Origin of the sequence: Nonomuraea sp. NPDC050404, from assembly GCF_040655495.1 — a bacterium.
Lineage (GTDB): Bacteria > Actinomycetota > Actinomycetes > Streptosporangiales > Streptosporangiaceae > Nonomuraea.
In genome coordinates this window covers 1-56,116 of record NZ_JBFAKB010000052.1, presented here as the reverse complement: position 1 = coordinate 56,116, position 56,116 = coordinate 1, and the positions used below count along the sequence as shown (strand labels likewise).

The following is a 56,116-nucleotide window of genomic DNA, read 5'->3' as shown; positions in this document are numbered from 1 at the left end:
ATAACATTAAATCGTCGAACCTTGACATCGGCCCCGGCGGGTATCAACCCCGCATGGACTGGGTCACTTGCGCGTATTCGGCTGCCTGCACCGGAATCGCCGGCCGGCCGTCCGGCCACTGCCTGGCACATCTCACCCCGGACCAACTCGACACCGCGCTCGGCGAGCTCTCCCCCGGCCGCCTGCTCGACCTGCGCGGCATCACCGTCACCAGCGACCTGCTGACCAGAGCCCTGGAAGCGACCGGCGGCAGACCCGGCAGGACCCGGTTCGACCGGGCCAGGTTCACCGGCGACGTCCGGCTGTCGGGGGTGACCTTCGCCGGCGACGTGTCGCTCGACGGCGCCAAGTTCGACCGGCTGGCCTCCTTCTTCGGCGCCCGCTTCGACGGCAACGTGTCGCTGGCCGAGGTCAGGTTCAGCCGCGAGTTGTCCTTCCACGGCGTCACGGTGCGCGGGCACGCCTGCCTCGACCGGGCCGTGATGTCGCGTGACGCGCTGTTCAGCCAGGCCGTGTTCGGGCACGGGCTGTCGTGCGAGCGGGCCAGGTTCGACGGGTACGCCACCTTCGACGGCGCCCGGCTCGGCGACGGGGGCGCCTTCAGAGGGGCGCGCTTCGGCCGTACGCTGTCCTTCCGCAAGGTCAGCGGGCACGCCGGGTTCGAGACGGCGCACTTCGCCGCCGACGCGTACCTGTCTGCCACCGGCCGCCTGTCGGCCACCAGGGCGCGCGCCGACGGGCTGCTGGACGTGGCGGTGGCCCGGTGCGGCGTGGACCTGCGGCACGTGGAGGTCTCCGGGCCGACCACGGTGCGGCTGACGGACTCGCAGGCCGACCTGGAGGGCGCGGTGCTGCGCGGCCCCGCCGTCGTGACCGGGCGGGGCAGGTCCATGATCACCTCACTGCGCCAGGTTCAGGCGCCCGACCTGGGGTTGTTCGGGCTGGACCTGTCGGGCTGCAGGTTCGCGGGGCTGAGCCATCCGTCGGGGGTGCGGGTCAAGGACTGCACGTTCGCGATCACGCCGCGCGGGATGCGGATGAGCGTGCGCTGGCCGATGTTGCGCTGGTTCTCCCGCCGCCGAGCCCTGGCCGACGAGCACCGCCTGCACGGCCGGACCGGCCCGAGGGACCCCGGGGCCTCGCCCGACCGGCTGGCGGCCCTCTACTCGGGACTGCGCACCACCGACCGCGCCACCTCGGCCGACTTCGCCTTAGCGGCCCTGGAGATGCGCCGCCTGGCCCGTCACGGGTGGTGGGAGTCGGTGTCGTGGCTACTGCACCACCGCTGACCCGCGCCCGGGTTCAGCGGGTCGGGGCCGCCGCACCACCGCTGACCCGCGCCGGGTTCAGAGTTCGGCGGCGATGGTCTCGATGACGCCGAAGATGCGCGGCCAGCCGCCGCCCATGATCCGCCGCGACATTTGCTGCACCTCATCGTCCGGTACGAAGCCCTCGTGGTCGAGGAAGAGCCGCGTGCCCCTGCCTTCGGGCTCCAGCCGCCACGTCACCGTCCAGTCGGCCTGCTTGCCGTCGCTCCAGCTGATCCGCAGCAGCTTCTCCGGCTCGATCCGCAGCACCTCGCAGTGGACGATCCCATCGAACCCGACCTGTTTCTTGGGCTGGGTGGTGAAGGTGAAGCGGTGTCCGACCTCCGGCTTGAAATCGTTCGGCATGAGCCAGCGGGCGAGCAGTTCGGGCTCGGTGAGCGCCCGCCACACCTTGGCGGGCGGATGCGCGATGAACTGGTCGAGCCTGATCGCGCGCAGGTCGTCAGCCGACTTGTCCCGTGGCGTCTGGGGCGTCTGGGGCGTCTGGGGCGTCTGGCACATCGTCGTCGTCCATTTCGTCGAGAAGGGTGTTGAGTGAGGTGAGCCGCTCCCGCCAGAACCGTTCGTACGGGCTGAGCCAGTCGCGGATCTCCATGAGCGGCGAGGCCTCCAGCCGGTAGTGGCGCTCCCTGCCCTTGCGGGTCTCGGCCACCAGCCCCGCGTCCCTGAGCACCTTGAGGTGCTCGGAGACGCTGGGCCTGCTCATGTCGAACCGCTCGGCCAGCCGGCCGGCGGGCTGGGCGCCCTCGTCGAGCAGCAGGCGCAGCAGCTCGCGCCGGGCCGGGCTGGCCAGCGCGGTGAAGACGTGATCGGCCGTCACGTCTGGCTGACCACGAAACCGTTGCCGAACGGGTCGTGGAACAGCAGTTGCCTGCCCCACGCCTCCTCGCTCGGCCCCTCGAAGGCGACCTGGTTCGCCAGCAGCCGGGCGGCCAGCGCGTCGAGGTCGGGAGCGCCCACGACCAGGCCGCCGATCGGCGCCATGTCAGGGAACCAGGAGGCGAGCAGCAGCGTGGTCGCGGCGCCCTTGGGCGCGACGGTGAGCCAGCGGCCCATGGGGAACGGGTTGTCGGTGCGCACCTCGAAGTCGAGCACCCCGGTGTAGAAGCCGAGCGCGCGCGCCTGATCGGCGACCGGCACGGTCATGGTGAGAATGGAGGAGATTGGCATGTCAGCCACTATACGTAGGAAATTTCCTACGTGACAACCGCGAAGAAAATCAGGGTGTTCCCGGATGAACCCCCGAGATCGCCCTCCGTAGACTGTGGGCCATGCTCATCGACGACTACGTGGCGAAGCTCGACGGTGCCCTGAAGGGCCCCCGGAGACCCAAGCGCGATCTCGTCGTCGAGGCGCGGGACAGCCTGGTCGACACCGCCGACGCGCTGGAGGCGGACGGCCTGGAGCGGGCGGAGGCCGAGCGGCGGGCGGTGGCGGAGTTCGGGCGGATCTCCGAGATCGCGCCCGGCTACCAGACTGAGCTGACCGCCGTCGCGGGACGGCGGCTCGGGGTGCTGCTGTTCGTCAGCGTGCCGATCACCGTGGCCATGTGGTCGGCGCTGTGGCAGCTGTATCCGGGCACCGACCAGGCCTGGCTCAACCAGCCGTGGTGGTACTCCCCCGCCTCCAAGCTGCTGGACCTCATCCAGCTCGGCGTCGCCCTGTACGGCGGGCTCGCGCTGTTCGCCCTGAGCAGGGGCGCGCGCTGGATCCGCCGGCCGCGCCTGGTGACCAGGTCGCTGGCCGTGGCGGTGTTCGCCGGGCTGCCCGTCACGTTCGGGCTGTCGATGCTGATGACGTTCGGGATGGAGTCGCCCAACACCCTTGAGGCCACGCCCGCCCTGCTGGCCAACCTGGTGACCTCGGTCATGTGGGGCACGCAGATCTACTGCGCCACCCGGTGCGTGCGCATCACCCGCGAGCCCGCCACCACCGTCTCTACGTGGTGACCGCCTCGGCCCGCAGGACGCTGCCGATCACGTCGGAGAACTCGCGCCAGGCCGACCGCTCCCCCTGCAACTGCCTCCTGCCCGAGTCGGTCAGCCGGTAGGTGCGGCGCTTGCGCCCGCCCACCGTCGCCCACTCGCTCGACAGGTGGCCGATGCGCTCCAGCCTGCGCAGCGCCGGGTAGACGGTGCCCGTGGGCACGTTGAGCACGCCTCCGCTGCGCTGCTGCAGCGCTTCGATGATGGCGTAGCCGTGCAACGGCTCGCGCTCCAGCACTGAGAGCAGCAGCGCGTCCATGTGTCCCCGCAGCGCATCCGGATTCATGTCACCGATCCTAGACACCCGTGTGTCATGTAGCCAGTCTACATGTAGGCTGTCTATATGTAGATAGGCACAACAACGGGGTGACCATGGACGTACTCGACCTGGCCCGCACGCAGTTCGCGGTGACGGGCAGCCTGCACTTCTTGTTCGTGGTGCTCACGCTGGGGCTGGCGCCGCTGGTGGCGATCATGCACACCAGATGGGCACGGTCGGGCAAGGCACCGGATGAGGCCATGACGCGGTTCTGGGGGCAGATCTACGTCATCAACTACGCGCTGGGCATCGTGACCGGGCTGGTCATGGAGTTCCAGTTCGGCCTGGCGTGGAGCGGGCTGTCGCACTACGCGGGCGACGTGTTCGGCGCGCCGCTGGCCATGGAGACGCTGGTCGCCTTCTTCCTGGAGTCCACGTTCCTGGGCCTGTGGATCTTCGGCTGGGGGCGGCTGCCCAAGTGGGCGCACCTGGCGTGCATCTGGCTCGTGACGCTGACCGCGTACGCGAGCGCGTTCTACATCATGGTGGCCAACTCCTTCCTGCAGAACCCGGTGGGCTCGGTCGTCAGCGGCGATCGTCTGCACCTGACCGACTTCGGCGCGCTGCTCACCAACGGCGCACTGGTCTTCTCCTTCCCGCACGTGGTCGGGGCGGGGCTGTTCACCGGGGGCATGGTGCTGGTGGGCGCGAGCGCGTACCAGCTGCGGCGCAGGACCCGGGAGGTGGAGTTCTTCACCAGGTCGCTGCGGATGGGCGTGAAGACCGCGGCCATCGGCATCTTCGTGACCATGGCCTTCGGGTACGCCCAGTTCGCCGCCGTCCCCGAGAACAAGTTCGGCAGCCACAATCCGGCGGCCGGCATCGGGCTCGGGATCATGATCGAGTTCGGGCAGCTGCTGGCGCTCGTCGTGCTGCTCGTCATGCTGCCGATGATCTCGATCCTGCCGCGGCTGCGCTGGACGCACCCGGTCCTGATCGCGATGACGCCGATCCCGTTCGTCCTGTCGATCATGGGCTGGATGGCCAGGGAGATCGGCAGGCAGCCCTGGATGATCTGGGAGCGCCTCACCGTGGCCGACGCCATGTCGCCGGGGCTGACCTCGGGCATGGTCACGGCCTCGCTCATCGGGTTCGCGGCCGTGCTGGGGCTGCTGGCGGTCGCCGACTACGTCCTCATCGCCCGGGTGATCAGGCGCGGGCCGCGCGACCTGGACCTCGGGGCCACCTCCGGCGAGCCGCACACCCCCGCGATGAGCTACTGAGGAGTCTGCAATGGAAGTGATCTGGTTCGTCCTCTTCGCGGTGCTTCTGGCCGGATATTTCGCCCTGGAGGGATTCGACTTGGGAGTGGGGCTGCTGCTGCCGGTGCTCGGCAGGACGCGCGGGAACCGGGACCGGATGGTGGCGGCCATGGCCCCGTACGTGCTGGCCAACGAGGTGTGGCTGGTGGCGGTGGCGGGCACGCTGTTCGGCGTCTACCCGCTGCTGGAGCACGAGGTGCTGTTCGGGCTCTACCCGCTGGTGGTGGCCATGCTGCTGTGCTGGATCCTGCGGGACGCGGGGCTGTGGTTCCGCCGCAGGATTGACGGCTCCAGGTGGCGGGGGTTCTGGGACGCCTGCGTCGCGTTCGGCTCCCTGGGGCTGTCCGTGGGCTGGGGAATGGCCCTGTACGCGGCCGCCACCGGCTTCGAGTCCTCCCCCGTGCATCCCGTGGGGCTCATGCTGGGCCTGGTGATGACGCTGCTGCTCGCCTTCCACGGCTGGACGTTCCTGTGCTGGCGACTGCCCGGCGCGTTCGGGGCCACCAGGCCGGGCCGGATGCTTGCGCTGTCGGGATTACTGGCCGCACTCCCCGCGACGGGGGTACTGGCGGGCGCGATGCCGTACCTGCTGGAGCACAGCGCACCCCAGGCCACGCTCACCGTGCTCAGCTACATGGCACTCCCGTTCACACCCCTCATGGTGGGTGCGCAAATATGGGTATGGCGCACTTTCCGTCCCGGGAAGGACGCCCTCCGTCTCCCGTCGTTCTTCTGAGGGTCCGTGCATAAGGGTCTGACCTCGCTCATGCGGGCCGAGCTCTCGGTCCGCCGCCACCTCGGCGTCACCATGGCCGCCGCCATCCTGGCCGGGCTGCTCGTGCTGGTCCAGGCCGAACTGCTGGCCGGCGTGCTGTCCGGCCGCTTCACCGCCGCCGCCCTGATCGTGCTGGCGGCGGTGGTCGGCGTCCGGGCCCTGCTGGCCTGGACGCAGGGCGTCTTCGCCGGGCGGAGCGCCACGGGCGTGAAGTCCGCGCTGCGCCGCCGGCTGCTGGAACGGCTGCGCGAGCTGGGCCCCGGCAGGCTCACCGAGCACCGCTCCGGCGAACTGGTCACGCTGGCGGGGCGCGGCCTGGACGGGCTCGACAACTACCTGACCGGCTACCTGCCCGCCATCGCCGTGGCCGCCGTGGTGCCCCTGGCCGTGCTGGTCCGGCTGTTCGCCGCCGACCTGGCCAGCGCGATCATCGTGCTGGTCACCCTGCCGCTCATCCCCGTCTTCGGGGCGCTGGTCGGGATGACCACGAAGGCGGTCACCGAGCGCCAGTTCGTGGCGCTGTCGCGGCTGGGCGGGCACTTCCTGGACGTGGTGCGCGGCCTGCCCACGCTGCGGGCCTTCGGGCGGGCGCGCTACCAGGCCACCGTCATCAAGCAGGTCGCCGACTCCCACCGCAGCGCCACCATGCGGACGTTGCGGGTGGCGTTCCTGTCGTCGCTGGTGCTGGAGTTGTGCGCGTCGTTGTCGCTGGCGCTGGTGGCGGTGCCGGTCGGGCTGCGGCTGCTCGGGGGGTCGCTGGACCTGACTACGGCGCTGCTGGTGCTGCTGCTGGCGCCGGAGGCGTACCTGCCGCTGCGGGCCATGGGGACCCGTTTCCACGCCTCCATGGAGGGGGTGGCCGCCGCGGACGCGGCCTTCGCCGTACTGGATCGATCCGCGGACGAGCCCCGGCCGGAGCGCGGTGGCGCGCGCCCGGAAGCCGGTGGCGGGGCGCCGGAGATCCGCCTAGAGAACGTGACCGTACGCTATCCGGGACGCGACGACCTCGCCCTGGACGACGTCAGCCTCACCATCCGGCCGCGCGAGCGGGTCGCCCTGGTGGGCGAGAGCGGCGGGGGCAAGAGCACGCTGCTGCACCTCATACTCGGCTTCGTCGAGCCGTCGGCGGGGCGGGTCCTCATCGACGGCGCCGACCTGCGTGAGCTCGACCTGGCGGCCTGGCGGGCGCGGCTGGCGTTCGTGGCGCAGCGGCCGCACCTGTTCGCCACGTCGGTGGCCGGCAACATCCGGCTCGGGGCGCCGTCGGCCTCACTCGACGAGGTACGCGCCGCCGCGGCTGCGGCGCACGCGGACTTCGTGACGGCGCTGCCCCAGGGGTTCGACACCGTGATCGGTGAGCGCGGCGCCAACCTGTCGGCGGGGCAGCGGCAGCGGATCGCGCTGGCGCGTGCCTTCTGCCGTCCCGCGGCCTCGGTCCTGCTCCTGGACGAGCCCACGGCCCGCCTGGACGGGCGCAGCGAGGCGGCGGTGGTCTCGGGCACCTCGGACCTGGCCGAGGGCCGCACGGCCGTCATCGTCGCCCATCGGCCCGCCATGATCGACCTCGCCGACCGGGTCGTCCGCCTGCACGGTGGCCGCATCGTCTCGGACACGGCCGACACAGGTGACGTTGGTGGCAGGAGTGGCGTGGGTGAAGCGGATGGACGGGAGCGGGATCAGGTGACGGTGGTCCGGTCGGAAGAGGGCGGGCGATGAACCGGCGGATGGGCGTGCGGCTCCTGTGGGCCGTGCTGGCGGGGGCGGCGGCCGATCTGGCCGGGCTGGGGCTCATCGCCGCCGCGGCCTGGCTGATCACCCGGGCCGCCGAGCAACCACCCCTGGCCGCGCTGAGCGTGGCGATCGTGGCGACCAGGGCGTTCGCCACCAGTAAGGGCGTCTTCCGCTACGCCGAACGCCTGACCGGCCACGACGTGGCCCTGCGCGCCCAGGCAGGCACCCGCGAGGCCCTGTACGAGGCCCTCATCCCGCCCCAGCGGCCCCGTCACGGCGGCGCCGACCTGCTGAGCCGGATGGTGGACGACACCGAGGCCGTGCAGGACCTGCTCGTCCGCTGCTTCCTGCCGGCCGCCGCGGCGGCGATCGCGGGGCTGGCCGCCGTCGTCGTCGGGCTGACGATCCTGCCGGTGTCGGCGCTGGTGCTGGTGGCCGGGCTGGTGCTGGCCGGGGTGCTGCTGCCCGCGGGCACCGCCGCCGCGGCCCGCCGCTGGTCGGCCAGGATCGCCCCGGCGCGGGCGGCGCTGGCGGGCCGGGTGGCCGACCTGGTGCACGGCTCGGCGGACCTGGCCGCGTACGGCGCCGACGACGAGGCGCAGGCCAAGGCCCTGGCCGCCGACGAGGCCCTGGCGGATCTGGAGCGCCGCCAGGCCCGCGTGCACGCCGCCGCCCTGGCGGGTGGCACGCTGGTGCAGGGCCTGACCGTGGCGGGCGTCGTACTGATCGCCCAGAGCGCGGGCGCGGATTCGGTGGGCACGGCCGTGCTCGCACTGACCTCCCTGGTCGCCTTCGAGCCGGTGCTGCCGCTGGCGGCGGCGGGCGAACGGATGGCCGGCATCACGGCCGCGCTCAAGCGCCTGCGCGAGGTACGCTCGGCCGCCCCGGCGACCACCGAACCCGCCGCACCCGCGCCCCTCCCCCAGTCCCCGCTGACCATCGAGATCGACGACCTCGTGGTACGCCACGCCACCCCGGACACCGGCCCTCAGAGCCGGCCGGACACCGCAGGCCAGTCCCCGCAGGACGCCCGCGCCACTGTGCGGCCCGCGCTGGACGGGGTGTCGCTGCGGCTCACCCCCGGCAGGCGGGTCGCGATCGTCGGGCCCAGCAGCGCGGGCAAGAGCACGTTGCTGGCCGCGCTGATGCGCCTGGTCGAGCCCGAGTCCGGCGCCATCAGGATCAACGGCGCCGACATCGCGGACCTGGCGGGCGACGACGTACGTACGCTGATGACGGGCCTGACCCAGGACCCGTACATCTTCCGCGCCAGCCTCCGCGACAACCTGCGCCTGGCCGGCCCCGAGGCCGACGAGGACGGGCTGCGGCGCGCCGTGCGGGACGCGCGGCTGGAGGACTGGGTCGAGCGCACCGGATGGGACGCCGAACTGGGCGAGGACGGCAGGACCGTCTCCGGCGGGCAGTTGCAGCGCCTGTCCCTGGCCAGGGCCCTGCTGTACGACCCGCCCGTGCTGCTGCTCGACGAGCCCGCCGAGGCGCTCGACGAGGAGACGGCCGACCGCCTGATGAGCGACCTGCTCGACGTGACCCGCGACCGCACGACGCTGCTCGTGACCCACCGCCTCAAGGGCCTGGAGCTGGTCGACGAGGTCATCGTGCTGGAGGAGGGCCGCGTGACGCAGCGCGGGCACCACGACGAGCTGGTCGGCGTGCCGGGCTACTACCGCGACCTGTGGGAGTCCGAGGTACTCACCCGCCGCTGACCCCTCACCCCTCACCACGGGGTTGAGTTGGCGTCGCAATCCAGTTTAAGATGCAAACCAGTTTGAGTTACCGAGGAGTTTGCACAGTGGATGACGATCGCGCGCCGACCCCCGAGGAGATGCTCCGCGTCATGGAGGAGCAGCGGGCGGCCACGACGAAGTACCTCTACGGCGCCTCGCTGATGCTCTACCTCCCGTGGGGCGTGGCGTGGCTGCTGGGCTTCACCGCGCTGTTCCTGCACTACGGCCTCGACGGGCAGTCCTACGCGCCGATCTCCCAGATGCAGGCCGTGGGCGTGCTGATGGGGACACAGGTCGTGGCGGGGGCGATCGTCGCGCGCGGGATCGCGCGGATGAACCGGGGGGTTCGCGGCGAGACGTCCGACAGAAGCGCCATGTACGGCTACGCCTGGTTCGGCGGGATGGCGCTCATGGTCGTCCTCTGCGTCAGGATGAGCCCGCAACTGCCGCCCCAGGAGACCGGGCTGCTGTGGGCGGCCACCTCGATGCTGGTGGTGTCGGTGCTCTACATGGCGGGCGGCGCGATCTGGCTCAACTGGCCGATGTTCTTCCTCGGGGCCTGGGCCATCGCCGTCAACGTGCTGGGCGTGCTGCTCGGCGCCGGTTGGCACGCCCTGCTGACGGCCGTGCTGCTGGGCGGGGGCTCCATCGTCGCGGGGCTGTGGCTGAGGCGTTGTGCATGACGGCGGACAGCCCTCTGCCCGATCTCGACCCGGTGATCCACGCACAGGCCCGGCTGCGGGTGGTCGCCGCCCTGAACGTCCTCGGCGACGGGGACGAGATGGCCTTCAACGCATTGAAGGACCTGCTCGGCATGACCGCGGGGAACCTTTCCGTGCACCTGACCAAGCTGGAAGACGCCGGATACGTCCGGATCAACAAGACGCACAGGGGCCGCACGCCGGTCACGTACACGGCGCTCACTAAGCGGGGGCGGCTGGCGTTCGACGAATACACCAAGGCGATCCGCGCCTTGCTGGACAGTGCTGGAGGAGTTCAATGACGGTCCTCGCGCGGGCGATCGAGGTCACCCGCCGCTACGGCGACGTACTGGCGCTCGACCGCGTCTCGCTCGACATCCGGGCGGGCGAGCTGGTCGGCCTGCTCGGCCCCAACGGCGCGGGCAAGTCCACCCTGATCAACCTGTTCGCGGGTCTGCGCAGGCCGACGTCAGGCACGGTCGAGCTGCTCGGCGGCTCGCCGCAGGACCCGGTCACGCGGCGCGGGATCGGCGTGACACCGCAGGAGACCGGGCTGCCGGACGCGCTGCGGGTCGGGGAGATCGTCGACTTCGTCCGGGCGCACTTCGCCGAGCGGGCGGGCAAGGAGGAACTGCTGGACCGGTTCGGGCTGGGCGACCTGGTCCGCCGGCAGATCGGCGGCCTGTCGGGCGGGCAGAAGCGGCGGCTGGCCGTGGCGCTGGCCTTCGCCGGCAAGCCGCGGCTGGTCATCCTCGACGAGCCGACGACCGGCCTGGATGTCGAGGCGCGGCGCACGCTCTGGGACGGCATCAGGTCCTTCCACGAGGACGGCGGCACGGTGCTGCTGACCAGCCATTACCTGGAGGAGATCGAGGCGCTGGCGCAGCGGGTCGTGGTGGTCGGCCACGGCCGGGTGCTGGCCGACGACACGGTCAGGGCCGTACGCGACATCGTGGGCGTGCGACGCGTCTCACTGACCGCCGCCGACCTCCCCGAGCTGCCCGGCGTGCTCGGCACCGAGCGCGAGGACGACCGGATCAACCTCATGACGACCGATCCCGACCGGCTGGTCGTCGAGCTCGTACGCAGCGGCACGCCGTTCTCCGGCCTGGAGATCAGGCCGTCCACCCTGGAGGAGGCCTTCCTGGCCCTGACGTCGAAGGAGACCGCGAATGTCTAGCCTGGTGCTCGCGCACACCCGGTTCCTGCTGCTCGAACAGATCAGGATCCCCATCGGGCTGCTGGCCGGCGCGCTGTTTCCGGCCATTTCGATGCTGGCGTTCGTGGTGCCGTTCACGGCCGACGATCCGCGGGCCGCCACCATGTCCGCGGCCTCGCTGATGTTCTTCGGCGCGATGTCGGGTGCGCTCATCGGGCTGAGCATCACCGTGGCGCAGGACCGTGAGCAACCGTGGGACCCCTATGTGCGGACGCTGCCCGCGGGTCCCGTGCCCCGCTTCGTCGCCCGGATGCTGACGACGCTGGCCGTCATGCTGGTCTCGGTGGTGCCGGTGCTGCTGGTCGCGGTGCTGTTCACCTCGGCGACCACGACGCCACTGCGGCTGCTGCTCGGGCTGGTGACGCTGGTGGCGGGCGCCGTGCCGTTCATGCTGATGGGGTTGTTCGTCGGACATGTGCTGACGGCCAAGGCGGCGATCACGGTGTCGCAGCTCCTGTACTTCCCGATGGCGATCCTGGGCGGGCTGCTGCTGCCGCCCGCGATCCTGCCGGACTTCATCGAGGTCGTCTCCCCGTACGTGCCGACCAGGGGTGTGGCCGAACTGCTCTGGGCGATCACGGCGGGCACCACGCCTGACACGGTGGCACTGATCGCGCTGGCCGTCTGGACCGTGGTCGCGGCGGTCGCGGCCGGCTGGGCCTACCGGCGTGACGAGGGCCGTCGCTTCCGCTGAGGCGGAATTGGGGGGTGTGCCGCCGAGTCCGCAGCGATCTCAACGGCACACCCGTCCATGAGGGGGTCTTTGTTACTTGTTCTCCACGAGGGTGACGTTGACCTCGTGGGTCGCGCCGTCCCTCATGTATGTGATCTTGACCTCTTGGCCCGGTTTGAAACCTCTGACCTGCCCGACAACCGTATCGCCTCCGTCAACCGCCTTGTCGCCGATTTTGGTAATCACGTCCCCGCGTTCCAAACCCGCCTTCTCCGCCGGGCTTCCCGGGGTGATCTGGCTGACCAGGGCGCCCGGGACGTCGCCCGTCGCGGTGGTGACGCTGACGCCGAGGAAGGCGTGGGTGACCTTGCCGGTGCTGATGAGCTGGTCGGAGACCTGCTTGGCGGTGTTGACCGGGATGGCGAAGCCGACGCCGCCGCCCGCGGCCTCCGAGGCGATCGCGGTGTTGATGCCGACGAGCTGGCCCGCCGCGTTCACCAGCGCGCCGCCGGAGTTGCCCGGGTTGATCGCGGCGTCGGTCTGGATGGCACCGCCGATCGTGGTGGGCGCGCTCTGCTGTTGCTGCTCCGGCTGACCCCAGCCGGGCGGGACCTGCTGCCGCTGCTCGCCGCCGAGGTTGAGCGTGCGGTCCAGCGCGCTGATGATGCCCGCCGTGACGGATCCGTCCAGGCCGAGCGGGCTGCCGATGGCCAGCACGGCGTCGCCGACCTTGAGCTGGTCGCTGTTGCCGAGCGTGGCCTTGGTCAGCCCGGAGACGCCTTCCGCCCTGATCACGGCGAGGTCGGTGGCGGGGTCGGTGCCGACGACCTCGGCCTTGGCCGTCTTGCCGTCGCTGAACTTGACGCTCATCTGGCCGCCCTGTCCCGCGCCCACGGCCACGTGGTTGTTGGTCAGGATGAGGCCGTCCTCCGACAGCACCACGCCGGAGCCCTCGCCGGTCTGGCCCTGAATCATCACGACCGAGGGCTGCACCTTCGCCGCGACCTCGGCGACGGTGAGCTGGTCCGAGGCCGGCTTGAAGGTAGGACTGGGCGTGTTCTCGCTGCTGACGGCGACGGGCGTGGGCTGGAACGAGGTGGCGACGACGGCCCCCACGACGCCGCCGCCAACCGCCATGGCGGCCATCGCGAGCCCCGCGACCGCCTTCTGGGCGGCGCTGAAGCGCTGCCTGCCGGGCGGCGTCGGCGGTGTGGTGGGAGGAGGCGGCGGCTGGTGCATGATCTGGGTGTCCCGCCGGGGGAAGCCCCCGGAGGCCGGCGGGGTGGCGCCGAACTGGCTCCACCCACCGGTGCCCTGCTGCTCAGGGCCCTGCTCGTGAGGCTCGTTCGCGTTCATCTGTCATCTCCCTCAAATCCCGATGATCCAAGGGTGTCAAGAGCAGCGTAAGACCCGGCTAAACCGGAGGTCAGGGGGCTGGTGCCGCCCTGACGGCGGCCTTATCGAACGAGGTCGGACCAGGGCTCCCGACCGCGAAAATATTTTGAAGATTTTACTTCCGGGCGGGCCAGTACTCCTCCCGCAGCAGCCGTTTGTAAAGCTTGCCCGTCGGATGGCGGGGCAACTCGGCGCGGAAGTCGACCGACTTCGGGCACTTGTAGTGCGCGAGGTGCTCCCGGCAGTACGCGATCAGCTCCGCCTCAAGGCCCGGCCCCGACTCGTCCATGGACACCGGCTCGACCACGGCCTTGACCTGCTCGCCCATCTCCTCGTCCGGCACCCCGAACACCGCCACGTCGGCCACCTTGGGGTGCACCGACAACACGTTCTCGGCCTCCTGCGGGTAGATGTTCACGCCGCCGGAGATGATCATGTACGAGCGGCGGTCCGTGAGGTACAGGAACCCGTCCTCGTCCAGGTAGCCGATGTCGCCCAGCGTGGTCCAGCCCCGGCCGAGCGGGTCCTGGGCCGAGCGGGTCTTGCCGGGGTCGCCGTGGTACTCGAACCGGCCGCCGTTCTCGAAGTAGATCGTGCCGTGCTCGCCCGGCGGCAGGTCGTTGCCGTCCTCGTCGCAGATGTGCACGACGCCGAGCAGCGAGCGGCCGACCGTGCCCCGGTGCCGGAGCCAGTCCTGGGAGCCGACGTAGAGGAAGCCGTTGCCCTCGGTCCCCGCGTAGTACTCGTGGATGATCGGCCCCCACCAGTCGATCATCTGCTCCTTGACGGGGACGGGGCAGGGGGCGGCGGCGTGGATGGCGCAGCTGAGCGAGGAGATGTCGTACTTTTTCCGTGTTTCTGGGGGCAGTTTGAGCATCTTGATGAACATCGTCGGGACGAGTTGCGAGTGCGTCACCCCGTACCGCTCCACCAGCGCCAGGTACTGCTCGGGGTCGAAGCGCTCCATCACCACCACCGTGGCCCCGAGCCGCTGGAAGGTCAGGCTGTAGCGCAGCGGCGCGGCGTGGTAGAGCGGCGCCGGCGAGAGGTAGACGCTGTCGCCGGAGGGCGCGAACAGGCCCTGGATCAGCTTGAACAGCAGGCCGGGCTCCTCCAGCGAGCCGTGCGTGGCGGCCAGCTTGATGCCCTTGGGGCGGCCCGTGGTGCCCGAGGAGTAGAGCATGTCCGCGCCCTGGCACTCGTCCGCGATCGGCGTGTGCGGCTGCCCCGCCACGGCCTCCTCGTACGGCTCGAAGCCCTCGGCCACGCCGTCCATCATCAGCCGCAGCCGCACGCCGGGCGTGGCGGCGGTGATCGAGGTGGCGACGCCGGCCAGGTCCGCGCTGGAGATGAAGGCGCGGGCCTCGCAGTTGTTCACGATGTAGGCCAGCTCGTCGGTCTGCAGCCGGGAGCTGATCGGGGTGTAGTACAGGCCCGAGCGGTGCGCGGCCCAGGCGACGGCCAGGAATCGGGGGTGGTTGGCGAGCATGAAGGCGATGTGGTCGCCCGGCCTGAGGCCCGCGGCGCGGAACAGGTGGGCCAGCCGGTTCGACTCCTCGTCCAGCTCGCGGTAGGTGATGACCTGCCCGGAGCCCGCCATGATCACAGCGGGCTTGTCGGGGGTGACGGCTGCGATGGCTCCCGGATACATGAACCGAACAGTATTCGGTTGATCGCCCGCCACGCCAGAACCTCGCCGGAACACGGCTGAGCCGCGGCCTCGCTTTGAGGCCGCGGCTCGGCGCGCGGGAGGAGTGCTAGACGGCGGCGTGGTAGACGTCCTGCCAGCCGGAGTGGTGGCCGGTCGGACGGAACCGGTCGCCTCTGCTGACGTTCACGTAAATGTGGGCGGCGTTCTTACCGTGGAAGGCGAAGTGCCTGGCGTGCTTGCCACAGTTGCGGAAACTCTTGAAGTACGCGGAGCCGTCGTGGTTCACGACCTTGAACGTCTCCCACGCGCACTTCTTCTTGCCCCACCACTTGTGATTGGCGAGCGTGCTGTGCACGGTGTAGAAGTGGTCGAAGCGCCACTCCCACACCTTCTTCTTGACCTTCTCGAGCACGACCTTGCAGTGCCGGTCGCCCTTGTGGTCCTTGCGGCACTTCTCGACCTTGACGATCTCCGTCTTCCAGTACCAGTGCTTGAACGGCTTCTTGTCGACGGACACGTGCCCGTGGGCCCTGGCCTTGTGGTCACCGGAGAAATAGGGCCCCCAGGCCGCGCTCGCGGCCGATGTGACAGATGCGTTCGCCGCGACCGGAGCGCCAATCGCGACTAATGCGGCGGCCGTTACGCCGAGCAGGATTCGTGAGACGAATCGCATGTGAGGGTCTCCTCGGTTCGGGAGAGGTTTTGCTGACCCCGCATTCGTACGTCCGCCGCATTGCGCTCTGCTTACAATTTGCTTAACGCCATAAAGCCTTGGATAACGCGATTTTCCCGATCTTAACGGGAAATATCATTCCGCGGCGATGACGGAACCCGCGTACTTCTGCTTGATGAAGTCCTTGACCTTCTGGTCCCGCAGCAGCTTGCCGAGGGTGACGATGTTGGCGTCCTTCTCGTGGCCCGCCGGCACGACCAGGCCGTTGACGTACGGGTTGGCCTCGGTCTTCTCCAGCACCAGCGCCTGCGAGGCGGGCTTGAGACCGGCCTCGATGGCGTAGTTGCCGTTGATCACCGCGGCGTCCACGTCCTCCAGCGAGCGCGGCAGCTGGGCCGCCTCAAGCGGCTTGAACTGCAGGTTCTTCGGGTTCCCCGTCACGTCCCGCTCGGTGGCGGCGGTGCCCGCGCCCTCCTTGAGGGTGATCACGCCGTTGTCGGCGAGCAGCTTGAGCGAGCGGCCCAGGTTCGTGGCGTCGTTCGGCACGGCCACGGTGGCGCCGCTCGCCAGCGCCGTCACGCCGGTGATCTTCTTGGAGTACAGGCCGAGCGGCTCCAGGTGCACCGGCGTAACGAAGCTCAGCTTGGTGCCCTTGGTGGAGTTGAAGTCGTCGAGGTAGGGCTTGTGCTGGAAGTAGTTGGCCGTGAGCTGGCCCTCCTCCAGTTGCACGTTCGGCTGGACGTAGTCGGTGAACTCGACGACCTCCAGCTTGAGGCCGGCGGCCGGGGCCAGGTTGTCCTTGACGTAGTTCAGGATCTCGGCGTGCGGCACGGGGCTGACGCCCACCTTCAGCACCGTGTCGGCCGACTCGGCCGACTTCGTTTCCGTGGCGGGCTGCGACGTACCGCATGCGGCGAGCGACAGAGCCAGCGCGGCGGCACCCACAAGGCGGTGAATTTTCATGATTTTCCTTACTTATGCGTTAGGCGCCGGGCGACCCAGTCGCCCAGGCTCTGCAGGAGTTGCACGATCACGATCAGCAGCACGACCGTCAGGATCATGAGGAGCGTCTCGAACCGCTGGTAGCCGTACCGGACGGCCAGATCCCCCAGCCCGCCGCCGCCGAGCGTGCCGGCCATGGCGGAGTAGCCGATGAGCGCGACCACGGTCACGGTGAGCCCCGCCACCAGGCCGGGCAGCGCCTCGGGCAGCAGGACCTTGCGCACGATGGACGTACGGCTCGCGCCCATGGCCTGGGCGGCCTGCACGACGTCCGTGCCGACCTCCCTGAGCGCGGTCTCCACCAGCCGGGCGAAGAACGGCACCGCGCCGACGGTCAGCGGCACCACGAACGCGGCCGTACCGATCGTGGTCCCGGCTACGAGCCTGGTGAACGGGATGATCGCGATCATCAGCACGATGAACGGCAGCGACCGCCCGATGTTGACCACGAACCCGAGCACCGACTTCAGCGCGGGCAGCGGCAGCAGCCCGTCGCGGTCCAGCACCACCAGGGCCACGCCGAGCGGCAGGCCGAGCAGCGCGGTGAACAGCGTGGACCACCCGACCATCAGCGCCGTCTCCACCGTGGCCGGCCACAGCAACGGCAGCATCTCTTCCCAGGTCACGCGGCCTCCCCTGCCACCTCTACGATCAGCCCGGTCACGCCGTCTCCCCCGCGACCTCGACGATCAGCCCGGTCTCGCGCAGGTACGCCAGTGCCGCGCCGCTGTCCGCTCCGTCGAGCGCGACGCGCAGGCGCCCGACGGAGCCGCCCGCGAGGTCCTCGATCGAGCCGCCCAGGATGCTGAGGTCCACGTCGAACTTGCGCACCACCTCCGACACCACGGGCTGGCTCGGGTCGCCGGTGAACGTCAGCGTCACCGATCCGGCCGGCGCGGGCTCGGGCAGCGGGAAGATCTCCCTGGTCAGGCGGGACCCGGGGGTCCTGATGAGGTCGGCGATGCCGCCGGACTCCTCGATCCGACCGCGCGACATGATCGCGACGGAGTCGCAGACGCTCTTGACCACGTTCATCTCGTGGGTGATGAGCAGGATCGTCAGGCCCAGCTCGGTGTTCAGCCGCTTGAGCAGGGCGAGGATCGACTGCGTGGTGGCCGGGTCGAGGGCCGAGGTGGCCTCGTCGGACAGCAACACGGCCGGGTTTCCCGCCAGCGCCCTGGCGATGCCGACGCGCTGCTTCTGGCCACCGGAGAGCTGGTGCGGCCGGTCCTTGCCGCGCCCCTCCAGGCCGACGAGTTCGAGCAGTTCGCCGACGCGGCGCTCGCGCTCGCCCCTGGCCACGCCCATGACCTCCAGCGGGAAGGCCACGTTCCCCTCGACGGTGCGCGAGGAGAGCAGGGCGAAGTGCTGGTGGATCATGCCGATGCGCTGGCGGGCGCGGTTCAGCTCGCGTCCGCCGAGCGCGGTCAGGTCCTGGCCCGCGACGGTGACGGTGCCCGCGGTGGGGCGTTCGAGCAGGTTGACGCAGCGCAGGAGCGTGCTCTTGCCGGCGCCGCTCTGGCCGAGCACGCCATAGATCTCGCCTGCGCGTACGTGCAGGTCGACGCCGTCCAAGGCGACGGTGGCGCCGTACTGCTTGCGCAGGCCTGAAGCCTGGATCACGGAGAAACCCCACGACTGAGGGCGGCCATCAGCGGGCCGCGGGAACGTACATCACCGGGAGAAGAGGGCTGTGTCCCTCAATGGTTCAGCGGGTGCCCGGGTGGAACGGCAGGTGGCTCAGCCTGCGCAGCACGAAGCCAGGTGCGATCATGACGGCCTTCGAGGAGAACGGGCGGACGGTTTGCTCTAACGGGCCGGCATTCGCCCCATACGCATGCGGCGACACGCGGCGTCCATGGGGACGCTGCCGTCTGTCACGTATGCCTCGTTCACGCCGTTGCTAACGATCCCCGCGTATCCCCCTATTCCCAATCGGTTTCGTGATCTGTGTCACGTACGAGCAGGTCAGGGGGTGCGGACATGCGAACGCCCCGCCGGACCCGGTGACGGCGGGGCGTTCGCTGCCGGTTCAGGCCGCCACGGAGGAGGCGACCGTCGCCGGGGCCAGGGCGATGTCCAGGACCTCGCGCACGTCGCCGACCACGTGGATGGTCAGCTCGTCACGGACCTCCGCGGGCACGTCGTCCAGGTCCGGCTCGTTGCGGGCCGGGATGAGGACCGTCGTGATGCCCGCCCGGTGCGCGGCCAGCAGCTTCTGCTTGACGCCGCCGATCGGCAGCACCCGCCCGGTCAGCGAGATCTCGCCGGTCATGGCCACGTCACCGCGTACCAGCCGGCCGGACAGCAGCGAGGCCAGCGCCGTCGTCAGCGTCACGCCCGCCGACGGCCCGTCCTTCGGCACCGCGCCGGCCGGGAAGTGCACGTGCACCGAGCGGTCCTTCAGCGCGGTGACCGGCAGCTCCAGCTCCGCGCCGTGCGAGCGCAGGTAGGACAGCGCGATCCTGGCCGACTCCTTCATGACGTCGCCGAGCTGGCCGGTCAGGGTCAGGCCCGTCTCGCCGGTCTCGGGGTCGGCCAGGGACGCCTCCACGTACAGCACGTCGCCGCCGGCCCCGGTGACCGCCAGGCCCGTGGCCACGCCCGGCACCGAGGTGCGCTGCTTGGCCTCCGGCAGGGACGACTCCGGTACGAACCGCGGCCGGCCGATGTAGTCCACCAGGCCGTCCTCGCGTACCGTCACCGGCAGTTCGTCCCTGGCCGTCACCTTGCGCAGGATTCGCGCGACCGAGCGCTCCAGCGAGCGTACGCCGGCCTCGCGGGTGTACTCGGCGGCCAGCTTGCGCAGCGCCGCGTCCTCGACCGTGACCTCCTCGGCGGTCAGGCCCGCCAGTTCGAGCTGCCTGGGCAGCAGGTGGTCGCGGGCGATCGAGACCTTCTCGTCCTCGGTGTAGCCGTCGAGCGTGACGACCTCCATGCGGTCGAGCAGCGGCCCGGGGATGGCCTCCAGGACGTTGGCCGTGGCCAGGAACAGCACGTCCGACAGGTCCAGCTCGACCTCTAGGTAGTGGTCGCGGAACGTGTGGTTCTGCGCCGGGTCGAGCACCTCCAGCAGGGCGGCCGTGGGGTCGCCGCGGTAGTCGGCGCCGACCTTGTCTACCTCGTCGAGCAGGACGACCGGGTTCATCGAGCCGGCCTCGCGGATGGCGCGGACGATGCGGCCCGGCAGGGCTCCGACATAGGTGCGGCGGTGGCCGCGGATCTCGGCCTCGTCGCGTACGCCGCCGAGCGCGACGCGTACGAACTTGCGGCCCATCGCGCGGGCCACGGACTCGCCCAGAGAGGTCTTGCCGACTCCGGGAGGGCCCGCCAGGGCCAGCACGGCGCCGCTGCGACGGCCGCCCACCACGCCCAAACCCTTGTCCTGGCGGCGCTTGCGCACGGCCAGGTGCTCGATGATGCGGTCCTTCACGTCGTTCAGGCCGGTGTGGTCGGCGTCGAGCACGGTCCTGGCGCCGGTGATGTCGTAGTTGTCCTCGGTACGGTCGTTCCACGGGATGTCGAGGACGGTGTCCAGCCAGGTACGGATCCAGCCGGTCTCGGGGGACTGGTCGGGGGTCCGCTCCAGCTTGTCGACCTCCTTGAGTGCGGCCTCGCGCACCTTCTCCGGCAGGTCGGCGGCCTCCACCCGGGCCCGGTAGTCCTCTTCCTCGGTCCCGGCGGTGTCGCCGTTGAGCTCCTTGAGCTCCTTGCGTACGGCGTCGAGCTGCTGGCGCAGCAGGAACTCGCGCTGCTGCTTCTCCATGCCCTCCTGGACGTCCTTGCGGATCGTCTCGGCGACGTCGAGCTCGGCGAGGTGCTCGCGCGACCACTCGATCAGCCTGGCCAGCCGCCCGGCAGGGTCGGCCTCCTCCAGCAGTTCGACCTTCTGCGCCGTGCTCAGCCAAGGGGTGTAACCGGAGCTGTCGGCCAGCACGGAGGGGTCGTCGATCTGGTTGACCTGGTCGACCACCTGCCAGGCGCCGCGCTTCTGCAGGATGGTGGTGGCCAGCGCCTTGTACTCCTTGGCCAGCTCCTGCGCGCGCTCGCCCGCCGCGACGGTGTCGATCGTCTCGGCCTCGACCCACAGTGCGGCGCCAGGGCCGGTCGTGCCGGTGCCCACGCGGGCGCGGTTCACGCCCCGCACCACGGCGGCGGGCTCACCGCCCGGCAGCCTCCCGACCTGCTCGACGACGGCCTGAACGCCGATCGCGCCGTATCGGCCGTCAATCCGGGGAACGAGAAGGACCCGTGGCTTGTTGCCACCGGATGCACGGGCAGCCTCTATGGCGGCGCGCACCTCGGAGTCGGACAGGTCCAGCGGAACCACCATGCCCGGCAGGACGACCTCGTCGTCCAGCGGCAGGACCGGGAGGATCAAGCTCTCACTCATGCGAACTCCAAAGGGTTGAGTTATACCGACTCAATTCATCAGAGCCGCGTAATGTTCCCTTCCTTGTCGATGTTCGCTCAGGGCGATCGTAATGTTGTAAGCAATACCTCCGGTTGACGGGAACATCAAACCCTGGTGTGACGCCCTTCGCGGGCCCGCTCCGTAAGCTTGACCGGGTGATCCTCGCCCAGCGCGCCCGTTCGCTCGGCCGGTCGATCGCCCGCTGGCGCCCATGGAGGCGGCCATCGGGGGTTGCCGCCGCTGAGGACGACGGCGTGCGCGACGGCACGTACGAGACGAAGGGCAACGCGACGGCGCCCGATCCCGCAACCGGAGTCGGGAGCGGCGGCGAGCCTGCCGATCGGCATGAGGCCAACGACCGGAACACACCCACCGAACTCGCTGAGCCCCGGACAACCTGGGCGGCGCGGACTGTGGGGGCGGTCAAGCAGGGCGGGACGGTGGTCACGCGACCATTCGCGGAGGCGTTGTTCCAGGGCGACGCCGACCCGCCGTTCAGCGCCCGCCGTCTGACGTTCAAGGTGCCCCACTGGCTCGGCGCACTGATCCCGGTGAGGTCCTACAACGTCGTCCAGGCGGCCGACTTCCTCCTGGCCGCCACCCTGTACGGCCTCATGATCAGCATGGGCGCGGACTGGAACGAGCGCGCCGCCCGCGCCCACGCCGCCAACCCGCTCATCCACGGCCCCGTACCGATGATCTTCCTGTACCTGGCCGCACTCGGCGTCTCCCTGCCCATCGTCCTGCGCGACTGGTGGCCGCTGGCGGCATGGCGGGTCGCCGCCGTGATGTTGCCCGTGATCGTCTGGCTGACCGTCAGCATCGGCGACGGCGATCCGCCCTACCCCATTCCGGCGATCATCATGTACCTGCTGGTCCTCTACTCGGCAGCGGTCCGATGCGACCGGCAGGTCACATGGGGCGTGTGGACGATGACGGTCCTCGCCCTCTGGATCATCCACCCCAACTCGATGTTCCTCGCCACCATCATCGCGTCGGTCGCGGTGCTCTTCGGCTACAACGTACGCGCGCGGCGCACCGCCACGGCCCGCCTGGTCCAGGAGGAACAGCGCACCCGGCAGGCGGAGGGCGCCCAGGCGGTGCTGGAGGAACGCGCCCGCATCGCCCGCGAACTGCACGACGTGGTGGCGCACCACATGTCCGTGATCGCGATCCAGGCGGAGGCGGTCCCGCTCAAGGCGGCCGGCGACGTGAGGCAACTGGAGGCGGGCCTGGCCGAGATCCGTGGCCTGTCACTGGAGGCGATCGCGGAACTGCGCCAGGTCCTCGGCGTCCTGCGCGACCCGCAGGGCCGTACCGACACCGCGCCACAACCAGGGCTCGACCGAATCGACGAGCTGATCACCAACACCCGCGCCACCGGACTGGCCATCCTGGTCAAACGCTCCGGCCCACTCGGCGACCTTTCGCAGGCCGTGGAACTGTCGGCGTACCGGATCGTGCAGGAGTCCCTGTCGAACGCGATGCGACACGCACCAGGCACCACCGTCGCCGTGGAAATCACCCGCCGAGCCGACGAACTCCGACTACGCATCGCCAACGGCCCAGCCACAACCCCCGAAACAACCACCAACAAAGCAGCACAAACCACACCGCCCCCGCCCAATGCAACGCCAAGCAGGGCGAGCACGCCCACAAACCCGACCCACGACACGGCTGCCACACCCGGAGATACAGCACCTGGCCCGACTGGCACCACCAGCAACACAGCACATGGCACGGCTGGCACCACCAGAAACGCACCGCGAGGCACTCCTCCCTCAGCCGACTCCGCACGGGGCACTCCGGATCCAGTCGAGGCAGCACGAGGCACAGCGGACCCAGCCGCCTCCGCACGAAGCGCGACTGGCACGGCCAGGGACGCAGTGCGACGCCCACCCACCGCACCTGCGAACATAACGCGTGGAACGCCGGACGCGACCGGGACCAAGACGGGGCGCGGGGGCGGGCAGGGGCTGGTGGGAATGCGGGAGCGGGCGACGCTGCTCGGTGGCAGGTTCGACGCCGGGCCTGTTGAGGGCGGAGGGTTCGAAGTCCGGGCCGTATTACCGATCGCAGAGATCGCAGAGAGGGAGAAGGCTTGATCCGGGTTCTGATCGCCGACGACCAGGGCATGGTCCGCACGGGTTTCACGGTGTTCCTGAGCGGCCAGGCGGACATCGAGGTCGTGGGCGAAGCGGCCGACGGACGGGAGGCCGTGGCACGGGCCGCCGAACTGAGCCCCGACGTGGTGCTCATGGACGTACGGATGCCAGTGATGAACGGCCTGGAGGCGACCAGGGAACTCATGGCGCGCCAGAACGCGACAAAGGTGCTCATCCTGACGACGTTCGACCTCGACGACTACGTCTATGAGGCGCTGCGGGCAGGAGCGAGCGGCTTCCTGCTCAAGGACGCCTCAGCCGCACAACTCGCCGAGGCCGTACGCGTGGTCGCCGCCGGCGACGCACTCATCGCCCCGGCAATCACCAAGCGCCTGATCACCGAGTTCGCCCGGCTCGGCACCCCTCGCCCGGTGGCGGGCAGGCGACCGGACGAGCTGACGGAGCGGGAAACGGAGGTACTCGTCCTGGTCGCGCAGGCCCTGTCCAACCAGGAGATCGCAACTAAACTCTTCGTGGCCGAACAGACGGTCAAGACCCATGTAGGTCGAATGCTGATGAAACTCGGCTTACGAGACCGCGCCCAAGCAATCGTGTACGCCTACGAAAACGGGCTGGTACGACCCGGCGAATAACCCACCGCGACCTTGTCTCGGCCCGTCACCGCGTGACCTTGCCTCCTGCCGTCACCGCCCCCTCCGTCTATCCCTGCCCTCGCCCTCGCCCCTGCCGACACCGCTTCCGCCAACACCGCCTCCGCCTCCGCAGTGCGTCTCCTGCACACCCCCCCTCTCGCACGGCCGCTCCTTGCGTGACTACGCCCTCCCGCGTGAACACCGCTCCCACACAACACGCCCCGAATGGCGCCTCCTCGCGTGGCACCCACTCCCCTGGACGGCACCCGGTGGACACCGCCTTTGAACACCGGCGGTGCTTCGTCGTTGTGCGGCCAGTGGGCGGAGCGTGGGGCCGAGTGGGCGGGAGGGCTGAGCAGCGGGGGTGCGGGGCTGGGCGTGGAGCCGGGCGAGACCTGGGGCCGGGCGAGACCTGGGGCTGGGTGGGGTGTGGGGTGTTTCGTGGTTTTGGGTTGCGTCGTACAGTCGGCGGATGGACCCGGTTGAGCTCTTCCATCAGGTGGCGGCCACGGTGCCCGCCTACGGCAGGTTTCTTGCCGAGCGTCACGTGGATCCCGCGGAGGTCGTGACGTTTGAGGACTTCACTCGGGTACCTATGACGGATAAGGACAATTACACGCAACGGCATCCTCTTCCCGAGTTGTGCAGGGACGGGGTGATCGGGGACATGATCGCCGTTTCGTCCGGGTCCACGGGGGTGCCGTCGTTCTGGCCGCGGTCGGTGGCGGACGAGCGGGCGATCGCCGACCGTTTTGAGGAGGTGTTCAGGGATTCGTTCGGGGCACGCGAGCGCCGTACCCTGGCCGTGATCTGCTTTGCCCTCGGCACCTGGGTTGGCGGTCTGTTCACCATCAACTGCTGCCGTCACCTGGCCGGACGCGGCTATCCGATCACCGTGGTCGCCCCCGGCAGCGACCGGCGGGAGATCGTGCGGGTGATCCCCGAGCTGGCCCCGCACTTCGATCAGGTCGTGCTCCTCGGTTACCCGCCGTTCCTGAAGAACGTCATCGACACGGAGGGCCTCCCCTGGTCCGACTGGAACCTCAAGCTGGTCACCGCGGGTGAGGTGTTCAGCGAGGAGTGGCGCGCGCTGGTCGCCGAGCGGGCCGGGATCGCCGACCCCGTACGCGGCATCGCCTCCCTGTACGGCACCGCCGACGCGGGCGTCCTGGGCAACGAGACCGCGCTGTCGGTCGAGATCCGCCGTTTCCTGGCCGCACGCCCCGAAACGGCCAGGGAGTTGTTCGGCGAGTCCCGGCTGCCTACCCTCGTCCAGTACGACCCGCAGGTGCGCTTCTTCGAGGAACACCAGGGCACCCTGCTGTTCTCGGGCGATAACGGCGTTCCGCTCATCCGGTACCACATCGCCGACGAGGGCGGCGTGCTCGCGTACCCGGAGCTGCTGGACTTCGTACGGCGGCACGGCTTCGAGCCGGAGGCGAAGGGTCCCGAGCGGCCGTTCGTGTACGTCTTCGGCCGCAGCCACTTCACGGTGTCCTACTACGGCGCGAACGTCTACCCGGAGAACATCGCGGTCGGCCTGGAGCAGCCTGAGGTGAGCGGCGCGGTCACGGGGAAGTTCGTGCTGGAGGCGGCCGAGGACGAGCGGCATGACCGGCATCTGACGGTGACGGTGGAGCTGGCGCCCGGCGAGAAGCCCTCCGATGAGATCGCCCAGGCGGTGGGCGGCTCGATCCTGGCTCAGCTTCTGCGGCTCAACAGCGAGTTCGCGGCTTATGTACCGGCGGGACGGCAGATGCCGTTCGTCCGGCTGCGGGAGTCCGGGGACCCGGAATACTTCCCCCCGGGCGCCAAGCACCGTTACACACGTTGAGAGCCGATCGCCGTCAAGCCCGCCACACGCATCAACGGCCGATCGCAGTCAGACCTGCCGCACAACACATTGACGGCCGATCGCCGTCAGGCCCACTGCACGCATTAACGGCCGACCGCTGCCAAGCCCGCCACGCATTGACGGCCGATCATTGTCAGGCCCCCTGTACGCATTTGCGGCCGACCGCTGTCGTGCCCTCGTCGCGGGCCCTGCGATCACCGGTACGGCGGTCGAGGACGAGCACTCCGACGTTGCACAGCAGGATCAGCACGGCGCCGACCACGGTCAACGCGGTGATCGGCGCACCCTGCGCGATGAGCAGCGTGGTCGAGGCGAACGGTGTCAGGTATCCGATCGCGCCAATCGTCGTGGGATCGCCGTGGGCACTCGCGGTCGCCCAGAGGAGGTAGCCGGCGGCCATGGGGCCGACACCGAGATAGATCGAGCCCGTCCAGTCCTGAACCGGTGGCCAGGGAGTACCGCTGATGGCCGTTCCTATCAGGGCGATGCCGGTTCCGGCCACGGATGCGGGAAACAGTACCCGCGTCATGGAGGTTCCCGACCGGCCTGCGGCCACGGTGTAGAACGCCATGCACAGCGCTGATCCGAACGCGCACCCGTAACCTACGAGCGTCTGCGCGGTCAGCGTGCCGTTCCCGGCGCCACCCAGCAGGAGCACCACGCCGGCCATGCCCACGGCGGACAGGGACAACTGCCGCCAGCCCTCCGTCTCTTCCAAGAGCTCCGCACCCCATCCTGAAGACCTGTGGCGGGCGGCGCGGGCGGGGCCTACCTTCAAAGGAAGGTCTCTCCCATGGCAGGTGACGGCTCATGCTGGAAGATCTCGATCAGGTTTTCGCCTGGCTGCTGGCCAATCTCATCCGGCCCACGTCCGGGCTGTACGGCGAGTACGACCTGCGCCCCGGTGACCGCGATCCGGGGCCGGGGTTGCCCGCCCGCTACGGTGGGCAGGATCGGCCGGAGCTGACGGGCGCCACGCACGTTCGCGACCTGCATCGGGATCTGCGTGAGCTGGGCTTTCTGCTCGCCGCCCGGGAGACGACGACCTTCACCACGGCGACGTGGCAGACGGTCATGGAGTTTCAGCGGTACGCGTCCCTGCCTGACGCCGCCGTCCAGCGCGATCCTGGCACGGCGACCCTGACCGAAGGAGTGACGGCGGAGGCCGATACTTTGCGGGCCGAGCCCGCCGCGGCCTTTCCCTCCGACCCGCCGTTCCGGATCCGCGTCGATGATGAGGTCCTGGAGGTGACCGCCATCGGAGCGAGCGCGAAGGGCGGCGCGGGAAGTGGAGCTGGAGGCGGCGCGGAGGGCGTAAAAGGCGGCGGGTTCGGCGTGGTGCGCCGGGCCGGGGTGGAGTTGAGCGTGGCGCGGGGTGTGGAGGGTACGGGGGCCGCCGCCCATGAGCAGGGGGCCGGGGTGGAGTTGGTTCGCTGGTCTGATCGGCTGCTTCCTGCTCAGGCGCGGTTCTACGAGCGGTACGCCGAGCCGATTACTGGTGTCGTCAATGCGTGGACCAGGTTTGTGTTGCGTCGGTGGAAGGAGCGGAGGCAGCGGTGTCCGGTTGTGGTGGAGGCGTGGGAGTTGCGGGAGGGGCAGCCGGATCGGACTCACACGATTCCGGCTTCTGGTGGGTGGCCTGCTCGCAGGGCTGACAATGTGTGGGGGCACCGTGAGGTCGCCTCCACCGCGCCGCGATTCTATGTACGCGACCTGACCGGGACCTGGCCGCGCCCGTCCCCGTCCCGCCCGCCCGTCGCCCCCGCGCATCCGGAGTTGGATGTGACCGGCGATTACCGTGTGCTGGGCGACTGGTCCGGGCCCCGGTCGTGGCCGGAGCTCGGCCACACCTGGCGTCCCGAGGCCGAGATGTTGCCCGAGCACCTGCTGCCGGTCTCAATCGCGAGCAGCTCTCGGGGAGGCAGCGGCCCAACAGCCGACGCCTCCCCGGCCGAGGGCTCCCCGGTCGAGGGCTCCACCGCGAGTGGTGCAGAGCCCAGCGGTGCCGGGCAAAGGCGTCTCGGGCCCACCTTGCGGGAGTTGGTCGAGTCGGGTGAGCGGGCCGTGCTGGGGACGTACAAGGTGGTGCGGGCCGTGAGTGAGGTCGAGGCTGTTGGGTATTTCGATGGGCTGAATGCTTACGACCGCGCGTTCCTGTCACTGGGCCCCTGCCACTGGACGGCAGGGCTGGCGAGTGACCCCGCCCCGGCCAGCCCTGTGGAAGGGAGTGAGCTGTGGGGGTTCGTGGCTTTTCTGAAGGCGACGGATCGGGTTGCGTTCGCGGAGGTGTTCGGGCGGTTCGGGGTGGATGTCGCCACCGGATGGGGGCGGAACGGTGCGGATCTGTTCAATCCGAGCCAGCGCAAGTACACCTCACGCCCCACTGTCGCCCAGGAGGACGGCCAGTGGCGGGAACTGGCCACGGTCGAGGAGTACGACATGTTCCGGAGCTGGCACTGGTTCTACCGCGTCCAGATGGCGGCCCGTACCGTGGACGGTTTCCGGCGGGCGATGTGGCACATGGCGCGGCTGCGGATCCGGGACGTCGGTGAGACGCCATGGGACGGGCCGGCCGACCCGCCCACCTGGACGGTCCCCACGCCGGGAGGCGGCTCTCGCCCGGCGCGGATCAAGGACGTGATCACCTCGGAGCGCGGCATGGCGATCGTCTACCGCTGGCACATCAGGGCCCCGGCCAACATGGTGTCGGCGGGACCGGCCACCGAGCCGCCGGACACCAGGAGGATCGGCCGTGCGGGCTCCGTCCTGCGCGCGGCCTACGACGCGGCCGCGAGCGAGGATGGGAGCCTGTTCGCGGGCACGCCCGACACCTGGGGTGACGCGGCCGAGCAGGCGCTGGTCGGGCAGTTGCGCAGGCTGGGCGGCGCCTCGGTCGACTACGTGCACGAGTGGCCACGGCTGGCATCGAGGAGCCGTGGCTTCACGCTGCCGTACGAGATGCTGCCGGAGGCCGCCGACGGGGGCGGCCGGCGGCTCTTCCTGGACAGGAACTCCTTCGAGCTCGATAGCCGTGACCTGCCCCAACCACCGCTATGAGCCGACGACCGTCGCCAAGAGTGCAGACCTCTCAACTATGAGCCGAGGGCCGTCGCCAGGAGTCCAAGGCTCCCTGCCATGAGCCAACAGCCCAAGGCTCCCAGCCATGAGCCAAGAGCCCAGGGCTCCCAGCTATGAGCCGAGGGCCGTCGCGATGCGGTCTTCGGCCCATGGCACCATGAGGAAGCCGCGCTTGACGGTGAGCACCTGCACCCCCGCCGTCCACGACTGCACCCCCGGCACCGACGCCAGCGTGCGGGAGGTGAAGTGGTGCAGGTCGGCTGTGGTCGGCACGATCACCTCGCAGATCAGCGAAGCCTGCCCGAGCACGGAGGCGATCATCCGCACGCCGCGCTCGCCCGACAACCGCTCGGCCACGCTGTCCTGCATGCTGGGCTCGACCGACAACCAGAAGAGGATCTCGGCCTCGTAGCCGAGCGCGGCCGCCGGGATGAACGTGGTGATCGAAGCACAGCCGCGTTCCAGCATCGCCTCCAGCCGCCGCCTGGCCGTGCTCTCGCTGATGCCCAACCGGCGGCCGACCGACTGGAAGCTGGCCCTGCCGTCCTCCCGCAGGGCGGCCAGCACCTCGCGGTCCACGTCGTCGAGGTGGCCGCGCTCGCAGGTGTGCGCGGGCCTGTGCAGCGCGAACGGGCCCGCCCGCTCCCCCAGTACGGGCCCGCTCCAGTCGTAGCTGACCTTGTAGGTGTGCAGCACCAGGTCGGCGTTGCTCTGCTGGGCCCCGGGAATGGTGTGGACGAAGCCGACCAGCATCGAGTACAGGTCACGGTCCTTGGGCGCGACCAGCTCGAACACGATGTCGGAGCCGCCGGTGACGATGGTGACGTACCGGATGTCGGGGTTGCGGGCCAGCAGTCCCGCGACCTTGAGCTGGCTGCCGGGCGCGCAGGTCAGCCGCACGAGGAACACGTGCACGGGTCCTTCGTGCTCCAGATGGGGCAGCACCGCCACCCTGACCAGCCCCGCTCCGAACAGGTGCTGGGCGCGCCGCGCCACCGTCGTGGTGGAGGTGCCGAGCACCTGGGCGATGTCGGTCCAGCTCGCCCGGCCGTTCACGTGCAGCGCGGCGAGGAGCTTGCGGTCGAGTTCGTCGAGATCTTCCATCGGGGGCATCATCGCGCGTCAGCCCCGTTCCCGCACCTTGCCGATCATGCTCCGAGCGCCCTGCCGAGGAAGTCGCGCACGGTGGCCTCCCACAACCCGGCCTCCTCGACCTGCGGTGAGTGACCGGACTGTTCGAAGACCCGGAGTTCGGCGTGCGGGATGAGCCCGGCGATGGTCTGGCTGCACTCGACCGGCGTGATCCAGTCGTGCCGGCCGACGGTGACGAGCGTGGGCGCGGTGATGGCGGGGAGCAGGTGCTTGATGTCGTAGTTGGGCTGGTTGACGGCGAAGGCGTAGTTGTGGGTGGTGTAGTGGTACGGGGTGGCGGCCACGCGCCGTTCCACCACGGCCGGGTCGTAGTCGTGGTCGTAGAGCGGCAGGATCTCGCGCCAGCAGTCGCGCAGGTCGGCGTCGTCGCGCACGGTGCCGGACATGATCCGGTCGAGCTTGTCCTGGTCGATGGTGACCCGGGAGGAGGCGGCGGCGTTGCGGGTGGCCAGTTCCTGGTTGGCGTTGTCGGCGGAGGTGTCGCGCAGGACGACGGCGCCGACCCGGCCGGGGTGGCGGGCGGCGTACTCCATGGCGATGAAGCCGCCGTACGAACCTCCGGCGATCACCACCTGCTCGGCACCGAGCCAGGCGCGCAGGCCCTCGACGTCGTTCACCCACTGCTCGTGCGTGAACGGGCCGGCCTGACCGCTGTCCCCCGAGCCCCTGGCGTCGAAGACGACCACCCGGTAGGCGTCGGCGAGCCGGCCGAAGCTGGCGCGCGGCTCGGCGAGCGAGCCGAGCCCGGGCGCGCCGTGGCAGGCGATGATCGTGTGCTCGCCGTCGCCGAGGATCTCGACGTTGAGCGGGTTGCCGTTGATGGTGACGAACAAAAGGTCCCCTTTCAGATGATCACGCCGGTGAGGTCGAACAAGGAGTCCGGCTTCAGATGATCACGTCGGTGAGTTCGCGCGGGTACGCGGTGAGCCGGCGCGGCCCCGCCTCGGTGACCAGGACGGTGTCGGAGATGCGGTATCCGGCGTGGCCGGGCACGTACACGCCGGGCTCGCTGGACAGGATCATGCCGGGCGCCAGTTCGGTCGGGTCGCCGTCCGACAACCAGGGCGGCTCGTGGAAGCCCAGCCCGATGCCGTGGCCCTGCCGGTGACGCAGGTACCGGCCCAGCCCGGCCTCCTCGACCACGGCCAGGCAGCGGCGGTTGGCCTCCTCGCAGGTGGTGCCGGGCACGAGCGCCTCGGTGCCGGTCTCCTGCGCCTCGCGGACGACCTCGTAGTAGCGGGCCTGCTCCGTGGAGGGCTCACCGATGACGAACGTGCGCTCGCTCTCCACGAACCGGCCGCCGACGGCGCAGCCGAGGGAGAGCATGAACGTCTCCCCCGCCCGCAGCCGGTCACCGCCGGGCAGGCGGTGCGGCTGGGCGGAGTTGGGGCCGCCGTAGACGAGGCCGCCGGTGAGCATGGGCACCACGACGACGTCCTGGTGCCTGGCGTACATGAGGCGCGAGCCGTGGGAGATCACGTGCGCGGCCAGTTCGGTCTCGGCGGGCAGTTCGCCACCGGATTCGACGGCCGACCTGACCAGCTCGACGCCGGCCTCGATCATCTCGTCGGCGATCCGGGCGGCCTCCTCGTGCAGCACGATCTCCTCGGGCCGCTTGCGCAGCCGTACCCGGCCGACCGCGTCGCAGGCGCTCCAGCGGGTGGCGGGGAACGCCTCGCCCAGCGCGTCCACGCGGGCGACGCTGGTGGAGGGGGCGTAGGCGGCGGCGGACGGCACGCGTACGTGCCCGGCCAGCACCGCGAACGGCGACCTGACCCCGGGGAACTCCGGGTAGGCCACGATCTCGGCACGGGCCCGCTGATCCTGCGCGTACTCCCGTTCCAGGTCGGGCACGAGCAGCACCGGGTCGCCGTCGAGCGGCAGCCAGCAGGCGACAGGACGCTCGTTCGGGAAGTGGTGGAAGCCGGTGAGGTAGGCGACGTCGAGCGGGTCATCGAGCAGCAGCGCGGACAGCCCCTCCTCGGACATCAGGGCCCGCACCCGGTCGAGCGCGCCACGGTAGAAGTCGTCGGGCAGCCTCTGCGAGAAGGTCATGTGTCGCTCCGATGGTTGCGGGCGTCGTTGTAGGCCACGGAGAGCAGGGTCGTGGACAGGACGAGCAGCAGGATGGCCAGGGACGGGAACAACGTGGTCCACCAGGCGGAGGCCAGCGCGCCGGACTGCTGCGCCTTGTGCAGGATCGTGCCCCAGGACCAGCTGCCGGGATCGCCCAGGCCGAGGAAGGACAGGCCGGCCTCGGCGAGCACGGCGCGCGAGGTGGTCAGCACCACCGACACGCCGACGACGGGGATCACGCCGGGCAGCAGATGCTTGCGCACGATCCACAACGACGAGCCGCCGACGACCTTGGCTGCCGACACGAACGGCATGGGCACGATGGCCAGCGCCTGGGAGCGTACGACGCGGGCCACCTCGGGCCAGCTGAACAGCGCGATCACCACGGCGAGCGTGCGCACGCTGGGCCCGGCCAGCGCCGCGACCAGGATCATCAGCGGCAGCACGGGCAGCGACAACGACAGGTCAACCAGCACGCCGAGCGGCGTGTCCAGGCGGCGGAAGTAGGCGGCGCTGACGCCGATGAGCAGGCCGATGACGATGGCCAGCACGGAGGCGCTGACGCCGACCGCCATGCTGACCCTGGTCCCCCAGACGACCTGGGCGAAGACGTCCTGCCCGATGTCGTCGGTGCCGAACCAGTGCGCGGCCGAGGGCGGCTGGGAGGTGTCGGTGCCGTACCCCTCGGGGAAGGGCGCGATGAGCGGCGCGCAGATCGCGACCAGGGCCATGAGGATCAGCACGATCCCGCTGGCCATGCCGAGGGGGTTGCGGCGGAAGGAGGACCAGGTCCGCTGGCGCGGGGTGAGTTCGACGGCAGCCGCTGTCATGAGGTGCGCACCCTGGGGTCGAGGATTCCGTAGGCCACGTCGGTGATCAGGTTCGCGACCACGACGGCGGCCGCGAGCAGCACGAACGCGCCCTGCAGGACGGGGAAGTCGAGCTGGCCGACCGCCTCGTAGATGGCGCGGCCGATGCCCGGGTAGGCGTAGATCGTCTCGGTGAGCACCGCACCGCCGACCAGGGTGCCGAGTTGCAGCCCGGCGATCGTGGTGGTGGGCAGCAGCGCGTTGCGCAGCGCGTGTTTCCACACGACCTTGCCCGGACGCACGCCCTTGGACTTGGCCAGTGAGACGTAGTCCTCGCCGAGCGCGTCGATGAGCGTGGTACGCATGGTCAGCACGTAGCCGCCGAGCTGGATGAACACCAGCGACAGGCATGGCAGCACCAGGTGGTGCAACATGCTGAGCGTCGCGCCGAACCCGGTGGCGTCGAGATCGACGGCTCCGCCGATGGGGAACCAGCCGAGCCAGACGCCCAGCACGTACATGAGGAAGATCCCGACGCTCGGGACGAACAGCGACTGCGCGGTGACGCCGGTGAGCTGGATGACGCGGTCCAGCCAGCCCTTGGCCCTGGTGGCGGCGAGCACGCCGAGCGGGATCCCGAGCGCGATCGTCACCACCATCGCCGACATCGTCAGGATCAGCGTCCACGGCAGCCGCTCCATGAGCACGGTCGTCACCGGGATCGACTGGCGGAAGGACATGCCGAGGTTGCCCTGGACGAGCTGGCCCAGGTAGTCGAGGTACTGGGCGGCCAGGGGTTTGTCCAGGCCGAAGTCCGCCAGCAGCTTCTGGCGCAGCTCCTCGGTCATGTTCGGGTCGGCCACGGCCAGCACCGGGTCGCCGGGCAGCAGACGGACCAGGAAGAACGTCACCGTGACCGCGAACCACAGGGTGAGCAGGCCGCGGGCCAGCCGGAGGCCGAAGAAGCGCATGATCGATCAGCCCGCCGATCAGCTCGCCGGCTTCGCCGAGGCGAGGGAGAGCGGGTTGAGGATGGACAGCAGCTCGCTCGGCATCGGCTGGAAGCCGGTCCACTTCGTGGAGTGCGCGATGTTGAACGTCTCCACGTACAGGACGTTGTCGTAGACCTGGTCGCTGATGATCCTGGCGGCCTCCTGGATGGGCTTCCTGGCCTCCTCGGTGGACAGCGCCCGCTGTCCCTGGTCGATGAGCTCGTCCAGCTTGGGGTCGTCGACCTGGGCGTAGTTGATGAACCCGCCGCTCTTGAAGGCCAGCCCGAGGTTGGCGGGCGGGTTGTCCATGACCGCCCACGAGCCGGCGTAGATGTCGAAGTCGCGCTTGAGCGTCTTGTCCAGGTACGTGTTGCGCTCCAGCCCCTGGAGCTGGATCGTGATCCCGGCCTTCTTCGCCGAGTCGCGGACCATGGGGGCCCAGCGGGCGATGTTCGGGTCGGCCTGGTCGTAGATCATGTTCAGGCTGAGGTTCGCCTGCCCGGCCTCGGCCAGAAGTTTCTTGGCCTGCTCGGGGTCGAAGGTGTACTCCTTGGCCGCCGGGTCGGCCCACTGGGGCAGGGAGGGCGTCAGGACGCTGGAGTTGGAGGACTTGGCGAAGCCCTTCAGCGCGATGTTCCTGATGGCCTCGTAGTCCACGGCGTGCGCCAGGGCCCGGCGGACGCGTACGTCGTCGAGGGGCTTGCGCTTGGTGTTGTACTGCAGGTGCGCCCAGCCCAGCGACGGGATCTGCTGCAGCTTGACCTTGGAGTCGTTCTTCAGCTCGGTCGCGGTGGCGGGCGGCAGCACGTTGCCGATCATGTCGATCTCGCCGTTGCGCAGCGCCAGGACCTCGGTGTTGACGTCGGGGAAGACCCGGAAGACGATCTCCTTGACGGTCGGCGCGCCGGGGCCGAAGCCGTCCACGCGCTGCATGATGTAGCGCTGGCCGCGTTCGACCTTGGTCAGCTTGAACGGCCCGGCGCTGACCCAGTTCGCGTCGTTGGCGAACTTCTGCGCGCTCGGCGCCTTCTCGAACACGTGCTTGGGCACGACCGGCAGCCAGAAGCCCACGTTGTCGAGGAAGGTACCGTCGGGGCGGCTCAGCTTGAAGCGCACCTCGGTCGGTGAGACGGCCTCGGCCTTGTCCAGCGCCGTGATGAGCCCGGCCACCACGCCGAACTTCTCCTTCTGCACGGCCGTCACCGAGAACACCACGTCGTCGGCGGTGACCGGCTTGCCGTCGGACCACTTCATGTCGTCGCGCAGCTTGGCCGTAGCCGTCTTGCCGTCCTCGGAGTAGGACCACTCGGTGGCCAGGTACGGGATCCGCTTGCCGGTCGCGTCCATCTGGGTGAGGTGCGGATACATGAGGTTGGTGACCCACGAGTCGGTACGGCTGTTGCCGACCAGCGGGTTGTAGTTGACCACGTCGGCGGTCGTGCCGATGGTCAGCCGGTCGGCGGAGGCGGGGGCCTGCGAACCCGGCGAACCGGACGAGCCGGGCACGCTGGGGGCGCACGCCGCGAGGGCGACGGCCAGAGCGGCCAGGAGGATTCCACGTCTCATCAGATCCAGACCTCTTCCAGCACGCGCATGACGTTGCCGCCGACGACCTTGGTGATCTCGTCGTCGGAGTAGCCGTGGGTGACCAGCCAGGCGATGATGTTCCAGAAGCACTCGGCCGGGTTCTCCAGGCCGTCCACGTAGGCGACCTTCTCGTAGGACTGGCCCGCGTGCGCCTCGTTGAGCGACAGGTGCTCGGCGAACGTGTCGTGCAGCCCCACGTGGTCGCCGAACAACGTGTCGGGGCCGAAGGCGACGTGGTCGAGGCCCACCAGGTCCACGCAGTACGTGAAGTGGTCCATCACCGACTCCAGGCTGTGCCTGGGGTGGCCGGGCGAGAGCGTGGTGTGCGGCGCGGCCTCCAGGCCGATCACGCCGCCGCGCTCGGCCGCGGCCTTGATGACGGAGTCGGGCTTCATGCGGTTCGTGGGCCAGACCGAGCGGGCGCCGGCGTGGGTGATGAGGATCGGCTTGTCGGAGTGGCGGATCGTGTCGAGCGAGGTCTGGTCGCCGGAGTGGGACACGTCGATGGCGATGCCCAGCTTGTTCATGCGGCGCACGGCCTTCTCGCCGAACAGGGTCAGGCCGCCGTCCCCGCGCTCCTTCAGGCCGCTGCCCAGGGTGTTGGCCTCGCTGTAGGCGATGCCCATCTGGCGTACGCCGAAGCCGTACAACATGTCGATCCTGTCGACCTCGTTCTCGATCATCGTGGCGGCCTCCAGGGCCAGCACGAGGCCGATGCGGCCGCTCGCGTGCGCCTCGCGCACGTCGGCCAGACGCTCGACCTTGATGAGGAAGTCCTGGTGGGCGAGGTCCGACAGGCGCATGCCGATGTCGGCGATCACGTCGTTCCACTTCCAGCCGGCCTGGCTGGTGATGCAGCAGGTGCCGTCCATGAGGTTGTCGAAGACGACGGTCATGCCGGAGCGGGCCAGGCCCTCGTACCCGGTGTGGTGGCGGGCGGTGCGGTTGTAGTCCACGGTCTGGCCGATGTCGTCGGGGAAGACCGACGGGTGGTCGTGCAGGGAGACGACCAGGCTGTCGGTGAGCAGGCGGCGAACGCGCGCGGTCTGCTCCGAGGTCAACTCGGGCCCCTGGTAGGCGGGCACCCGGCCCAGTTCGGGCGCCAGGTCGAACCGGCGATAGTCGACGCCCGCCTCCAGGTAGTCGTAGGAACGGTAGCCCTTGTAGCTCTTCGCAGCTTCCAGCATCTGGTAACCCCTCTTGTCCGATTGCGGGAAGTTTGCCAGGATCAGGCGCAGAAGACAACATTGAGATTTGTTTCCGGCAGAGATGCCGTCGTTAACGCCAAGTTTCGTCACCAGCTGAGAAGGGGGTGCGGTGAGCGAACCACCGGTCCTGGAGATCCGCGGCCTGCACGTCACGTTCACCGCCCACGGGCGTGAGATCCCGGCCGTGCGCGGGGTGGACCTGACCATCGAACGCGGCCAGACGCTCGCGCTGCTCGGCGAGTCCGGCTCGGGCAAATCCGTCACCGCCAAGGCCGTCATGGGCCTGCTCGACCAGCCGAACGCACGGGTACGCTGCGAGGCGGCCCGGCTCGGCGGCCGTGACCTGCTCGCCATGCGCGCCGACGAGCTGCGGGCGCTGCGCGGCAGCGAGATGACGCTCGTCTTCCAGGACGCGCTGTCCGCCCTGAACCCGGTGCTCAGCATCGGCGACCAGATCGGCGAGTTGTACCGGGTGCACCGCGGGTTGTCGCGCAGGCAGGCCAGGGCGCGCGCGATCGAGATGCTCGACCTGGTGGGCATCCCCGCCGCGGCCGAGCGGGTCGACGACTATCCGCACCAGTTCTCCGGCGGGATGCGGCAGCGCATCCTGGTGGCCATGGCGGTGGCGCTGGAGCCGGACCTGATCATCGCCGACGAGCCGACGACCGCGCTGGACGTGACCGTGCAGGCGCAGATCCTGGAGCTGATCGACCGGCTGCGGCGTGAGCTGGGCACCGCCGTGCTGCTGATCACGCACGATCTGGGCGTGGCGGCCGAGGTCAGCGACCGGGTGGCGGTGATGTACGCCGGGCGGATCGTGGAGAGCGGCGAGGTCGGGGAGTTGTACGAGCGGCCCGGTCATCCGTACACGGCGGCCCTGCTCGCGGCCATCCCCGACCTGGACAGCCCCGCCTCCGAGCTGCGCGCCATCCCCGGCGCGCCGCCCAGCCCGGCGGAGGTGCCGCCGGGGTGCTCGTTCGCGCCGCGCTGCGACCGGGCGAGCGAGATCTGCGTGACGACCAGGCCGCCGCTGCAACCGCTGGCGACCGGCCGGTACGCGGCCTGCCACCACTCCGAGGAGGTGCTCGATGGCGCCCACGCCTGAGCCCGTGCTGAAGGCCGTGAACCTGCACAAGACCTACCGCGGCGGCCTGCTGTCCAAGGGCGGCGCCGTACGGGCCGTCGCCGGTGTGGACCTGGAGCTGTTCCCCGGCGAGACGCTCGGCATCGTCGGCGAGTCCGGCTGCGGCAAGTCCACCCTGGCCCGCATGCTCGTCGGCCTGGAACGCCCCGACCAGGGCGAGGTCACCTTCCGCGGCCGCCCCTTCTTCGCCAGGGGCGGCGTGCCGCGCGACATCCGGCGGCGCGTCCAGATGGTCTTCCAGGACCCGCTGACCTCGCTCAACCCGCGCATGACCGTGCACGACATCGTGGCCGAGCCGCTGCGCGTGCACCGCCTGTCGAAGGACGCCCGCGCCATGCGCGACCGCGTCGGCGAGCTGCTGTCCCTGGTCGGCCTGTCCCCCGACCGGATGAACCGCTTCCCGCACGAGTTCTCCGGCGGCCAGCGGCAGCGCATCGGCATCGCCAGGGCGCTGGCCACCGAGCCCGACGTGATCGTCTGCGACGAACCCGTGTCGGCGCTGGACATGTCGGTGCAGGCGCAGGTGGTCAACCTGTTCGCGGAGCTGCAGCGCACGCTCGGGGTGGCGCTGGTGTTCATCGCGCACGACCTGGCCGTGGTCCGGCACGTCTCACACCGGGTCGGGGTGATGTACCTGGGGCGGGTGGCCGAGACGGGGCCGGCCGCCGGGGTGTACGGGGCTCCGGCGCATCCGTACACGATGGCGTTGTTGTCGGCGGCGCCCGTGCCGAAGCCGGCGCTGCGCGGCCGCTCGCGCATCATGCTGGCCGGCGACCCGCCCAGCCCGGTGGCTCCGCCGCCCGGCTGCCGCTTCCACACGCGCTGCTGGAAGGCCACGGACGTGTGCGCGCGGGTGGAGCCCGTCCTGGAGGCGGCCGGCGACCACTACGCCGCCTGCCACCACGCCGAACGGGCCTCGTAGCGGGCTCACGCCTCCCGGCGGATGGCCACCAGCGCGACGTCGTCCTCGCGGGACCCGAACGCCCCCAGCATCCGCTCGGCGAACTCCTCCAGATCGTCCTCGACGGTCTCCGCGAGCCGCCTGGCCCGCTCCAGGCTCTCGTCGAGCGGAATGTCGCGGTCCTCCACGAGCCCGTCGGTGAACAACAACATCGTGCCCCCCGGCGGCAGCTTCAGCCGATCCACCGTGTACGTCTCCGGCAACGCCCCCAGCAGCAGGTTGCCCAGATGGTGGTAGGCGCAGCCGGGCCCGGCGAACAGCGGCGGGATGTGCCCGGCGTTGGCCACCTCGACCTCCCCGGTCGCCGGGTCGATGAGCAGCAGGCACAACGTGGCGGTCATGCGCGGGTGGTAGCGCCGCATCATCTGGTTGAGCAGGTCGAGCGAGGCCCGCAGGTCCACCTGCCCGATGAACGAGGCGCGCATCGCGTGCCGCACCTCCGCCATCACGGTGGCGGCGTGCAGCGAGTGGCCCTCCACGTCGCCGACCGCCACCAGCACCCGCCCCTCGATCGGCAGCACCTCGTAGAAGTCGCCGCCCACCTCGATGTTGTCCACGGCCGGCTGGTAGCGCATCGCCACCTGCAGGCCGGGCACGTCGGGGATGCGGGTGGGCAGCAGGCTGCGCTGCAGGGTCAGCGCGATCGCGTGCTCCTCGGCGTAGGCGCGCAGCGCGGACACCGCCAGGGCCAGCTCCTGGGCGAGCAGGCGCAGCAGGTTCACCTCGTCGGTGTCGAGCGGCGGGTCGGCCTCCACGCCCAGGTAGATGGGCACCCGCGAGTTCTTCGTACGGCACAACACGCCCGTGCTGTCGCCGCTGATCTGCACGTCGGGCATCAGCCGGCGCCATTCCTGGGCGTGCAGCGTGAACACGTGGGCCCGCGACGACTCCCGCTGCACCAGCCCGCTCAGGCGATCCAGCAGGCTGGGCGCGGCGTGAAGGGCGACGGCCTGCTCGCCGGGGCGTACCCGGTAGCGGCGCGTCCGCCCGTCGGGCAACATCGCCAGCGTGCCGCAGAAGCGGCCGAGCAGGTTGGCCGCCCCCTCGACCGCGACCGTCAGCAGTTCGTCGAACGTCTCGGCCTCGTTGATGGCCAGCGTCACCTGCGCCAGCCCGGCCAGGCGCTCGGCCATGAGCTCGGCCCGCCACCGCGCCCGGTAGTAGCGCAGCATGGCCTCCACGGTCGCGGAGAACTCGGCGGGCTCGATCGGCTCGGCGAGGTAGGCGTCGGCGCCCCGCTCCAGCCCCTCCGCGCGGTCGGCCACGGTGATCGCGTTGGCCGACACCTGCACGACGGGGATGGAGGCGGTCGCCGGGTCGGCCTTGATCCGCTCGCACACCTCGTGACCGGGGATGTCGGGCAGCCGTACGTCCAGGACGACCAGGTCAACGCGCTGCGCGGCGAGCGTGCGCAGCGCCTCCTCGCCGCCGCGCGCCTCGATCACCCGGTGCCCGGCGCGGCGCAGCCAGCTCGACAGGATGTACCGCTTGGTGGGGGTGTCGTCCACCACCAGCACGGTCGCCTCTGCGCTCACGCCGTGCCTCCTCTCGCCCTGCGGATGGCCTGCAGCAGCTCTTCCCTGCGCAGCCCGTGTTTGGACAGCACGACCATGTCGCGGGGGGCGCGCTGCGGGGCGATGGTCACCACGACCACCGGGATGTGACTCAGCCTGTCGTCCTCGGACATGCGCTGGAGCAGCGCGTGGCCGTCCATCCTCGGCATGAGCAGGTCCACCAGGACCACGTCGGGCGGGGCGGCCGCCATCAGCTCCAGCGCGGCGGCGCCGTCTGCGGCCTCGTCCACGTCGGTGGCGAAGCCGTACAACATGCGGCGGCTGGCGGCGCGGAACACCTCGTCGTCGTCCGCGATCAGCACCCGCGCCAGCTCGGGCGGTCCGCCGTAGTGGGGCAGGCTCAGCGTGGCCGTGGTGCCCTCGCCCTCCTGGCTGGTCAGCTCCAGCGTGCCGCCGAGCGCCTCGGCGAGCCTGCGCGCGTACGGCAGCCCCAGGCCGGTCCCCCTGGACCTGACCTGCAGGGAGTTGGGCACCTGGTAGAAGTCCTCGAACACGCGGTTCAGGTGCTCGCCGCTGATGCCGATGCCGGTGTCGGTCACCGTGATGACGGCCTCGTCCCTGGCCACGTCCAGGTGGGCCGACAGCCGCACCTCGCCGGCCTCGGTGAACTTCAGCGCGTTCGACAGCAGGTTGCGCAGGATGCGCAGCAACATGCCCTCGTCCACGTACAGCTCGTGCACCTCGGGCGCCACCTCGTGGCGCAGCTCGACGCCGACCCGCTCGCTCGTCGGCCGCAGCGTCACGCCGAGCTGCTCGGCCATCCGCGCCAGGTCCACGTGCGACGGCTGCGGGTCCAGGCGTCCCGACTCGGCCTTGGCCATGTCGAGCAGCTCGCTGACGATCTCCAGCAGCGTCTCGGTGGAGCTGCCGATGAGCCGCACCTGGTGGGCCTGTTCCTCGGTCATGGGGTCGCCGCCCGGCCCGATCAGCAGTCTGACCAGGCCGATGACGGAGTTGAGCGGGGTGCGCAGCTCGTGGCTGACCGTGGCCCAGAAGCGGTTCCTGGCCTCGTAGGACTCACGCAGCAGGCTGGACTTCTCATCCAGCTCGGCGTACAGGGCGACCACTCCCCTGTTGGTCTCCTCCAGCTCGTCGGAGAGCTGGTTGTACATCGCCAGCACGCCCGAGTTCGTCTCCTGCAGCTCGGCGTTGAGCCGCATCACGTCCTCCAGGGTCCCGGCCAGCTCCCTGTTCTGCTCACGCAGCTCGTCGAGGGCGGTGACCGGCGAGAGCTGCGCCAGCCTGGCGCGCACCTCCGCGACGGGGGCCGGTCTCAGCCGGGGCTGCAGCCGCTTGCCGAGGGTGACGCTCCCCTTGTCCAGGGTGATCTCGTCGACCAGCCGGCCGGCCAGCGTCAGGCCCTCGGACCTGGTCAGGTCCTCCTGGTGGGCGTGGTCGAAGGTGATGAGCAGGTGCCGGTCGGCGAGCGAGATCACGGCGTACGCGCCGGGGCCGAAGACCTCCCTGCCCGCCTCGCTGAGCGCCGTGGCCACCCGGATCTGGTCCTGCGGCTCCAGGCCGGCCAGCTCGGCGGCGGCCCTGCCGAGGCGGCGCAGGACGAAGACGTCCTGTTCGGCGTCCAGCCGTACGCGGATGAGCTCAGCGGTCGCCATCGTCCGGCCTCGCCGTCGCCTCGCCCGGGTTCGAGGTCGCCTTCTTGGCCGGACGCACGGTGACCACGCAGGCGTCGTCCCGCCGGCTGCCCGCCTCCCGCATCAGCCCGGCGGCGATCACCGCGGGCAAGCGGGAGAACAGCCCCGGCATGGTCGTGGGGTCCCAGCGGTCGGTCAGGCCGTCGCTGTGCATGACGACCGTGGCGTAGGAGGGCAGCTCGTAGGTGTACTGGCGCAGCCGCCCCACCTGCTGGCCGGCGATTCCGGGCACCGACACCATGCCCTGCCGGCCCTCGGCGTGCGTGACCCAGCCGGAGATGTTGCCGAGCCCGGCGTACAACACGCGGGCGGACTCGACGCGGGCCACCGCGACCGCGCCGCCCCTGGTGCCCGCCAGGCCGGCGTGCAGCCGCCGCACGATGTCCAGCGGCTCCTGATCGCTCGACGACATGAACAGCTCGACCGCCCGGTACGTGGCCTGCGCAGCGATGTGGCCGTGCCCGAGGCCGTCGCAGACCAGCACGGTCGTCGCGGAGTCCGTACGGAGGAAGGCGAACCCGTCGGCGCACACCTGCTCCTCGCCGATCGGCCGGGTCAGGCCGCTGGCCCGCAGCGCCGGCGCGGGCGTGTGGCCGGCGGTGAAGTGCATGGCCAGGACGGTGCCCTTGCCGGGCAGGGAGTGCACGTCGTAGCCGGAGGAGATGCGGGAGATCGCGCCCAGGCCGATGCCGAGCGTCCCGGAGGTGGAGTAGCCGTCGCGCAGCGCCCTGGCCACGTCGGCCATGCCCGGCCCCCTGTCCACGGTGATGAGCTCCACCGTGGCGGGGGCCTCCGGATGGGGGCGGACCATGACGGTGCCGTCCACGGCGTGCTTGACCAGGTTGGACACCGCCTCGCTGACGGCCACGGCCGTCTGCCCGATGAGCACCGGGTCGAAGCCGGCCTCCTCCGCCAGCAGCACGGCCTTCCTGCGTACCGCGCCGACGGCACTGGGGTCCTCGGCGCGGACCCACTCTCCGGTGCGCGGGCTGGTCAACGGGCCCACTTGGTCACCGTCACGATCGTGCCCTTCCCCGGCTCGGACTTCAGGTCGAACTCGTCCACCAGCCGGCGCGACCCGCTCAGGCCCAGCCCTAATCCGGAGCCGGTGGTCCAGCCGTCGGTAAGGGCCTGCGGAATGTCGGGGATGCCGGGCCCCTCGTCGTTGACGATCATCTTGAGGCCGCGTCTGGGACCCTTCTCGACGATCTCGACCTGTACGTCTCCGCCGCCGGCGTACACCAGGGCGTTGCGTGCCAGCTCGCTGGCGGCTGTTACGATCTTGGTCTGGTCGACGAGCGACAGACCCGCCTCCAGTGCGGCGCTTCTGACGAGCTGGCGCACGCCCACGACGTCCGCGCTGCTCGCGACGGCCATCTCCCGGAGGCTGCTCACGGCGTCGCGCTCCTGATGTGGTCCAGGAGCGCAACCCCTTTCTCCAGATTGAGCGCGGTACGGATGCCGTTGAGTGACAGCCCGAGCTCCACGAGCGTGATCGCCACGGCCGGCCGCATGCCGACGACCACGACCTGCGCGTCGAGCATGCCGCACATGCTGGCGATCGTGGCCAGCATGCGCCCGATGAAGGAGTCGACGATCTCCACGGCGGTGATGTCGATGATCACGCCCTTGGCGCCGCGCTGGACGACCGCGTCGGCCAGATCCTCCTGGAGGAGGAGCACGCTCTGGTCCTCCAGGTCGATCTGGATGGAGACGATGAGAACGTCACCGAGCTTGAGTACGGGAACGCGCTGCACTACGCCTGCTCCGCTCGGATGGAGACCCGGGTGCCGCGCCCGCCGCTCACCTGGATCCCGGCGCGGTGGAAGGCATGGGAGAGCGCGTCGGCCAGCGACGCCTTGGTCACGATGTCGCCGAACTCGATGCCGAGGGTGACGATCGTGTGCGCGATCTGCGGGCGGATGCCGGAGATGACGCACTCGGCGCCCATGAGCCGGGCCGCGACGACGGTCTTCAGCAGGTGCTGGGCGACCTGGGTGTCCACGGCGGGGACGCCGGTGATGTCGATGACCGCGTGCTCGGCACCGGTGTCGACCAGCGTCTGCAGCAGCTTCTCCATCACGACCTGGGTCCTGGCGGAGTCGAGCGTGCCGACCAGCGGCACCGCCACGATGCCCTCCCACAGCTTGACCACCGGCGTGGACAGCTCCAGGAGTTGCTCGGCCTGCTCCAGGATGATCTTCTCGCGGGTGGAGGAGTACGTCTCGAACGTGAACAGCCCGAGGTCGTCGATCAGTCTGGAGAACCAGATGAACCCGCGCGCCGCCTCGGCGCCCTGACCGTCGTTCTCGGCCTCGACGATCTCGTACAGGGCCTCCTTCAGCCCGAAGACGGCCCTGGCGGTGTCCGAGGGGGCAAATCCGGCGCGGGCCTGCGAGCGGGACAGCTCGGCCAGGAGGCCGCGAAGGTCTGCGAAGTCGCTCTTGCCCTGCTCCAGTGCGGTGAGCAGCGCTTGGTAGAGCTCGGTCAGCTCCTCCGAGGAGGCGCTGGAGAGCTGACCCCAGCGACGGATGATCTGCTTCTCGTGTTGACGGAGAAGCTCCTCGATGCGTCGCCTTGCTACATCGGCATGAACGGACAAAGATCTCTCCAGGGAGGGCGGCTGACAGTTGCTCGTATGCTAATGCCGTTTGTCTGACATCAGGGGCTCCAGTTCACAGCACTGCAACGTTCACCACCTCACTTCCTCGGCTCTTGACGGCGCGATTACAGGGTAGGAGCAGGAAGGCACGCTTTTTATGACATGGTGTCGTCATCCGCTTGACGTCGCCCGCCATCGTTTGTGACACTTCGTCATGAAACGCCAGCACGAGCAGAGGTGGGCCGTGACCACGCCGTTCTCCGAAACCTTGAGGAACTCCACCTGGGCCGACCACGAGTCGGCGGAGTCCGAGGGCTACCTCTCGGCGCTGATGGGCGGGCGTCTGAGCGAGCACGAATACGGCGAGATGGTCGCTCAGCACTACTTCGCCTACGTCGCCCTCGACGGCGTCTCCCGCGACCTGGCCGGCCACCCCCTTTCGGGCCGGTTCGTCTTTCCCGAGCTGTATCGGGAGCCGGCGCTTGAGCGCGACCTGGCCACGATCTACGGCGCGGGCTGGCGGGACCGGATCACGCCGTCGAAGTCCACCAGCACCCTCGTGGCCCGCATCCACCAGATGGCCGACTGGCCGGGCGGTTACGTGGCCCACCACTACACGCGTTACCTGGGCGACCTGTCCGGCGGGCAGTTCATCCGGATGGAGCTGCAGAAGATCTACGGGTACGCCAGGGGCGGAGGCGTGGACTTCTACTTCTTCGACGAGCTGGGCAGCCTGCCGCGCTTCAAGAACGAGTACCGCGCCCGCCTCGACGTGCTGGGCCAGGCGCTGGACGAGCGCGGGCGGCAGCGCATGATCGATGAGGTGAAGCTGGCCTACCAGCTCAACGCCGAGGTCCTGGCCGAACTGCGCCACGTGGTCAAGGCCGCCGCCTAGCCCCCTTTAGGACACCTGGGCCAGCAGGGCTCGCGCCTGTTCGCGGGCGTGCCCGATGGGGTCCGCGAAGATCTTCAGGCCGTGGGCGACGAGCGCGCCCTCGTGCAGCAACATGAGCGTGCCGGCCAGCCGGCCGGCACCGGCCTCCTGCGCGAGCTCGGTGAACAGGCCGAGCATCCAGCGTTTCTGCCCGACGATGATCGGGTGCGCCGGGTGGGACGGATCGTCGATCTCGGCATGGGCGTTGACCATGCTGCACCCCTTGGAACCGTGGCGCACCGACCACGCGTGTGAGGCGTCGAAGACCGCCAGGATGCGCTCCCGCGCCGGTCGCGCGGGGTCGAGGCGTTCGGCGAGGAAGGCCCGCCAGCGCTCGTCGCGATCCGCGAGGTACTCCACGACGAGCTGCTCCTTGGCCCCGAAGCGGTCGTAGAGCGTCTTCTTCGTCACCCCGGCCTCGGCGGCGATCAGGTCCACCCCGACGGCGTGGATGCCGCGCTCGTAGAACAGTCTCCCGGCGGCCTCCAGGACGCGCCGCGCGGCGGGCGTCATCGTGATCCGCCGCGGCCCCTCGGTAGTGCCCATGACCCAACACTATACCGATCTGTATATTGAAGCCTTGGGTATACCGATCTGTATAGTGAAGGGTGAGACGTGAACTTCCTGCTCTCGATCGCCTTCGTGCTCTGCTGGAGCTCCGGGTTCATCGGGGCCAAGCTCGGCGCGGGCAGCGCGCCCGCGATCACAATCCTGATGTGGCGGTTCCTGCCGCTGGCGGCCGTCCTGATCGTCGTCTCCGCCGTCGCCGGAGCGGCGTGGCGGGGCCTCACGGCGCGCGAGGTGACCCGGCAGGCCATGATCGGCGTGCTGTCGCAGAGCGGCTACCTGCTCACCGTCTACTACGCGATCCAGCTCGGAGTCTCCAGCGGCACCACGGCCCTGATCGACGGCGTGCAGCCCCTGGTCGCCGGGGCGCTCGCCGGTCCGCTGCTGCGTCAGTACGTCTCGCGCCGGCAGTGGCTCGGCCTGTGCCTGGGGGTGGGCGGCGTCGCCATCGTCACCATGGCCGACGCCGCGGCGGCCACCGGAGTGGCCTGGTGGGCCTATCTCGTCCCCTTTCTCGGCATGTTCTCGCTGGTGGCGGCCACCTTCCTGGAGAGCCGTTCCCGTACGCGGGTCGCGCCCTCGGTGTCGCTGACCGTCCACTGCGTCACCAGCGCGGTCATCTTCACGACCCTCGCCCTGGGCACCGGGGCCGCGGCGCCGCCCGCCGAGCTCTCGTTCTGGACCGCGATCGGCTGGCTGGTGGTGTTGTCGACCTTCGGCGGGTACGGGCTGTACTGGCTCATCCTGAGGCGTTCCGGGGTCACCAAGGTCAACACGCTGATGTTCCTCATGGCCCCGGTCACGGCGGTGTGGGGAGCCCTCATGTTCGGCGAGCCGTTCGGCCCGCAGACCGCCCTGGGACTCCTCGTGGGCCTCGCGGCGGTCGTCATCGTCCATCGCGGTGGCCCGGAGATCGGCCGTTCACCACAAGGACCGCGCGGTGGCGCGGACATCGGTCGCTCATAAGGACGGTGCGGTGTCCCGGACATCGGCCGTTCATAGGGGCGGTGCGGTGGCACGGAGATCGGCCGTTCATAAGGGCGGCATTGTGCGGAACGTCACGGCCGTCCCGCCTACCATGGGCGTATGCCCCGTATCTCGGCAGCCACCATCGGCGAGCACCGCGCCCAGACGCGCGACCGGATCCTGCAGGCCGTCTCGCGCCTGTCGAGGATGCAGGGCATCGACGCCATCTCCATGACCGACGTGGCCGGTGAGGCCGGCATCACCCGCACGGTCCTGTACAACTACTTCCCCGACAAGGCCGCCCTGCTGCTGGCCTTCACCGAGCGGGTGACCAGCTACTTCATCGACAGCTACGAGCGCGAGTTGCCCGCGGGGGCCTCGCCCGCCGACCGGCTCAGGGCGTTCGTACGCCTGCAGCTCACGGGCCTGCTCGCGCACCCGCATCCGGGCGCCGCCGACCTCAGCGCCGCCCTGGGGCCGGACGCGTACCAGCGGCTGGCCGAGCATGTCGCGCCGATGCAGCGGATCCTGGTCGGCATCCTGGAGAGCGGCATCGAGGCCGGCCACTTCCGCGCGCTCGACGTGGACGCCGCCGCGCGGATGATCCTCGCGGTCATCGGCGCCGAGCGGGTGCCGCTGATCAGCGGTGATGTGACGGTGGAGACGGCGGGGGAACTGGTGTCGGAGTTCGTGCTGCGGGCGCTGGGCAACGGCTGAACGCGCAACCGCGAAGTTCTCGGGGCCGGGGTGACGCGGAATTGTCAGGGCCCGGTGACAGTATGGCCGCATGAGCAATCGTCCGGAGGCGCTGCACGGCCACATCGAGCTCAAGTCCGCGCGTGGTCGCTGGATCCTGGGCGCGACCGTGCTCGGCTCCGGGCTCGCGATGCTCGACAGCACCGTGGTGAACGTCGCGCTGCCGTTCCTGGGCGACGAGCTCAAGGCGGACATGGCCGGCCTCCAGTGGACGATCAACGCGTACACGCTCACCCTGGCCGGGCTGATCCTGCTGGGCGGCTCCCTCGGCGACCGGTTCGGGCGGCGCAAGCTGTTCCTCATCGGGACCGTCTGGTTCGCCGTGGCCTCGGCGCTGTGCGGGCTGTCGCCGAACATCGAGTTCCTCATCGCGGCCCGCGCGTTGCAGGGGATCGGCGGGGCGCTGCTCACACCGGGCTCGCTGGCGATCATCCAGGCGTCCTTCGTACGGCATGACCGGCCCAGGGCCGTTGGGGTGTGGTCCGGGCTCGGCGGGGTGGCCAGCGCCATCGGGCCGCTGCTGGGCGGCTGGCTGGTGCAGTCGGCCGGGTGGCGGTGGGCGTTCCTGATCAACCTGCCGTTCGCGGCGCTCGTGGTGTTCATCGCTCTCCGGCACGTGCCCGAGAGCAGGGACGAGGCGGCGGCGGGCCGCTTCGACGTGCTCGGCGCGGTGCTGGCGGCGCTGGCGCTGGCCGGGATCACCTACGGGCTGATCGAGCGGGGCGCTCCGGTGCCGCTGCTGGTGGGGCTGGCGCTGGGGGTGGCGTTCGTGGTGCTGCAGATCCGCAGGTCGCCGGACGCGCTGGTGCCGGTGGGCATGTTCCGCGACCGCGTGTTCACGGCGGTCAACGTGGTGACGCTGATCATGTACGCGGCCATGAGCGTGGTGTTCTTCCTGCTGGTGGTGCAGCTCCAGGTGGTGTCCGGGTTCTCCCCCATCGCCGCCGGGCTGTCGATGTTGCCGACGACGATCCTGATGCTGCTGCTGTCGGCCAGGGCTGCCGAGCTGGCCAGGCGGGTCGGCCCGCGCTGGCCCATGACGCTGGGCATCCTGGTGGCGGGGGCCGGGTTCTTGGCCATGAGCACGATCGGGTTCGGGGCGTCGTACCCGCTGCAGGTGCTGCCGGCGGTGTTCCTGTTCGGGCTGGGGCTGTCGGCGACGGTCGCGCCGCTGACGGCGACAGTGCTGGCCTCGGCGGACGAACGGCACGCGGGCACGGCCAGCGGCGTCAACAACGCCGTGTCCCGCACCGGCGGCCTGCTGGCCGTGGCCGCCGTGCCGCCGCTGGTGGGGCTGGTGGGCGAGGCGTTCAAGCAGCCGCCGGTGTTCGACGCGGGCTTCAGGATGGCCATGCTGATCAGCGCCGGGATGATGGTGGTCGCGGCGCTGCTCACATTCCTGACGATCAGAACCAACGTCCTGGCGAGCGACGACTGATCAGTAGGTGAAGGGCTGGCTGCGGACGCTGTTGTCGAAATTGGACAGCAGCAGCTCGGGCTCGCCGACCGAGCGGATGTCGGGCAGGCGGGTCAGGAGCTCGCGGAACATCGTGCGCATTTCCTGCCTGGCCAGGTTGGCCCCGAGGCAGAAGTGCGGACCCGGGCCGCCGAAGCCTACGTGCGGCTTGGCGTCGCGGGTGATGTCGAAGGTGTCGGCCCCGGGGAAGACCGACTCGTCGCGGTTGGCCGAGCCGTAGAACAGCACGACCTTGTCGCCCTGCTTGAGCTCCAGCCCGCGCAGCGAGTAGTCCTCGGTGACCGTGCGCCTGAACTGCATGATGGGCGAGACGTAGCGGACCATCTCCTCGATCGCGCCGTTGATGTGCGCGTCGAAGTCGCTGGTCAGCAGCTCGCGCTGGGCCGGGTTCTCGGTGAGGAGCTTGATGCCGTGGGCCATCGTGTTGCGGGCCGTCTCATTGCCGGCCACCAGCAGCAGGGCGAAGAACGAGCCCAGCTCCTTGTCGGTCAGCTTCTCCCCGTCGGGGTTGGCGTTGACCAGCAGGGAGACCAGATCGCCCTTGGGGTTGGCGACGCGCTCGTGGCCGAGCTTGATGACCATGCGCTGCAGGGCCAGCAGGGCCAGCATGTTCTGGCCGGCCATCTGCACGCTGCGGGCCAGGCTGGGGCGGACACCGGTGTAGGCGGTGGAGATGTCGACGTGCTCGTGAACCTTCTCCCGCAGCTCGTGCGGGATGTCCAGCATGTCGCAGATGACGTGGATGGGCAGCCGGGCGGCCACCTGGGTGACGAAGTCGCCCGGCCCGTTTCTGACCACGTCGTCCACGATGCGGGCGCACGCGGCCTCGATGTCGCTCTGCAGGCCGGAGAGCATCTTCGGGCTGAACGAGCGGGTCACGATCCTGCGCAGGCGGGCGTGACGCGGGTCGTCCATGTTGACCATCGACTCGCCGAACACCTGCTTCACCCAGCCGGGCGGCTCGGGGTTGGTGACGGCCGGCTCGCTGGAGAAGATCTTGGCGTTGCGGCTGGCCTCTACCACGTCCGCGTGCCGTACGAGGGCGTAGAAGCCCTTGCCCGAGCGCAGGAACGGCACCTTCTTCTCGGGGAAGAACACCGGATGCTCCAGTTGCCGCAACCGGGCGAACGCCTCATTCCGCTCCTTGAGCGGCTTGCGCCAGAAATCCAGATCAGCGAGGTCGATGTCCACCCATCTATCCTGGCACGTTCCCGTACATCCGGCGCCCCGTGAGCACGGACACAACGCGCCGCCCCGCACCCGGCCAGCGGCATGGCCTGCCGCTCTTCGCGGATCTCAAGCAGCGGGTCCGACCCGTCTGGGGGGTTGCGCGGTGATGTGCATCCTGTTCTCCTGGGCCGTTCTCGTGCTGTTCAGGCACGGTTCGGCCGGGCCGGACATGAATTCCGGTATGAATGCGTTGCTCGCCGCCTGTCTGGTTCTTCCCCTCGCTTCCGGTACGGCTCCCGCCGCCGCCCGCGCGTGCGGCGGGCATCCGCTCGACTTCGATGCCGACGGCCGGCCCGACCTGGCCGTGGCCGCCCCCTACGACGCGTCAAGGGCCGGGTCCGTCACCGTCATGTACGGCAGCGGCGAGAAGGTCAAGCTCACCCAGGAAGGCGCGGAGCCGGGTGACTCATTCGGGTCGGCGCTGGCCGTGGGCGACTTCAACGGGGATCGGTGCGCGGACCTGGCCATCGGGGTGTCGGAGGAGTTCGTCGGGGAGCGGGTGCCCGGAGGCGACGGGAACGGCGTCGTGCAGATCTACGACGGCTCGCCGCGCGGGCTGGTCGCCGGGAAGGAGCTGGTGCTGGGCAAACCGTCCAGCGACCGGTTCGGGGCCTCGCTGGCGGCGGGGGACTTCGACGGGGACGGCAGGGACGAGCTGGCCGTGGGGGCGCCGAGTCATCGGTCGGGCGGGCTGGTGACCGTGTACTGGATGAAGGGGCGCGAGCCGTACCAGATCTCGCAGAAGACGCGGTGGGTGCGGCAGAGCGCGAGCGTCACCGACCAGTGGGGGGCGTCGCTGGCGAGCGGGGACTTCGACGGGGACGGGCGGGACGACCTGGTCGTGGGGGCGCCGGCCGACAGCGTGGCCAAGGACGGGCAGGGCTCGGTCACCGTGATCGACGTGCGGGACAGGCGGGCCATGCAGCTCACACAGAGCACTCCGGGGATCCACGGCGCCTCGGAGAAGTGGGACAACTTCGGGGCCTCGCTGGCCACCGGGGACTTCAACGGCGACGGCCGGTCCGACCTGGCGATCGGGGTGCCGGGCGAGGGGCTCAGCGAAGGTCAGCGGGCGATGGACTACGGGGACGGGACGGTGGACGTGTTGTACGGCTCGCGCGCCGGCCTGCGTACCGACAAGACCGAGGCGTGGTCGCAGAACACGCTCGACGGCAAGCCCCGCTACTACGACCGGTTCGGGGCGTCGCTGGCGGCCGGGGACTTCAACGGCGACGGCATCGACGAGCTGGCCATCGGCGTGCCCGGGGAGAAGGCCGTGCAGGTGCTGGCCGGGCGGTCGTCCGGCGGGCTGACCCGGGTGGGGAACCTGCTGGTCAAGGGCAAGGGCCGGGACTTCGGAGCCTCGGTGACCGCGCTGCCGGGGTGGGAGCGGTACCGGTCGCTGGCCAAGCGGCCGCCGGTGTACGGGCTGGTGGTGGCGGCGCCCGATCAGGGGCTCGTCATGTACGCGCCCGGGCAGCGCAAGTCCGGGCAGCTGAAGCTGGGCAAGGTGCGTGAGCTCAGCAAGGGCGAAGGTTTGTACGGTTACGCCTTCGGCTGACCATCCCCGGGCTCCCCGAGTTCTCCGGGGTCCCCGAGCGGGAGGACCACCCGGAACACGGCGCCCCTGCCGGGGTCGCCGTCCGCCACCACGATGCCGCCGTGGGCCTCCACCAGCGTGGCCGCGATCGACAACCCCAGCCCCGACCCGCCCGCGCTGCGTGCGGGATCGGCCCGGTAGAAGCGCTCGAACACCCGCTCGGCCACCTCGGGTGTGAACCCGGGGCCCTCGTCGGCCACCTCCACGACGGCCCGGTCGCCGTCCACGCCCACCCGTACCTGGAACGGGGTGCCGGGCGGGGTGTGCGCGAGAGCGTTGCTGACGAGGTTGTTGAGCACCTGGCCCAGGCGGGGCTCGTCGCCGATCACGAGCACGTCGCCCTCGCCGCCGAACAGCCGTACCAGCTCGATCCTCCGGTCGGGCGCCAGCGTCTGCGCGTCGATGACGACGGTGGCGGCCAGGCTGAGCAGGTCCACGGGGCGCAGCGCCAGCTCGCGCCGCTGGTCGAGCCGGGCCAGCAGCAGCATGTCCTCCACCAGCAGCCCCATCCGCGCCGCCTGCCCCTCGATGCGGCCCAGCAGCCGTACGGCCTCCGCCAGGTCCTTCTCCTCCCCCAGCCTGAACAGCTCGGCGAAGCCCCTGATCGAGGTCAGCGGGGTGCGCAGCTCGTGCGAGGCGTCGGCCATGAACCTGCGCATCAGCTCCTCCGAGCGTCTGGCGGCCGTGGCGGACGCGCGGGCGGACTCGGCCGCCTCCTCCCGGTCGCGCGCCGCCGCCTCGATCTGGGCGAGCATGGCGTTGAGCGAGCGGCCGAGCTTGCCGACCTCGGTGGTGCCCGCCCAGAGCGGCACCCGGCGCGACAGGTCGCCGCCCGCGATGTCCTTCGCGGTACGCGCGATCTCACCCAGCGGGCGCAGGCTCCGGCGTACCAGCCAATAGCAGGCGATCCCCAGCACGGCCAGCGTGCCGCCACCGCCGATCGCCACGATGAGGATGAGCTGGGAGACCGTCGCGTCCACGCTGCCCAGGCTGATCGCCATCAGCCTGCTCTGGCCCGCGCGCCCGGGCACGGCGACGACCCGCCAGCTCGGCCCGCCGGCCTCCCGCGACTCCACGGTGAAGGGGCGGCCCTCGCGCTCCAGCACCTGGCCGATGGTCAGGTGGGGCAGGTCGGGCGTGTGCTCGTCGGTGGACTCGCTGATGGTGCGCAGCTGGACGCCGCCCGGCCCCAGCAGCACGCCGTGGTACAGGCCGAAGTAGCGCTGCGGCCGGATGCCGGGGCGCAGGTCGGGTGGCGGGGGCGGGTCGCGCGGGGCGGTGGCCACCCGCAGTTGCTGGTCCACCCGCTCGATCAGGTAGCTGCGCAGCAGCCGCACGGCGAACAGGCCGGTCAGCGTGATGGCGAGGGTGACCAGCAGGAGGGTGGCCGAGACCAGGCGCAACCAGAGCGGCGCCCTGGACAGGTGCTTGCGCACCTTCCCCAGGTGCCGGCGGATCCTGCTCATAGGCGCTCCATCCTGGCCGCTTCGCTCATACGCGGGGCGGGCGCAGGATGTAGCCGACCCCGCGCAGGGTGTGCAGGTATTTGCGGTCGCCGGTGTCTATCTTGCGGCGCAGGTAGGAGACGTACGACTCGACCAGGCCGACGTCGGTGCGCCAGTCGCCGTTCCAGACGTGGTCGAGGATCTGCGTCTTGGACAGCACCCGGCCCACGTTGAGCATGAAGTACCGCAGCAGCCTGAACTCCGTGGGCGACAGCCGCACGGGCACGCCGTCGCGCCAGACCTCGTGGCTCTCCTCGTCCAGCTCCAGGTCGGCCACCCGCATCCGGTTCGGCGGCGGGGTGCCGCGGCGGGTCCTGCGCAACACGGCGCGGATCCGGGCGATGACCTCCTCCAGGCTGAACGGCTTGGTCACGTAGTCCTCGCCGAGCCCCAGCCCCGCGATCCGGTCCTCCGGCGTGTCCTTGGCGGTCACGAACAACACCGGGACCCGGCGGCCGCGGGACCGCAGCCTTCCCGCGACCGCCAGGCCGTCCAGGTCGGGCAGCATCACGTCGAGCATCACCAGGTCGGGGGTGCTCTCCTCGGCCACCCGCAGGGCCTCCTGACCGTCGGCCGCGGTCAGGACCTCGAACCCGGCCATGCGCAGGCTGGCCGAGAACAGCTCCCTGATGTTGGGCTCGTCATCGACCACCAGCAGCCTGGCCTCGGGCTCGGTCATCGCGGGCCTCCTCCTTGGAAGTCGCGGCCGCCTCCCTGGCTGATCGAGGTGGCCGTGACCGCGCCGTCGGCGCCCTGCTGCCCGCGGACCACGACGGAGGTGCCCTTCTCCAGGTCGGTGACCTTGCCCGGCTTGGAGATCTGCACGGTGGTCTGCTCGGTCGTGGTCACGGTGACGGTGGCGCCGTCCTGCGTCCTGACGTACACCTTGCCGTCCTGGACCTTCTCGACGGTGCCGGCGGTGCCTCCTCCTCCCGTGGGGCGTTGTCTCCCGCCGGGCTGCTGCTGCCCGTACCCGCCGCCGCCCATGGGACGTTGCGCGGCGGCGGCCTGGGGAGGTGGCCCGCCCGCGGGGGCCGTCATGTTCTGCGCCTGGATGCCGATCAGGATCCCGGCGACCAGTACGACCCCGGCGCCCAGCGCCAGCGTGACCTTCGAGGTGGTTCTGGCGGGCTGGACGGTGAGCTCCTCCCGCAGGTCGTCGGGGAACGGCGAGGAGTCCAGCTTGTCCATGTCCTTCTCCTTACTCGTGGCGCAGGGCCTGGATCGGTCTGAGCTTGGCCGCCCTGTTGGCCGGGTAACTGCCGAAGAACAGCCCGATCCCCAGCGACACGCCCAGCGCCAGCACGACCGACGACGGCACGAGGACCGGCTCGATGCCGGCGACGGAGAACCGGGTCCCCACGAACGCCACCAGCACCCCGGACAGCCCCCCGACCAGGCTCAGCAGCGTGGCCTCCATCAGGAACTGGCCCAGGATCGCGCTCCTGGGCGCGCCGATGGCCTTGCGGATGCCGATCTCGCGCGTGCGCTCGGTGACCGTCACCAGCATGATGTTGGTGATGCCGATGCCGCCCACCAGCAGCGAGATCGCGGCGACCGCGCCGAGCAGCACGGTGAAGGTGCCGGTCGCCTCACTGACGGTCTCCTGCAAAGTCGCCTGGTTGAGTATGCGGAAGTCGGGGTTGTTGTTCGTGATGCCATGTCGCTGGTTGAGGATAGCCGTGACCTCGGCCTGCGCCGACGTCGTGGTCCCCGCCCCGGTGGCCTGCACGACGATCTGGCCGAGCGAGCCGAACCCGCTCAGGCTCTGCTGTACGGCCGGCAGCGGCGCGATCGCCACGTCGTCGGCGTCCTGCATGCCGGTGGACCCGGCCTCCTTCAGCACGCCGACCACCGTGAACGGCACCCCCGACACGCTGACCTGCTTGCCGATCGGATCGACGGCGCCGAACAACTCCTCCACCACGGTCCTGCCGAGCACCACGACCTTCCTGGCGGCCAGGACGTCGTCGTTGAAGAAGTACGTGCCCTGGGCGACCGGCTTGTTGACGGCCTCGAAGTAGCTGGGGTACGTACCGACGAGCTGCGAAATTTCGTGACTCGCGGCGCCGTACGCGGCGGTGGCGGAAGGGGCGTTCACGACCGGCGAGACGCTCTTGACCGAGGGGGCCAGCGTCCTGTCGGTCAGCGCCCGGGCGTCGGCCAGGCCGAGCTGCCTGGCCTGGGTACGCGGCCCGGTGTTGCCGCCGGTCGGGCCACGCATGCCGCCGCCCCCCGAGAAGGACGGGGAGATCGTCAGCGTGTTGGCGCCGAGTCGCTGGATGTTGTTCTGGATGCTCTGCGAGGAGCCCTCGCCGACCGCGACCAGCATGATGACCGCGGCCACGCCGATGAGGATGCCGAGCGTGGTCAGGGCGCTGCGCATCTTGTTGGCCAGCAGGCCACGCAGCGCGAAGCGGAGGATCTCGACCTGGCTCACGTCGCGGCCCGCTCCAGCCGTGGCGGCGGGCCGTCCACCGGCCCCTGGCGGCGGTCCTCCACGATCTCGCCGTCCACCAGCCTGATCACCCGCTTGGTGTGCCTGGCCACGTCGTCCTCGTGCGTGATCAGCACGATCGTGCGGCCGGACTCGCTGAGCCTGTCCATGATCTCCAGGACGTCGTGGGTGGAGGCGGTGTCCAGGTTGCCGGTCGGCTCGTCGGGCGGCACGACAGCCCGGGGGGGGGGCACGGCCCCGGGCCCCGGCCCCCCCCCGGCCGCGCCCCCCGCGCGCAGGGGGGGGGCGGGTGGGTGGCGGGG

53 protein-coding genes are annotated in these 56,116 nt (G+C 70.3%); 21 read left to right on the top strand and 32 right to left on the bottom strand.

The window, feature by feature from the left end; genetic code table 11:
* The first annotated feature begins 53 nt into the window (after positions 1–53).
* Positions 54–1,289: a pentapeptide repeat-containing protein gene (locus AB0I81_RS61610; RefSeq protein ID WP_360679473.1), complete on the top strand. Its 1,236-nt coding sequence runs from the start codon at positions 54–56 to the stop codon at positions 1,287–1,289.
* A 57-nt stretch (positions 1,290–1,346) separates the two neighbouring features.
* Here AB0I81_RS61610 and AB0I81_RS61605 read toward each other — a convergent pair whose 3' ends face one another.
* From AB0I81_RS61605 to AB0I81_RS61595, 3 genes are read right to left on the bottom strand one after another with little or no spacing between them, the layout of a single operon-like run.
* A complete protein-coding gene (locus AB0I81_RS61605; RefSeq protein ID WP_360679470.1) occupies positions 1,347–1,829 on the bottom strand; it encodes an SRPBCC domain-containing protein in 483 nt (160 codons plus the stop codon).
* A complete protein-coding gene (locus AB0I81_RS61600) occupies positions 1,771–2,148 on the bottom strand; it encodes a metalloregulator ArsR/SmtB family transcription factor (RefSeq protein WP_360679467.1) in 378 nt (125 codons plus the stop codon). Before AB0I81_RS61600 ends, AB0I81_RS61605 begins: the two co-directional genes overlap by 59 nt.
* Entirely contained in the window at positions 2,145–2,498 is a 354-nt protein-coding gene (locus tag AB0I81_RS61595; protein ID WP_360679464.1) for a VOC family protein, read from the bottom strand. The genes AB0I81_RS61600 and AB0I81_RS61595 overlap by 4 nt, the downstream gene beginning before the upstream one ends.
* Before the next feature lie 101 nt (positions 2,499–2,599).
* Between AB0I81_RS61595 and AB0I81_RS61590 the strand changes: the two genes are divergently transcribed.
* Positions 2,600–3,277 carry a permease prefix domain 1-containing protein gene (locus tag AB0I81_RS61590; RefSeq protein ID WP_360679461.1) on the top strand — a complete coding sequence of 226 codons (678 nt, stop codon included), beginning with the start codon at positions 2,600–2,602 and terminating at the stop codon, positions 3,275–3,277.
* On the opposite strand, the gene AB0I81_RS61585 is transcribed toward AB0I81_RS61590, so the two are convergent.
* Positions 3,267–3,599, bottom strand: a complete 333-nt coding sequence (locus AB0I81_RS61585) for a PadR family transcriptional regulator (RefSeq protein ID WP_360679458.1) — start codon at positions 3,597–3,599, stop codon at positions 3,267–3,269. The genes AB0I81_RS61590 and AB0I81_RS61585 overlap by 11 nt on opposite strands.
* An 86-nt stretch (positions 3,600–3,685) precedes the next feature.
* Between AB0I81_RS61585 and AB0I81_RS61580 the strand changes: the two genes are divergently transcribed.
* The 8 genes from AB0I81_RS61580 (at position 3,686) to AB0I81_RS61545 (ending at position 11,759) form a co-directional block, all read left to right on the top strand.
* On the top strand, positions 3,686–4,855 hold the full coding sequence (locus AB0I81_RS61580; protein ID WP_360679455.1) for a cytochrome ubiquinol oxidase subunit I: 1,170 nt from the start codon (positions 3,686–3,688) through the stop codon (positions 4,853–4,855).
* Between the two features lie 10 nt (positions 4,856–4,865).
* On the top strand, positions 4,866–5,630 hold the full coding sequence (locus AB0I81_RS61575; protein ID WP_360679452.1) for a cytochrome d ubiquinol oxidase subunit II: 765 nt from the start codon (positions 4,866–4,868) through the stop codon (positions 5,628–5,630).
* Between the two features lie 6 nt (positions 5,631–5,636).
* Positions 5,637–7,385: a thiol reductant ABC exporter subunit CydD gene (gene cydD, locus AB0I81_RS61570; protein WP_360679449.1), complete on the top strand. Its 1,749-nt coding sequence runs from the start codon at positions 5,637–5,639 to the stop codon at positions 7,383–7,385.
* Positions 7,382–9,124, top strand: coding sequence for a thiol reductant ABC exporter subunit CydC (gene cydC / locus AB0I81_RS61565; RefSeq protein ID WP_360679447.1), 1,743 nt, complete (start codon positions 7,382–7,384; stop codon positions 9,122–9,124). Before cydD ends, cydC begins: the two co-directional genes overlap by 4 nt.
* Before the next feature lie 86 nt (positions 9,125–9,210).
* A complete protein-coding gene (locus AB0I81_RS61560; RefSeq protein WP_360679444.1) occupies positions 9,211–9,828 on the top strand; it encodes a hypothetical protein in 618 nt (205 codons plus the stop codon).
* Positions 9,825–10,148, top strand: a complete 324-nt coding sequence (locus AB0I81_RS61555) for a transcriptional regulator (RefSeq protein WP_360679442.1) — start codon at positions 9,825–9,827, stop codon at positions 10,146–10,148. Before AB0I81_RS61560 ends, AB0I81_RS61555 begins: the two co-directional genes overlap by 4 nt.
* Complete coding sequence (locus tag AB0I81_RS61550; protein WP_360679439.1) at positions 10,145–11,026, top strand: ABC transporter ATP-binding protein; 882 nt, start codon at positions 10,145–10,147, stop codon at positions 11,024–11,026. Before AB0I81_RS61555 ends, AB0I81_RS61550 begins: the two co-directional genes overlap by 4 nt.
* On the top strand, positions 11,019–11,759 hold the full coding sequence (locus AB0I81_RS61545; protein WP_360679436.1) for an ABC transporter permease: 741 nt from the start codon (positions 11,019–11,021) through the stop codon (positions 11,757–11,759). Before AB0I81_RS61550 ends, AB0I81_RS61545 begins: the two co-directional genes overlap by 8 nt.
* A 72-nt stretch (positions 11,760–11,831) precedes the next feature.
* Here AB0I81_RS61545 and AB0I81_RS61540 read toward each other — a convergent pair whose 3' ends face one another.
* The 7 genes from AB0I81_RS61540 to lon form a co-directional block, all read right to left on the bottom strand.
* Entirely contained in the window at positions 11,832–13,094 is a 1,263-nt protein-coding gene (locus AB0I81_RS61540) for a trypsin-like peptidase domain-containing protein (protein WP_360679433.1), read from the bottom strand.
* A 154-nt stretch (positions 13,095–13,248) separates the two neighbouring features.
* Positions 13,249–14,784: an AMP-binding protein gene (locus AB0I81_RS61535; protein WP_360679430.1), complete on the bottom strand. Its 1,536-nt coding sequence runs from the start codon at positions 14,782–14,784 to the stop codon at positions 13,249–13,251.
* A gap of 106 nt (positions 14,785–14,890) precedes the next feature.
* Positions 14,891–15,457, bottom strand: coding sequence for a hypothetical protein (locus AB0I81_RS61530; protein WP_360679427.1), 567 nt, complete (start codon positions 15,455–15,457; stop codon positions 14,891–14,893).
* Between the two features lie 135 nt (positions 15,458–15,592).
* The gene (locus tag AB0I81_RS61525; RefSeq protein WP_360679424.1) at positions 15,593–16,420 is read right to left on the bottom strand and encodes a MetQ/NlpA family ABC transporter substrate-binding protein; all 828 of its coding nucleotides are present in this window, start codon (positions 16,418–16,420) and stop codon (positions 15,593–15,595) included.
* 8 nt (positions 16,421–16,428) lie between these two features.
* Positions 16,429–17,085, bottom strand: coding sequence for a methionine ABC transporter permease (locus tag AB0I81_RS61520; protein WP_360679421.1), 657 nt, complete (start codon positions 17,083–17,085; stop codon positions 16,429–16,431).
* 34 nt (positions 17,086–17,119) lie between these two features.
* Positions 17,120–18,082, bottom strand: a complete 963-nt coding sequence (locus AB0I81_RS61515) for an ATP-binding cassette domain-containing protein (protein ID WP_360679418.1) — start codon at positions 18,080–18,082, stop codon at positions 17,120–17,122.
* 409 nt (positions 18,083–18,491) lie between these two features.
* Entirely contained in the window at positions 18,492–20,852 is a 2,361-nt protein-coding gene (gene lon / locus AB0I81_RS61510) for an endopeptidase La (protein WP_360679415.1), read from the bottom strand.
* A gap of 176 nt (positions 20,853–21,028) precedes the next feature.
* Here lon and AB0I81_RS61505 point away from each other — a divergent pair, with 176 nt between their 5' ends.
* From AB0I81_RS61505 to AB0I81_RS61495, 3 genes are all read left to right on the top strand, one after another.
* Positions 21,029–22,978, top strand: a complete 1,950-nt coding sequence (locus AB0I81_RS61505) for a histidine kinase (RefSeq protein ID WP_360679412.1) — start codon at positions 21,029–21,031, stop codon at positions 22,976–22,978.
* Complete coding sequence (locus AB0I81_RS61500) at positions 22,975–23,631, top strand: response regulator transcription factor (protein ID WP_360679409.1); 657 nt, start codon at positions 22,975–22,977, stop codon at positions 23,629–23,631. Before AB0I81_RS61505 ends, AB0I81_RS61500 begins: the two co-directional genes overlap by 4 nt.
* Before the next feature lie 472 nt (positions 23,632–24,103).
* Positions 24,104–25,465, top strand: coding sequence for a phenylacetate--CoA ligase family protein (locus AB0I81_RS61495; protein ID WP_360679406.1), 1,362 nt, complete (start codon positions 24,104–24,106; stop codon positions 25,463–25,465).
* A 154-nt stretch (positions 25,466–25,619) separates the two neighbouring features.
* Here AB0I81_RS61495 and AB0I81_RS61490 read toward each other — a convergent pair whose 3' ends face one another.
* Positions 25,620–26,204: a DMT family transporter gene (locus AB0I81_RS61490; protein WP_360679403.1), complete on the bottom strand. Its 585-nt coding sequence runs from the start codon at positions 26,202–26,204 to the stop codon at positions 25,620–25,622.
* A gap of 92 nt (positions 26,205–26,296) precedes the next feature.
* On the opposite strand from AB0I81_RS61490, the gene AB0I81_RS61485 reads away from it, so the two are divergent.
* Positions 26,297–28,543: a hypothetical protein gene (locus tag AB0I81_RS61485; RefSeq protein WP_360679400.1), complete on the top strand. Its 2,247-nt coding sequence runs from the start codon at positions 26,297–26,299 to the stop codon at positions 28,541–28,543.
* Between the two features lie 132 nt (positions 28,544–28,675).
* On the opposite strand, the gene AB0I81_RS61480 is transcribed toward AB0I81_RS61485, so the two are convergent.
* The 7 genes from AB0I81_RS61480 to AB0I81_RS61450 are packed head-to-tail and all read right to left on the bottom strand — an operon-like array spanning position 28,676 to position 36,367.
* Positions 28,676–29,668 (bottom strand): Lrp/AsnC family transcriptional regulator, encoded by a 993-nt coding sequence (locus AB0I81_RS61480; protein ID WP_360679397.1) that lies wholly within the window; start codon positions 29,666–29,668, stop codon positions 28,676–28,678.
* A 44-nt stretch (positions 29,669–29,712) separates the two neighbouring features.
* Positions 29,713–30,549: an alpha/beta hydrolase gene (locus tag AB0I81_RS61475; RefSeq protein ID WP_360679394.1), complete on the bottom strand. Its 837-nt coding sequence runs from the start codon at positions 30,547–30,549 to the stop codon at positions 29,713–29,715.
* Between the two features lie 52 nt (positions 30,550–30,601).
* Positions 30,602–31,771: a Xaa-Pro peptidase family protein gene (locus AB0I81_RS61470; protein WP_360679391.1), complete on the bottom strand. Its 1,170-nt coding sequence runs from the start codon at positions 31,769–31,771 to the stop codon at positions 30,602–30,604.
* Positions 31,768–32,622: an ABC transporter permease gene (locus AB0I81_RS61465; protein WP_360679388.1), complete on the bottom strand. Its 855-nt coding sequence runs from the start codon at positions 32,620–32,622 to the stop codon at positions 31,768–31,770. Before AB0I81_RS61465 ends, AB0I81_RS61470 begins: the two co-directional genes overlap by 4 nt.
* Positions 32,619–33,572, bottom strand: coding sequence for an ABC transporter permease (locus AB0I81_RS61460; protein ID WP_360679385.1), 954 nt, complete (start codon positions 33,570–33,572; stop codon positions 32,619–32,621). Before AB0I81_RS61460 ends, AB0I81_RS61465 begins: the two co-directional genes overlap by 4 nt.
* 18 nt (positions 33,573–33,590) lie before the next feature.
* Complete coding sequence (locus AB0I81_RS61455; RefSeq protein ID WP_360679382.1) at positions 33,591–35,159, bottom strand: ABC transporter substrate-binding protein; 1,569 nt, start codon at positions 35,157–35,159, stop codon at positions 33,591–33,593.
* Positions 35,159–36,367, bottom strand: coding sequence for a membrane dipeptidase (locus AB0I81_RS61450; protein WP_360679379.1), 1,209 nt, complete (start codon positions 36,365–36,367; stop codon positions 35,159–35,161). The genes AB0I81_RS61455 and AB0I81_RS61450 overlap by 1 nt, the downstream gene beginning before the upstream one ends.
* A gap of 130 nt (positions 36,368–36,497) precedes the next feature.
* Here AB0I81_RS61450 and AB0I81_RS61445 point away from each other — a divergent pair, with 130 nt between their 5' ends.
* Both AB0I81_RS61445 and AB0I81_RS61440 read left to right on the top strand, forming a co-directional pair.
* Complete coding sequence (locus tag AB0I81_RS61445; protein ID WP_360679376.1) at positions 36,498–37,493, top strand: ABC transporter ATP-binding protein; 996 nt, start codon at positions 36,498–36,500, stop codon at positions 37,491–37,493.
* Positions 37,477–38,454, top strand: coding sequence for an oligopeptide/dipeptide ABC transporter ATP-binding protein (locus AB0I81_RS61440; RefSeq protein ID WP_360679373.1), 978 nt, complete (start codon positions 37,477–37,479; stop codon positions 38,452–38,454). The genes AB0I81_RS61445 and AB0I81_RS61440 overlap by 17 nt, the downstream gene beginning before the upstream one ends.
* Before the next feature lie 5 nt (positions 38,455–38,459).
* Here the strand turns inward: AB0I81_RS61440 and AB0I81_RS61435 are convergent, their stop codons facing one another.
* Genes AB0I81_RS61435 through AB0I81_RS61410 form a run of 6 tightly spaced genes read right to left on the bottom strand, consistent with a single transcriptional unit; the run spans position 38,460 to position 44,321 of the window.
* Entirely contained in the window at positions 38,460–40,028 is a 1,569-nt protein-coding gene (locus AB0I81_RS61435; protein WP_360679370.1) for a SpoIIE family protein phosphatase, read from the bottom strand.
* A complete protein-coding gene (locus AB0I81_RS61430) occupies positions 40,025–41,680 on the bottom strand; it encodes an ATP-binding protein (protein ID WP_360679367.1) in 1,656 nt (551 codons plus the stop codon). The genes AB0I81_RS61435 and AB0I81_RS61430 overlap by 4 nt, the downstream gene beginning before the upstream one ends.
* A complete protein-coding gene (locus tag AB0I81_RS61425) occupies positions 41,667–42,725 on the bottom strand; it encodes an ATP-binding protein (RefSeq protein WP_360679364.1) in 1,059 nt (352 codons plus the stop codon). Before AB0I81_RS61425 ends, AB0I81_RS61430 begins: the two co-directional genes overlap by 14 nt.
* Entirely contained in the window at positions 42,713–43,114 is a 402-nt protein-coding gene (locus tag AB0I81_RS61420; RefSeq protein ID WP_360679361.1) for an anti-sigma regulatory factor, read from the bottom strand. The genes AB0I81_RS61425 and AB0I81_RS61420 overlap by 13 nt, the downstream gene beginning before the upstream one ends.
* Entirely contained in the window at positions 43,111–43,476 is a 366-nt protein-coding gene (locus AB0I81_RS61415) for an STAS domain-containing protein (protein ID WP_360679358.1), read from the bottom strand. The genes AB0I81_RS61420 and AB0I81_RS61415 overlap by 4 nt, the downstream gene beginning before the upstream one ends.
* Positions 43,476–44,321: an STAS domain-containing protein gene (locus AB0I81_RS61410; RefSeq protein WP_360679355.1), complete on the bottom strand. Its 846-nt coding sequence runs from the start codon at positions 44,319–44,321 to the stop codon at positions 43,476–43,478. The genes AB0I81_RS61415 and AB0I81_RS61410 overlap by 1 nt, the downstream gene beginning before the upstream one ends.
* A 214-nt stretch (positions 44,322–44,535) precedes the next feature.
* Between AB0I81_RS61410 and AB0I81_RS61405 the strand changes: the two genes are divergently transcribed.
* Positions 44,536–45,216 (top strand): biliverdin-producing heme oxygenase, encoded by a 681-nt coding sequence (locus AB0I81_RS61405; protein ID WP_360679352.1) that lies wholly within the window; start codon positions 44,536–44,538, stop codon positions 45,214–45,216.
* Between the two features lie 6 nt (positions 45,217–45,222).
* Here the strand turns inward: AB0I81_RS61405 and AB0I81_RS61400 are convergent, their stop codons facing one another.
* Positions 45,223–45,801 (bottom strand): helix-turn-helix domain-containing protein, encoded by a 579-nt coding sequence (locus AB0I81_RS61400; protein ID WP_360679349.1) that lies wholly within the window; start codon positions 45,799–45,801, stop codon positions 45,223–45,225.
* 69 nt (positions 45,802–45,870) lie between these two features.
* Here AB0I81_RS61400 and AB0I81_RS61395 point away from each other — a divergent pair, with 69 nt between their 5' ends.
* From AB0I81_RS61395 to AB0I81_RS61385, 3 genes are all read left to right on the top strand, one after another.
* Positions 45,871–46,788, top strand: coding sequence for a DMT family transporter (locus tag AB0I81_RS61395; RefSeq protein ID WP_360679346.1), 918 nt, complete (start codon positions 45,871–45,873; stop codon positions 46,786–46,788).
* Between the two features lie 120 nt (positions 46,789–46,908).
* Entirely contained in the window at positions 46,909–47,505 is a 597-nt protein-coding gene (locus AB0I81_RS61390) for a TetR/AcrR family transcriptional regulator (protein WP_360679343.1), read from the top strand.
* 70 nt (positions 47,506–47,575) lie between these two features.
* Positions 47,576–48,982, top strand: a complete 1,407-nt coding sequence (locus tag AB0I81_RS61385; protein WP_360679340.1) for an MFS transporter — start codon at positions 47,576–47,578, stop codon at positions 48,980–48,982.
* On the opposite strand, the gene AB0I81_RS61380 is transcribed toward AB0I81_RS61385, so the two are convergent.
* A complete protein-coding gene (locus AB0I81_RS61380; protein ID WP_360679337.1) occupies positions 48,983–50,212 on the bottom strand; it encodes a cytochrome P450 in 1,230 nt (409 codons plus the stop codon). It abuts the gene before it with no gap.
* A 220-nt stretch (positions 50,213–50,432) separates the two neighbouring features.
* Between AB0I81_RS61380 and AB0I81_RS61375 the strand changes: the two genes are divergently transcribed.
* Complete coding sequence (locus tag AB0I81_RS61375) at positions 50,433–51,812, top strand: FG-GAP and VCBS repeat-containing protein (RefSeq protein WP_360679334.1); 1,380 nt, start codon at positions 50,433–50,435, stop codon at positions 51,810–51,812.
* On the opposite strand, the gene AB0I81_RS61370 is transcribed toward AB0I81_RS61375, so the two are convergent.
* From AB0I81_RS61370 to AB0I81_RS61350, 5 genes are read right to left on the bottom strand one after another with little or no spacing between them, the layout of a single operon-like run.
* Positions 51,797–53,317 carry a HAMP domain-containing sensor histidine kinase gene (locus AB0I81_RS61370; RefSeq protein ID WP_360679331.1) on the bottom strand — a complete coding sequence of 507 codons (1,521 nt, stop codon included), beginning with the start codon at positions 53,315–53,317 and terminating at the stop codon, positions 51,797–51,799. The genes AB0I81_RS61375 and AB0I81_RS61370 overlap by 16 nt on opposite strands.
* Before the next feature lie 25 nt (positions 53,318–53,342).
* On the bottom strand, positions 53,343–54,035 hold the full coding sequence (locus AB0I81_RS61365; protein WP_360679328.1) for a response regulator transcription factor: 693 nt from the start codon (positions 54,033–54,035) through the stop codon (positions 53,343–53,345).
* Positions 54,032–54,547: a hypothetical protein gene (locus AB0I81_RS61360; RefSeq protein WP_360679324.1), complete on the bottom strand. Its 516-nt coding sequence runs from the start codon at positions 54,545–54,547 to the stop codon at positions 54,032–54,034. The genes AB0I81_RS61365 and AB0I81_RS61360 overlap by 4 nt, the downstream gene beginning before the upstream one ends.
* 10 nt (positions 54,548–54,557) lie before the next feature.
* Complete coding sequence (locus AB0I81_RS61355; RefSeq protein ID WP_360679321.1) at positions 54,558–55,796, bottom strand: ABC transporter permease; 1,239 nt, start codon at positions 55,794–55,796, stop codon at positions 54,558–54,560.
* Positions 55,793–56,047, bottom strand: coding sequence for a hypothetical protein (locus AB0I81_RS61350; RefSeq protein WP_360679318.1), 255 nt, complete (start codon positions 56,045–56,047; stop codon positions 55,793–55,795). The genes AB0I81_RS61355 and AB0I81_RS61350 overlap by 4 nt, the downstream gene beginning before the upstream one ends.
* Between the last annotated feature and the right edge of the window lie 69 nt (positions 56,048–56,116).

Excerpts from the sequence above, each read along its gene's own strand:
- AB0I81_RS61610 (WP_360679473.1), top strand. The coding sequence starts at position 54 with ATGGACTGGGTCACTTGCGCGTATTCGGCTGCCTGCACCGGAATCGCC.
- AB0I81_RS61540 (WP_360679433.1), bottom strand. The coding sequence starts at position 13,094 with ATGAACGCGAACGAGCCTCACGAGCAGGGCCCTGAGCAGCAGGGCACC.
- AB0I81_RS61605 (WP_360679470.1), bottom strand. The coding sequence starts at position 1,829 with ATGTGCCAGACGCCCCAGACGCCCCAGACGCCCCAGACGCCACGGGAC.
- AB0I81_RS61405 (WP_360679352.1), top strand. The coding sequence starts at position 44,536 with ATGAAACGCCAGCACGAGCAGAGGTGGGCCGTGACCACGCCGTTCTCC.
- AB0I81_RS61585 (WP_360679458.1), bottom strand. The coding sequence starts at position 3,599 with ATGAATCCGGATGCGCTGCGGGGACACATGGACGCGCTGCTGCTCTCA.
- AB0I81_RS61455 (WP_360679382.1), bottom strand. The coding sequence starts at position 35,159 with ATGAGACGTGGAATCCTCCTGGCCGCTCTGGCCGTCGCCCTCGCGGCG.
- AB0I81_RS61545 (WP_360679436.1), top strand. The coding sequence starts at position 11,019 with ATGTCTAGCCTGGTGCTCGCGCACACCCGGTTCCTGCTGCTCGAACAG.
- AB0I81_RS61575 (WP_360679452.1), top strand. The coding sequence starts at position 4,866 with ATGGAAGTGATCTGGTTCGTCCTCTTCGCGGTGCTTCTGGCCGGATAT.
- AB0I81_RS61375 (WP_360679334.1), top strand. The coding sequence starts at position 50,433 with ATGAATGCGTTGCTCGCCGCCTGTCTGGTTCTTCCCCTCGCTTCCGGT.
- AB0I81_RS61485 (WP_360679400.1), top strand. The coding sequence starts at position 26,297 with ATGCTGGAAGATCTCGATCAGGTTTTCGCCTGGCTGCTGGCCAATCTC.
- AB0I81_RS61535 (WP_360679430.1), bottom strand. The coding sequence starts at position 14,784 with ATGTATCCGGGAGCCATCGCAGCCGTCACCCCCGACAAGCCCGCTGTG.
- AB0I81_RS61555 (WP_360679442.1), top strand. The coding sequence starts at position 9,825 with ATGACGGCGGACAGCCCTCTGCCCGATCTCGACCCGGTGATCCACGCA.
- lon (WP_360679415.1), bottom strand. The coding sequence starts at position 20,852 with ATGAGTGAGAGCTTGATCCTCCCGGTCCTGCCGCTGGACGACGAGGTC.
- AB0I81_RS61465 (WP_360679388.1), bottom strand. The coding sequence starts at position 32,622 with ATGACAGCGGCTGCCGTCGAACTCACCCCGCGCCAGCGGACCTGGTCC.
- AB0I81_RS61430 (WP_360679367.1), bottom strand. The coding sequence starts at position 41,680 with ATGGCGACCGCTGAGCTCATCCGCGTACGGCTGGACGCCGAACAGGAC.
- AB0I81_RS61385 (WP_360679340.1), top strand. The coding sequence starts at position 47,576 with ATGAGCAATCGTCCGGAGGCGCTGCACGGCCACATCGAGCTCAAGTCC.
- AB0I81_RS61440 (WP_360679373.1), top strand. The coding sequence starts at position 37,477 with ATGGCGCCCACGCCTGAGCCCGTGCTGAAGGCCGTGAACCTGCACAAG.
- AB0I81_RS61580 (WP_360679455.1), top strand. The coding sequence starts at position 3,686 with ATGGACGTACTCGACCTGGCCCGCACGCAGTTCGCGGTGACGGGCAGC.
- AB0I81_RS61370 (WP_360679331.1), bottom strand. The coding sequence starts at position 53,317 with ATGAGCAGGATCCGCCGGCACCTGGGGAAGGTGCGCAAGCACCTGTCC.
- AB0I81_RS61480 (WP_360679397.1), bottom strand. The coding sequence starts at position 29,668 with ATGGAAGATCTCGACGAACTCGACCGCAAGCTCCTCGCCGCGCTGCAC.
- AB0I81_RS61595 (WP_360679464.1), bottom strand. The coding sequence starts at position 2,498 with ATGCCAATCTCCTCCATTCTCACCATGACCGTGCCGGTCGCCGATCAG.
- AB0I81_RS61460 (WP_360679385.1), bottom strand. The coding sequence starts at position 33,572 with ATGCGCTTCTTCGGCCTCCGGCTGGCCCGCGGCCTGCTCACCCTGTGG.
- AB0I81_RS61470 (WP_360679391.1), bottom strand. The coding sequence starts at position 31,771 with ATGACCTTCTCGCAGAGGCTGCCCGACGACTTCTACCGTGGCGCGCTC.
- AB0I81_RS61590 (WP_360679461.1), top strand. The coding sequence starts at position 2,600 with ATGCTCATCGACGACTACGTGGCGAAGCTCGACGGTGCCCTGAAGGGC.
- AB0I81_RS61360 (WP_360679324.1), bottom strand. The coding sequence starts at position 54,547 with ATGGACAAGCTGGACTCCTCGCCGTTCCCCGACGACCTGCGGGAGGAG.
- AB0I81_RS61525 (WP_360679424.1), bottom strand. The coding sequence starts at position 16,420 with ATGAAAATTCACCGCCTTGTGGGTGCCGCCGCGCTGGCTCTGTCGCTC.
- AB0I81_RS61550 (WP_360679439.1), top strand. The coding sequence starts at position 10,145 with ATGACGGTCCTCGCGCGGGCGATCGAGGTCACCCGCCGCTACGGCGAC.
- AB0I81_RS61365 (WP_360679328.1), bottom strand. The coding sequence starts at position 54,035 with ATGACCGAGCCCGAGGCCAGGCTGCTGGTGGTCGATGACGAGCCCAAC.
- AB0I81_RS61390 (WP_360679343.1), top strand. The coding sequence starts at position 46,909 with ATGCCCCGTATCTCGGCAGCCACCATCGGCGAGCACCGCGCCCAGACG.
- AB0I81_RS61495 (WP_360679406.1), top strand. The coding sequence starts at position 24,104 with ATGGACCCGGTTGAGCTCTTCCATCAGGTGGCGGCCACGGTGCCCGCC.
- AB0I81_RS61530 (WP_360679427.1), bottom strand. The coding sequence starts at position 15,457 with ATGCGATTCGTCTCACGAATCCTGCTCGGCGTAACGGCCGCCGCATTA.
- AB0I81_RS61400 (WP_360679349.1), bottom strand. The coding sequence starts at position 45,801 with ATGGGCACTACCGAGGGGCCGCGGCGGATCACGATGACGCCCGCCGCG.
- cydC (WP_360679447.1), top strand. The coding sequence starts at position 7,382 with ATGAACCGGCGGATGGGCGTGCGGCTCCTGTGGGCCGTGCTGGCGGGG.
- AB0I81_RS61450 (WP_360679379.1), bottom strand. The coding sequence starts at position 36,367 with ATGCTGGAAGCTGCGAAGAGCTACAAGGGCTACCGTTCCTACGACTAC.